Source organism: Pseudomonas sp. BJa5, assembly GCF_030272875.2.
In the GTDB taxonomy this organism is placed as follows: domain Bacteria; phylum Pseudomonadota; class Gammaproteobacteria; order Pseudomonadales; family Pseudomonadaceae; genus Aquipseudomonas.
Window position 1 is genome coordinate 1 of the sequence record NZ_JALRNG020000010.1, and the last position, 56,155, is coordinate 56,155.

The 56,155-nt window shown below is 62.4% G+C and carries 57 protein-coding genes (1 of these 57 cut by a window edge); 17 read left to right on the forward strand and 40 right to left on the reverse strand.

Annotation, left to right across the window (positions count from 1 at the left end; genetic code table 11):
* Nucleotides 1-237: 237 nt before the first annotated feature.
* From ctlX to M2D63_RS07880, 7 genes are all read left to right on the forward strand, one after another.
* Entirely contained in the window at nt 238-1,155 is a 918-nt protein-coding gene (gene ctlX / locus M2D63_RS07850) for a citrulline utilization hydrolase CtlX (RefSeq protein WP_285862289.1), read from the forward strand.
* Nucleotides 1,156-1,175: 20 nt separating this feature from the next.
* Nucleotides 1,176-2,222 carry an ornithine cyclodeaminase gene (locus M2D63_RS07855; RefSeq protein ID WP_285862290.1) on the forward strand — a complete coding sequence of 349 codons (1,047 nt, stop codon included), beginning with the start codon at nt 1,176-1,178 and terminating at the stop codon, nt 2,220-2,222.
* Between the two features lie 247 nt (nt 2,223-2,469).
* The gene (locus M2D63_RS07860; protein WP_285862291.1) at nt 2,470-3,249 is read left to right on the forward strand and encodes an ABC transporter substrate-binding protein; all 780 of its coding nucleotides are present in this window, start codon (nt 2,470-2,472) and stop codon (nt 3,247-3,249) included.
* A gap of 73 nt (nt 3,250-3,322) precedes the next feature.
* Nucleotides 3,323-4,048: an ABC transporter permease gene (locus M2D63_RS07865; protein ID WP_285862292.1), complete on the forward strand. Its 726-nt coding sequence runs from the start codon at nt 3,323-3,325 to the stop codon at nt 4,046-4,048.
* Entirely contained in the window at nt 4,045-4,758 is a 714-nt protein-coding gene (locus M2D63_RS07870; protein ID WP_285862293.1) for an ABC transporter permease, read from the forward strand. The genes M2D63_RS07865 and M2D63_RS07870 overlap by 4 nt, the downstream gene beginning before the upstream one ends.
* 3 nt (nt 4,759-4,761) lie before the next feature.
* Entirely contained in the window at nt 4,762-5,604 is an 843-nt protein-coding gene (locus tag M2D63_RS07875) for an ABC transporter ATP-binding protein (RefSeq protein WP_285862294.1), read from the forward strand.
* A gap of 12 nt (nt 5,605-5,616) precedes the next feature.
* The gene (locus M2D63_RS07880; protein WP_285862295.1) at nt 5,617-6,111 is read left to right on the forward strand and encodes an Lrp/AsnC family transcriptional regulator; all 495 of its coding nucleotides are present in this window, start codon (nt 5,617-5,619) and stop codon (nt 6,109-6,111) included.
* A 15-nt stretch (nt 6,112-6,126) separates the two neighbouring features.
* Here the strand turns inward: M2D63_RS07880 and M2D63_RS07885 are convergent, their stop codons facing one another.
* From M2D63_RS07885 to M2D63_RS07925, 9 genes are all read right to left on the reverse strand, one after another.
* Nucleotides 6,127-7,176, reverse strand: a complete 1,050-nt coding sequence (locus tag M2D63_RS07885; protein ID WP_285862296.1) for an AI-2E family transporter — start codon at nt 7,174-7,176, stop codon at nt 6,127-6,129.
* Nucleotides 7,177-7,187: 11 nt separating this feature from the next.
* Nucleotides 7,188-7,985: a DUF4892 domain-containing protein gene (locus tag M2D63_RS07890; RefSeq protein ID WP_285862297.1), complete on the reverse strand. Its 798-nt coding sequence runs from the start codon at nt 7,983-7,985 to the stop codon at nt 7,188-7,190.
* A 115-nt stretch (nt 7,986-8,100) separates the two neighbouring features.
* On the reverse strand, nt 8,101-8,955 hold the full coding sequence (locus M2D63_RS07895; protein ID WP_285862298.1) for an alpha/beta hydrolase: 855 nt from the start codon (nt 8,953-8,955) through the stop codon (nt 8,101-8,103).
* On the reverse strand, nt 8,952-9,746 hold the full coding sequence (locus M2D63_RS07900) for an alpha/beta fold hydrolase (protein WP_285862299.1): 795 nt from the start codon (nt 9,744-9,746) through the stop codon (nt 8,952-8,954). Before M2D63_RS07900 ends, M2D63_RS07895 begins: the two co-directional genes overlap by 4 nt.
* Before the next feature lie 92 nt (nt 9,747-9,838).
* Entirely contained in the window at nt 9,839-10,186 is a 348-nt protein-coding gene (locus M2D63_RS07905; RefSeq protein WP_285862300.1) for a hypothetical protein, read from the reverse strand.
* Between the two features lie 93 nt (nt 10,187-10,279).
* A complete protein-coding gene (locus M2D63_RS07910; RefSeq protein WP_285862301.1) occupies nt 10,280-10,723 on the reverse strand; it encodes a hotdog fold thioesterase in 444 nt (147 codons plus the stop codon).
* A gap of 40 nt (nt 10,724-10,763) precedes the next feature.
* Nucleotides 10,764-11,219: a phosphohistidine phosphatase SixA gene (gene sixA / locus M2D63_RS07915; RefSeq protein ID WP_285862302.1), complete on the reverse strand. Its 456-nt coding sequence runs from the start codon at nt 11,217-11,219 to the stop codon at nt 10,764-10,766.
* Nucleotides 11,216-11,563, reverse strand: a complete 348-nt coding sequence (locus tag M2D63_RS07920) for a DUF4389 domain-containing protein (protein WP_285862303.1) — start codon at nt 11,561-11,563, stop codon at nt 11,216-11,218. The genes sixA and M2D63_RS07920 overlap by 4 nt, the downstream gene beginning before the upstream one ends.
* 15 nt (nt 11,564-11,578) lie before the next feature.
* Nucleotides 11,579-12,604, reverse strand: a complete 1,026-nt coding sequence (locus tag M2D63_RS07925; protein ID WP_285862304.1) for an NAD(P)H-dependent glycerol-3-phosphate dehydrogenase — start codon at nt 12,602-12,604, stop codon at nt 11,579-11,581.
* A gap of 170 nt (nt 12,605-12,774) precedes the next feature.
* On the opposite strand from M2D63_RS07925, the gene M2D63_RS07930 reads away from it, so the two are divergent.
* The 5 genes from M2D63_RS07930 (at nt 12,775) to fabB (ending at nt 19,666) form a co-directional block, all read left to right on the forward strand.
* Nucleotides 12,775-14,886, forward strand: coding sequence for a TonB-dependent siderophore receptor (locus tag M2D63_RS07930; protein WP_285862305.1), 2,112 nt, complete (start codon nt 12,775-12,777; stop codon nt 14,884-14,886).
* Complete coding sequence (locus M2D63_RS07935; RefSeq protein ID WP_285862306.1) at nt 14,886-15,779, forward strand: ABC transporter substrate-binding protein; 894 nt, start codon at nt 14,886-14,888, stop codon at nt 15,777-15,779. The genes M2D63_RS07930 and M2D63_RS07935 overlap by 1 nt, the downstream gene beginning before the upstream one ends.
* Nucleotides 15,776-17,707 carry an ATP-binding protein gene (locus tag M2D63_RS07940; RefSeq protein WP_285862307.1) on the forward strand — a complete coding sequence of 644 codons (1,932 nt, stop codon included), beginning with the start codon at nt 15,776-15,778 and terminating at the stop codon, nt 17,705-17,707. Before M2D63_RS07935 ends, M2D63_RS07940 begins: the two co-directional genes overlap by 4 nt.
* Nucleotides 17,708-17,918: 211 nt before the next feature.
* A complete protein-coding gene (fabA, locus tag M2D63_RS07945; RefSeq protein ID WP_285862308.1) occupies nt 17,919-18,434 on the forward strand; it encodes a 3-hydroxyacyl-[acyl-carrier-protein] dehydratase FabA in 516 nt (171 codons plus the stop codon).
* Nucleotides 18,435-18,445: 11 nt separating this feature from the next.
* On the forward strand, nt 18,446-19,666 hold the full coding sequence (fabB, locus tag M2D63_RS07950) for a beta-ketoacyl-ACP synthase I (protein ID WP_285862309.1): 1,221 nt from the start codon (nt 18,446-18,448) through the stop codon (nt 19,664-19,666).
* Between the two features lie 145 nt (nt 19,667-19,811).
* On the opposite strand, the gene M2D63_RS07955 is transcribed toward fabB, so the two are convergent.
* Together M2D63_RS07955 and M2D63_RS07960 are read right to left on the reverse strand one after the other, a co-directional pair.
* A complete protein-coding gene (locus M2D63_RS07955; protein WP_285862310.1) occupies nt 19,812-20,276 on the reverse strand; it encodes a DUF3859 domain-containing protein in 465 nt (154 codons plus the stop codon).
* Nucleotides 20,277-20,346: 70 nt separating this feature from the next.
* A complete protein-coding gene (locus M2D63_RS07960) occupies nt 20,347-21,351 on the reverse strand; it encodes an amidohydrolase family protein (RefSeq protein ID WP_285862311.1) in 1,005 nt (334 codons plus the stop codon).
* A 115-nt stretch (nt 21,352-21,466) separates the two neighbouring features.
* Here M2D63_RS07960 and M2D63_RS07965 point away from each other — a divergent pair, with 115 nt between their 5' ends.
* Complete coding sequence (locus M2D63_RS07965) at nt 21,467-22,327, forward strand: pirin family protein (protein ID WP_285862312.1); 861 nt, start codon at nt 21,467-21,469, stop codon at nt 22,325-22,327.
* A gap of 68 nt (nt 22,328-22,395) precedes the next feature.
* Here M2D63_RS07965 and M2D63_RS07970 read toward each other — a convergent pair whose 3' ends face one another.
* The 4 genes from M2D63_RS07970 to M2D63_RS07985 all read right to left on the reverse strand — a co-directional run bounded on the left by M2D63_RS07970 (nt 22,396) and on the right by M2D63_RS07985 (nt 26,119).
* The gene (locus tag M2D63_RS07970; RefSeq protein WP_285862313.1) at nt 22,396-23,121 is read right to left on the reverse strand and encodes a dienelactone hydrolase family protein; all 726 of its coding nucleotides are present in this window, start codon (nt 23,119-23,121) and stop codon (nt 22,396-22,398) included.
* 56 nt (nt 23,122-23,177) lie between these two features.
* A complete protein-coding gene (htpG, locus tag M2D63_RS07975) occupies nt 23,178-25,082 on the reverse strand; it encodes a molecular chaperone HtpG (RefSeq protein ID WP_285862314.1) in 1,905 nt (634 codons plus the stop codon).
* A 102-nt stretch (nt 25,083-25,184) separates the two neighbouring features.
* On the reverse strand, nt 25,185-25,646 hold the full coding sequence (locus M2D63_RS07980) for a PaaI family thioesterase (protein WP_285862315.1): 462 nt from the start codon (nt 25,644-25,646) through the stop codon (nt 25,185-25,187).
* Entirely contained in the window at nt 25,643-26,119 is a 477-nt protein-coding gene (locus M2D63_RS07985; RefSeq protein WP_285862316.1) for a PaaI family thioesterase, read from the reverse strand. The genes M2D63_RS07980 and M2D63_RS07985 overlap by 4 nt, the downstream gene beginning before the upstream one ends.
* Nucleotides 26,120-26,275: 156 nt before the next feature.
* On the opposite strand from M2D63_RS07985, the gene M2D63_RS07990 reads away from it, so the two are divergent.
* Complete coding sequence (locus tag M2D63_RS07990) at nt 26,276-26,548, forward strand: hypothetical protein (RefSeq protein ID WP_285862317.1); 273 nt, start codon at nt 26,276-26,278, stop codon at nt 26,546-26,548.
* Nucleotides 26,549-26,620: 72 nt separating this feature from the next.
* Here the strand turns inward: M2D63_RS07990 and M2D63_RS07995 are convergent, their stop codons facing one another.
* From M2D63_RS07995 to sdhC, 11 genes are all read right to left on the reverse strand, one after another.
* Nucleotides 26,621-27,364, reverse strand: coding sequence for a DUF599 domain-containing protein (locus M2D63_RS07995; protein WP_285862318.1), 744 nt, complete (start codon nt 27,362-27,364; stop codon nt 26,621-26,623).
* 188 nt (nt 27,365-27,552) lie between these two features.
* Complete coding sequence (gene brnQ, locus M2D63_RS08000; RefSeq protein WP_285862319.1) at nt 27,553-28,866, reverse strand: branched-chain amino acid transport system II carrier protein; 1,314 nt, start codon at nt 28,864-28,866, stop codon at nt 27,553-27,555.
* A 333-nt stretch (nt 28,867-29,199) separates the two neighbouring features.
* On the reverse strand, nt 29,200-30,084 hold the full coding sequence (gene sucD / locus M2D63_RS08005; protein ID WP_038613108.1) for a succinate--CoA ligase subunit alpha: 885 nt from the start codon (nt 30,082-30,084) through the stop codon (nt 29,200-29,202).
* Nucleotides 30,084-31,250: an ADP-forming succinate--CoA ligase subunit beta gene (sucC, locus tag M2D63_RS08010; RefSeq protein ID WP_285862320.1), complete on the reverse strand. Its 1,167-nt coding sequence runs from the start codon at nt 31,248-31,250 to the stop codon at nt 30,084-30,086. Before sucC ends, sucD begins: the two co-directional genes overlap by 1 nt.
* 175 nt (nt 31,251-31,425) lie before the next feature.
* Complete coding sequence (lpdA, locus tag M2D63_RS08015) at nt 31,426-32,862, reverse strand: dihydrolipoyl dehydrogenase (protein ID WP_107025469.1); 1,437 nt, start codon at nt 32,860-32,862, stop codon at nt 31,426-31,428.
* A 93-nt stretch (nt 32,863-32,955) separates the two neighbouring features.
* Nucleotides 32,956-34,191, reverse strand: a complete 1,236-nt coding sequence (gene odhB, locus M2D63_RS08020) for a 2-oxoglutarate dehydrogenase complex dihydrolipoyllysine-residue succinyltransferase (RefSeq protein ID WP_285862321.1) — start codon at nt 34,189-34,191, stop codon at nt 32,956-32,958.
* A 42-nt stretch (nt 34,192-34,233) separates the two neighbouring features.
* Nucleotides 34,234-37,065: a 2-oxoglutarate dehydrogenase E1 component gene (locus tag M2D63_RS08025; RefSeq protein WP_285862322.1), complete on the reverse strand. Its 2,832-nt coding sequence runs from the start codon at nt 37,063-37,065 to the stop codon at nt 34,234-34,236.
* A gap of 246 nt (nt 37,066-37,311) precedes the next feature.
* Complete coding sequence (locus M2D63_RS08030; RefSeq protein WP_285862323.1) at nt 37,312-38,016, reverse strand: succinate dehydrogenase iron-sulfur subunit; 705 nt, start codon at nt 38,014-38,016, stop codon at nt 37,312-37,314.
* Nucleotides 38,017-38,028: 12 nt separating this feature from the next.
* The gene (sdhA, locus tag M2D63_RS08035; RefSeq protein ID WP_285862324.1) at nt 38,029-39,801 is read right to left on the reverse strand and encodes a succinate dehydrogenase flavoprotein subunit; all 1,773 of its coding nucleotides are present in this window, start codon (nt 39,799-39,801) and stop codon (nt 38,029-38,031) included.
* 3 nt (nt 39,802-39,804) lie between these two features.
* Nucleotides 39,805-40,173: a succinate dehydrogenase, hydrophobic membrane anchor protein gene (gene sdhD, locus M2D63_RS08040; RefSeq protein ID WP_028945358.1), complete on the reverse strand. Its 369-nt coding sequence runs from the start codon at nt 40,171-40,173 to the stop codon at nt 39,805-39,807.
* Entirely contained in the window at nt 40,167-40,553 is a 387-nt protein-coding gene (sdhC, locus tag M2D63_RS08045; RefSeq protein ID WP_174242293.1) for a succinate dehydrogenase, cytochrome b556 subunit, read from the reverse strand. Before sdhC ends, sdhD begins: the two co-directional genes overlap by 7 nt.
* Before the next feature lie 350 nt (nt 40,554-40,903).
* On the opposite strand from sdhC, the gene gltA reads away from it, so the two are divergent.
* Nucleotides 40,904-42,193, forward strand: a complete 1,290-nt coding sequence (gltA, locus tag M2D63_RS08050; protein WP_038613122.1) for a citrate synthase — start codon at nt 40,904-40,906, stop codon at nt 42,191-42,193.
* 152 nt (nt 42,194-42,345) lie between these two features.
* On the opposite strand, the gene M2D63_RS08055 is transcribed toward gltA, so the two are convergent.
* From M2D63_RS08055 to M2D63_RS08095, 9 genes are all read right to left on the reverse strand, one after another.
* The gene (locus tag M2D63_RS08055; protein ID WP_285862328.1) at nt 42,346-42,951 is read right to left on the reverse strand and encodes an START domain-containing protein; all 606 of its coding nucleotides are present in this window, start codon (nt 42,949-42,951) and stop codon (nt 42,346-42,348) included.
* Between the two features lie 31 nt (nt 42,952-42,982).
* Nucleotides 42,983-43,237 (reverse strand): YkgJ family cysteine cluster protein, encoded by a 255-nt coding sequence (locus M2D63_RS08060; RefSeq protein WP_285862329.1) that lies wholly within the window; start codon nt 43,235-43,237, stop codon nt 42,983-42,985.
* A 126-nt stretch (nt 43,238-43,363) separates the two neighbouring features.
* Nucleotides 43,364-43,855 (reverse strand): translation initiation factor 2, encoded by a 492-nt coding sequence (locus M2D63_RS08065; RefSeq protein WP_285862397.1) that lies wholly within the window; start codon nt 43,853-43,855, stop codon nt 43,364-43,366.
* Between the two features lie 61 nt (nt 43,856-43,916).
* Nucleotides 43,917-45,362 carry a PLP-dependent aminotransferase family protein gene (locus M2D63_RS08070; RefSeq protein WP_285862330.1) on the reverse strand — a complete coding sequence of 482 codons (1,446 nt, stop codon included), beginning with the start codon at nt 45,360-45,362 and terminating at the stop codon, nt 43,917-43,919.
* Between the two features lie 205 nt (nt 45,363-45,567).
* Nucleotides 45,568-46,359, reverse strand: coding sequence for an OmpA family protein (locus M2D63_RS08075; RefSeq protein WP_285862398.1), 792 nt, complete (start codon nt 46,357-46,359; stop codon nt 45,568-45,570).
* A gap of 14 nt (nt 46,360-46,373) precedes the next feature.
* Entirely contained in the window at nt 46,374-46,727 is a 354-nt protein-coding gene (locus M2D63_RS08080; protein ID WP_285862331.1) for a DUF4398 domain-containing protein, read from the reverse strand.
* A gap of 9 nt (nt 46,728-46,736) precedes the next feature.
* Nucleotides 46,737-47,495: an ABC transporter substrate-binding protein gene (locus M2D63_RS08085; RefSeq protein ID WP_285862399.1), complete on the reverse strand. Its 759-nt coding sequence runs from the start codon at nt 47,493-47,495 to the stop codon at nt 46,737-46,739.
* A gap of 172 nt (nt 47,496-47,667) precedes the next feature.
* The gene (locus tag M2D63_RS08090) at nt 47,668-48,597 is read right to left on the reverse strand and encodes an electron transfer flavoprotein subunit alpha/FixB family protein (protein ID WP_285862332.1); all 930 of its coding nucleotides are present in this window, start codon (nt 48,595-48,597) and stop codon (nt 47,668-47,670) included.
* Nucleotides 48,598-49,347, reverse strand: coding sequence for an electron transfer flavoprotein subunit beta/FixA family protein (locus tag M2D63_RS08095; RefSeq protein ID WP_285862333.1), 750 nt, complete (start codon nt 49,345-49,347; stop codon nt 48,598-48,600). It lies immediately after the preceding gene.
* 544 nt (nt 49,348-49,891) lie between these two features.
* On the opposite strand from M2D63_RS08095, the gene M2D63_RS08100 reads away from it, so the two are divergent.
* On the forward strand, nt 49,892-51,556 hold the full coding sequence (locus tag M2D63_RS08100; RefSeq protein ID WP_285862334.1) for an electron transfer flavoprotein-ubiquinone oxidoreductase: 1,665 nt from the start codon (nt 49,892-49,894) through the stop codon (nt 51,554-51,556).
* A gap of 58 nt (nt 51,557-51,614) precedes the next feature.
* On the opposite strand, the gene M2D63_RS08105 is transcribed toward M2D63_RS08100, so the two are convergent.
* From M2D63_RS08105 to M2D63_RS08125, 5 genes are all read right to left on the reverse strand, one after another.
* The gene (locus tag M2D63_RS08105; RefSeq protein ID WP_285862335.1) at nt 51,615-52,016 is read right to left on the reverse strand and encodes a type II TA system antitoxin MqsA family protein; all 402 of its coding nucleotides are present in this window, start codon (nt 52,014-52,016) and stop codon (nt 51,615-51,617) included.
* 2 nt (nt 52,017-52,018) lie between these two features.
* Nucleotides 52,019-52,315: a type II toxin-antitoxin system MqsR family toxin gene (locus M2D63_RS08110; RefSeq protein WP_285862336.1), complete on the reverse strand. Its 297-nt coding sequence runs from the start codon at nt 52,313-52,315 to the stop codon at nt 52,019-52,021.
* Between the two features lie 101 nt (nt 52,316-52,416).
* On the reverse strand, nt 52,417-53,736 hold the full coding sequence (locus M2D63_RS08115) for an MFS transporter (protein ID WP_285862337.1): 1,320 nt from the start codon (nt 53,734-53,736) through the stop codon (nt 52,417-52,419).
* 108 nt (nt 53,737-53,844) lie between these two features.
* Nucleotides 53,845-54,321: a histidine kinase gene (locus M2D63_RS08120; RefSeq protein WP_285862338.1), complete on the reverse strand. Its 477-nt coding sequence runs from the start codon at nt 54,319-54,321 to the stop codon at nt 53,845-53,847.
* Between the two features lie 177 nt (nt 54,322-54,498).
* Nucleotides 54,499-54,975, reverse strand: coding sequence for a sigma-70 family RNA polymerase sigma factor (locus M2D63_RS08125; RefSeq protein WP_285862339.1), 477 nt, complete (start codon nt 54,973-54,975; stop codon nt 54,499-54,501).
* A 270-nt stretch (nt 54,976-55,245) separates the two neighbouring features.
* Here M2D63_RS08125 and M2D63_RS08130 point away from each other — a divergent pair, with 270 nt between their 5' ends.
* Nucleotides 55,246-56,155 carry the 5' portion of an efflux RND transporter periplasmic adaptor subunit gene (locus M2D63_RS08130; RefSeq protein WP_285862340.1) on the forward strand. It continues 269 nt past the right edge of the window, so the window shows 910 of its 1,179 coding nt (coding positions 1-910); its start codon is at nt 55,246-55,248; its stop codon lies beyond the right edge, outside the window.

Genomic DNA, 56,155 nt, shown 5'->3' on the forward strand with positions numbered 1-56,155 from the left:
GTACCCCCTTGTACCCGCGCTTGCGCTGCTTCTGAATCCGCCATCGCGGGCCACGCCCGCTCCTACTGTTGGTGGGGGCTTGCCCCGCGATACCAGCGCCACAAACACCAACAGCCGATTCCGCTGTCGAACCTCGCTTTTCAGCTTTCCCGGCTGAACGCCCACCCCGCTTCAGCCGGGATTTATCCGCCTTCGCATCGACAATAGTCACACCGCCAACCCCGGATGCGTGCCTCGATGCAAACAACAAATACAGTCTTGATGATCCGCCCGGCGCGGTTCGCCTTCAACCCGGACACTGCCCTGAACAACCGCTTCCAGAAGGCTCTGCTCGACCCCGAGCAGGCGCAACAGAAAGCGCTGGAAGAATTCGACGGTTATGTCGACACCCTGCGCCAGCATGGTGTCGAGGTGCTGGTGGTGCAGGACACCCCGGCGCCCCATACCCCCGACTCGATCTTCCCCAACAACTGGTGGAGCAGCCATGCCGACGGCAGCCTGGTGCTCTACCCGATGGAGGGCCAGAACCGCCGCCTGGAGCGCAGCAAAGGCGTGCTCAAGGTTCTGGAAGAACGCTTCGCCGTCCGTCAGACCATCGATCTGAGCCCGCTGGAACAGCAGAGTATGTACCTGGAAGGGACCGGCAGCATGGTCCTCGACCGTGAGCACCGGATCAGCTACGCCTGTCACTCCGGGCGCACTCACACCCAGGCCCTGCGCCAGTTTGCCGAACAGCTCGACTACCGCCTGTGTGTGTTCCACGCCCTGGACCGGCACCAGGCGCCGATCTATCACAGCAACGTGATGATGAGCGTCGGCCGCGGGCTGTCGCTGGTCTGCCTCGATGCCCTGCCCGACGCCGGCGAACGCCGCGACCTGGAGCATTCGCTGCGCGACACCGGCAAGGACATCCTGGCCCTGGACTTCGACCAGCTCGAAGGCTTCGCCGGCAACATGCTCGAGGTCCACGACAAGCAGGGCCAGGCGCTGCTGGTGATGTCGCGCAGCGCCTGGCGCGCCCTGTCCGCCGAGCAGCGCCGGCAGGTCGAGCGCCACAGTCACCCGGTGGTGGTGAACATCGACCATATCGAACGCATCGGTGGTGGCAGCGCCCGCTGCATGCTCGCCGAAGTGCACTTGCCTGTCCGTCACTGATTACAACAAAGGAGTTCATCATGACCCGCTACATCGACGTTACCGACCTCAGCCACCTGGTCGCGCGCAAAGGCCTGAGCACCTGCATCAGTGAGATGGCCGAGTACATCCGCGAGGACTACCTGCGCTGGCAGGACTTCGAGAAATGCGCGCGCCTGGCCAACCACTCGCCCGACGGCGTGATCGAGCTGATGCCGGTGTCGGACGCCAACCTGTATGCCTTCAAGTACGTCAACGGTCACCCGAAGAACACCAGGCGCGGCATGCTCACGGTCATGGCCTTCGGCGCCCTGGGTGATGTCGATACCGGCGCGCCGGTGCTGCTCAGCGAGATGACCCTGACCACCGCGATCCGTACGGCCGCCACCTCGGCCCTGGCCGCACGCTACCTGGCCCGCCCGGACAGCCGCCGCATGGCGCTGATCGGCAACGGCTCGCAAAGCGAATTCCAGGCCCTAGCCTTCCACGCCCTGCTGGGCATCGAAGAAATCAGCCTGTACGACCTGGACCCCGCGGCCAGCGCCAAGCTGGTGGCCAACCTCAGCGCCTTCCCGCAGCTGCGGGTCAGCGTCGCCGGCTCCGTGGCTGAAGCGGTGCGCGGCGCCGACATCGTCACCACGGTCACCGCCGACAAGGCCTACGCCACCATCCTCACCCCGGAAATGATCGAGCCGGGCATGCACCTCAACGCCGTCGGCGGCGACTGCCCGGGCAAGACCGAGCTGCACCGCGACATCGTCGAGCGCGCCCGGGTGATCGTCGAGTACGAACCGCAAAGCCGCATCGAAGGCGAGATCCAGCAAATGCCGGCCAACTCGCCGACCACCGAGTTCTGGCAAGTGGTCAATGGCCAGGTGCAAGGCCGCGAGAACGCCGGGCAAGTCACCCTGTTCGACTCGGTCGGTTTCGCCCTGGAAGACTACTCGGCCCTGCGCTACGTGCTGGATGTGGCCAAGGCCCTGGACATCGGCCATGACATTGCCCTGGTGCCCGAACTGGACAACCCCAAGGACCTGTTCGCCCTGCTGCGCCAGCCACTGGCCAGCGCCCAGAAAAAGCGCGCCTGAGTGACCCCGGATCCGCCGCGCCCGGGCGCGGCGGATCGGAAACCGCTGTGTGTCGAACCAAAACCGGAGATAGCGCAGCGGATTCCGCTGCAACCTATGACTTAACAGCAAAATCCGGCAGCCGACGCCGGCAGAAACGACAAAAAAAACTCGTCGCCATCGCGCATTCTGATCCCGACCAAAGAGTCATTAACGGACCTGTGCGCTCCACTGCCCTACATCAATCATAAAAATCAGGGATACCTCCATGACTTCACTGCGCAAGCTCCTCGGCGTATTGCTTCTTCCTCTGTGTGCAACCAGCGTCCAGGCCAAGGAATGGACCGAAATCCGTTTCGGTGTCTACCCCGAGTACCCCCCCTTCGAATCCGTGGCCGCCGATGGCAGCCTGCAAGGCTTCGACATCGAACTGGGCAACGCCATCTGCGCCAAGCTGCAGGTCAAGTGCACCTGGGTGCACAACGAATTCGACGGCATGATCCCGGCCCTGCGCGCCCGCAAGTTCGACGCCATCATGTCGTCCATGGCGGTGACCCCGGCGCGGCTCAAGCAGATCGATTTCAGCGCCCGGCTGTTCCTCAGCCCGACCTCGGTGATCGTGCGCAAGGGTGCCGATTTCGGTGACACCCCCGAATCGCTCAAGGGCAAGCAGGTCGGCGTGCTACAAGGCTCGCTGCAGGAAGCCTACGCCCGCGCCAAGCTGGCGCCGCTGGGGGCCCAGGTCAAGGCCTACCAGGCCCAGGACCAGAACTACGCCGACCTGATCAACGGCCGCCTGGACGCCACCCTGACCGACAAGCTCGAAGCCCAGCTCAACTTCCTCTCCCGCCCCGAAGGCGCCGACTTCCAGAGCGGACCGGCGATCAAGGACCCGAGCCTGCCGCTGGACATCGCCATGGGCCTGCGCAAGAACGACACCGAACTCAAGGCCCTGATCGACAAGGGTATCGCCATGGTCCACGCCGACGGCACCTTCGCCGCGATCCAGAAGAAATACGTCGGCGACCTGGATATCTACAACGATTGAACCCTCGACCACCGGCCAGGACTGACCTGGCCGGTGCCGTTGCTGATCTTGCGCCCCTGACGAGATTTCTCCCGTGAACAACTTCCTCCACGCTACCGGCTTGCATGCCTTGAGCCTGCAGGGCTTCGGCCCGCTGTTGCTGCAAGGCACCTGGATGACCCTCAAGCTTGCGCTGCTGTCACTGCTGCTGAGCCTGGCCCTGGGCCTGCTCGGCGCCAGCGCCAAACTGTCGCGCCTGCGCCTGTTGCGCGTGCCGGCCACCCTCTACACCACCCTGATCCGCAGCGTGCCCGACCTGGTGCTGATCCTGCTGATCTTCTACACCCTGCAACTGTGGCTCAACGACCTGACCGAGCTACTGGGCTGGGACTACTTCGAGATCGATCCCTTCACCGCCGGCGTCATCACCCTGGCCTTCATCTACGGCGCCTATTTCACCGAAAACTTTCGCGGGGCGATCCTCAGTGTCCCGGCCGGGCAACTGGAAGCGGCGACCGCCTATGGCCTGAGCCGCGTGCAGCGCTTTCGCCTGGTGCTGTTCCCGCAACTGATGCGCTTCGCCCTGCCGGGGCTGGGCAACAACTGGCTGGTGCTGCTCAAGTCCACTGCCCTGGTGTCGATCATCGGCCTGGCCGATCTGGTCAAGGCCGCGCAGAACGCCGGCAAGACCACCAACAACACCCTGTATTTCCTGATCATCGCCGGCCTGGTCTACCTGCTGATCACCACCTTGTCCAACCGCCTGTTCAAGCACCTTGAGCGGCGCTACAACACCGGCATCAAGGAGCTGGCACGATGATCGAGCTCATTCAGGAGTACGGCCTGGCCTACCTCTACCACGATGGCGCCGGGCTCTCGGGCCTGGCCATGACCTTGTGGCTGTTCATCGTCACCATGGTCCTGGGCTTTGTGTTGTCGCTGCCCCTGGCCCTGGCACGGGTGTCGCGCACCCTGTGGCTGCGCTGGCCGGTGGAGTTCTACACCTTCGTGTTTCGCGGCACGCCGCTGTATATCCAGTTGCTGATCTGCTACACCGGCCTGTATGGCCTGGAAGTGGTACGCGATCACGCCCTGCTCGACCAGTTCTTTCGCAACGCCCTGAACTGCACGCTGCTGGCCTTCGTGCTCAATACCTGCGCCTACACCGTGGAGATCTTCGCCGGGGCCATCCGCAATATCCCCCACGGCGAGATCGAGGCGGCCCAGGCCTATGGCCTGCACGGCTGGCGACTGAACCTGTTCGTGGTGCTGCCCGCCGCCCTGCGCCGTTCGCTGCCGGCCTACAGCAACGAACTGATCCTGATGCTGCATGCCACATCGCTGGCCTTTACCGCCACCATCGCCGACATCCTCAAGGTCGCCCGCGATGCCAACGCCGCCACCTTCCTGACCTTCCAGGCCTTCGGTGTCGCGGCCCTGCTGTACATGTTGCTGTCCTTTGCACTGGTCGGCGGTTTTCGCCTGGCCGAACGACGCTGGATGCGTTTCCTTGTCCCTGCCCGAGGCTAATCCATGACCACTTCCGCACACGCCTTGTCGACCGGCATCACCAGCCGTCCAGCAGTACGCCCGCACACCACAACCCTGGAGGCCACTGTCAAGCTGAGCGTCCAGGACCTGCATAAAAGCTACGGCGAGCACCAGGTGCTCAAGGGCGTTTCGCTCGATGCCCGCAAGGGCGACGTCATCAGCCTGATCGGCGCCAGCGGCTCGGGCAAGAGCACCATGCTGCGCTGCATCAACTTCCTCGAACAACCCGACGCGGGGGTCATCACCCTCGACAACCAGCGCATCGAAATGCGCCAGGGCCGCGCCGGCACCCGCGCCCCGCACCCGGCGCAACTGCAGAACCTGCGCACCCGCCTGGCCATGGTGTTCCAGCACTTCAACCTGTGGAGCCACATGACCGTGCTGGAGAACATCTGCCTGGCGCCCCGCCGCGTGCTGGGTGTCAGCGCCGAGCAAGCCCAGGCGCGGGCACGCAAGTACCTGGACAAGGTCGGCCTGCCGGCCCGGGCCGCCGACCAGTACCCGGCGTTCCTCTCCGGCGGCCAGCAACAGCGGGTGGCGATCGCCCGGGCCCTGGCCATGGAGCCGGAAATCATCCTGTTCGACGAGCCCACCTCGGCGCTGGATCCGGAGCTGGTCGGTGAAGTGTTGAAAGTGATACAGACGCTGGCCGAGGAAGGTCGTACCATGCTCATGGTCACGCACGAGATGGGCTTTGCCCGTCAAGTGTCCAGCCAGGTGCTGTTTCTGCATCAGGGCCGGGTCGAGGAACAAGGAAGCGCCGAGATACTTGACCGGCCGCAGAGCGAGCGCCTGCAGCAATTTCTTTCCAACCGTTTGAAGTGAAGCCGAACCTGCATGGATACCAAGGTCAACAGCCCGCACGCCGCACCACCCCTGGACCGGATCGATGAAGCGATCATCGACGTGCTGCGCCACAATGGGCGCATCACCTACGAGAAGCTTTCCTCACTGGTGCACCTCACCCCCCGCCCGTGCCTGGAACGGGTACGCAAGCTGGAACGGCGCGGGGTGATTCGTGGTTATGGCGCGATCATCGATGTGCAGATGGTCTCGCCGGGGTTGTCGCTGCTGGTGCTGGTGGCCTTGTCCAACCAGAGCGGGCGTGCCGCGCAGAAAGCCTTCGAGGCCTGCGTACGCGCCTGCCCGCAGGTCTTCGACTGCCAGCTGATCAGCGGCCATTTCGACTACAGCCTGCGCATGCGCTGTCGCGACATGGAGCACTACCGGGTGCTGACCGAGACCTGGATGAACAACGACGAGTTGCACATCGACAAGCTGGTGGCCCACCCGGAGCTGGCCGTGGTCAAGAACACCGCCCCGCAGCTCTGACCCTCAAGAACAGCCTCAGGCCTGCGGCGTAGCCTGCGGGCCGCGCGACCAGTCCAGCAACAGGCTATAGGCCACGGCCAGCAAGGTCGGGCCGATGAACAGGCCAATGAAGCCGAAGGCCAGCAGGCCGCCGAACACCCCTAGCAGGACGATCACCAGCGGCAGGTCGCCGCCCCGGCTGATCAGGTACGGCTTGAGCACGTTGTCCACGCCGCTGATGACGAAGGTGCCCCAGACTCCCAGGAACACCGCCATGCCGTACTCACCCTGCCACACCAGCCACGCAGTGGCCGGCACCCAGGCCAGCGGCGGGCCCATGGGGATCAGGCTGAGCATGAAGGTGACGATGGCCAGCACCAGCGCCCCCGGCACACCAGCGATCAGGAAGCCGATCAGCGCCAACACCGCTTGCGCCGCGGCCGTACCGATCACGCCGTTGACCACCCGCTGCACGGTGCCGGAGACCAGGCCCAGGTAATATTCGGCACGCTCGCCGACCAAGCGCTCCAGCAAACGCAGCACGAAGGCGGCCAGGCGCGGCCCGTCGCGGTAGAAGAAGAACACGAAGACCAGGCTCAGGGTCAGTTCGAGCACACCGCCACCGATCTGCGCGCTGCGTGCCAGCAGCCAGTTGCCGACCTGGCCCAGGTAGGGTTTGACCGTGGTCAGCAAGGCCGCACCCTGATGATCGAGGGTGTCCCACCAGCCCGCCAGGCGCGGGCCCACCAGCGGCACCCCGCCCAGCCAGGCCGGGGCATCCGGCAGGCCGTCGACCTGCACATCGCGCACGAAGGCGGTGGCATCGCGAACGTGATCGGCCAGGTTGAAACCCAGCCACACCAGCGGCAGGGCCACCAGCAGAATCCACAAGGTGGTCAACAGGCCGGCGGCGAGGGTCTCGCGGCCACCCAGCAGGCGGGTCAACAGGCGCATCAGCGGCCAGCTGGCAAAGGCCAGGATGGCGCCCCAGAGCAGCGCCGAGATGAACGGGGCCATCACCCACAGCCCGGCCCCGAGCAGGCCCAGGAGGATGATCTGTACCAGCAGGCGGTCATGATTGGGCATGCTGTTCTCGCTCAACGGATCAGTTCGACGTGGAAGCCGTCGGTCTTGGCATCACCCACTTCCAGCCGGGCGGTGCGCACCCCGGCATTGCCCAGTTGCTCGCGCCAGGCTTCGGCCTGGGCGCCACTGAGGCTGACCCGCAAGGTGCTGTCCAGGTTCAGGCTGCGTCCCAGCAGCGAGACCCAGGCCGCCTGCGGCTCGCCCGTCAGATCAGGGTAGTCGAGCTTGCCGGTGTCCCGCAGTTCGCGCAGCACGGTAGCCGGGGTCGGCAGCAATTCGCCCAGCGGCGCCTGGGCCACGAACTCCTCCACATGCAGGTAGGCGCGCTTGTTGCCGCGGGTGATGCTGTACAGGGCCACCAGGGTGTTGCTCTGCTCGGCCGAGCGGCGCAGGAGGATGAACGCCTGCTGGTCGTCCGATCCGCCCAGGCGGTTGTTCTTGAATACTTCGTTGGCCCACAGGCTGTTTTCGCCGCAATCGCGGGCCTGGCACCAGAACAGCGGGTAGCCGCCGTCTTTCTGCAGGGCCTCGCGGGCGCTGGTGAAGGCTTCGTTGGCACTACGTTCGCGCGGCAGCTCATAGGTTACCGAGCTGACCTGGCCACGGCTCTCGATCTTGCCTTCGGCGCGCAACTGGCCGCTGATCTTGCGCAGGGCGCCGAGCGGGTAGATCCGTTCCTGGTCGACCGCGCTGTTTTCGACGACCACCTTGGCATCGACAGGTACCGGCAAGCCGTCGGCCAGCGACGGGGTGCTCAGGCACAGGGCCAGGCCGGCCAGCGCCAGGTGCAGGGTACGCTCGATAGTCATCGGCAGACCACGCTGTACGACGCGCTACGGCGGGAATGGAGTGAAGCGGTGTCTTGCTTGTTCATGGTTGTCTCCCTGTTCAACCCGCCAAGCCTCGACAGTTGCCCGCCTCAAGTCAAGAAATGCCAAAGAAGCGATTGAAACAGTCTGCAACAAGGGTTGCGCCGGATTCATCGTTCAGGTGCAGGTGGTGGCCGCCGGGCAGTTGCTCATGCACAAAGGGTAGCTGCTCGAGCAACGCGCCGTGACGGGCCAGCATGCCGTCGGCGGCGACGATCAAGTGCGCAGGGCACGCGATGCGTTTGACGAAACTCAGCGCCTGGGCTTCGCTCAGGCGCGTGGGCGATGGCAGGGTCAGGCGGCTGTCGCTGCGCCAGGTGTAGCCACCCGGCACCGGCATCAGGCCGCGCTGGCCGAGCAACTCGGCGGCCTCGCGACTGACCGCCACCAGGCCCTTCATCCGCGCCTCCACGGCCCGCTCCTGGGTCGGGTGCACGGCCTTGCGCTTGCTGTCCAGGTTCAACTGCGCCTGCAGGGCCATGCCCATGCGTTCGGCGGCATCCTGCGGGCCGCTGGTGGGCGGGATCACCCCATCGATCAGGGCCAGGTGGGTCACCCGCTCGGGCAGTGCGCCGGCCAGTACCACCGAGATGATCGCCCCCAGCGAGTGACCGAGCAGGGCAAAGCGTGCCCAGCCCATTTGCTCGGCGACCCGCAACACGTCGTGGGCGTAGTCCCACAGCGCGTAGCCGGCACCGGGCGGACGGTGCTCGGAGTGGCCATGCCCGGCCAGGTCCAGGGCGAGGATGCGCAGGCCGCGCAGCTTCGGCGCCAGGCGGATGAAGCTGTTGGCGTTGTCCAGCCAGCCGTGCAGGGCGATCACCGGCAGCCCGTCGGCGGGCCCGAACAGGTGCGCAGCCAGTTCGATATGCCCCAGGTTCAGGCGAATCTCTTGAATTTCAGTGCTCATGCGGGCTCCTGCTGCCAGCGATCGAACAGGCCCTTGATCAGGCTCGCCGTGTCGACCGGCCGCTCCAGGGGGAACATATGGCTGCCGGGCACGCTATGGTACTCGCCCCGGGGCAGGCTGCGCACGGCCAGGGCATGATGGCGCCGGACCACGTCGCTGCGGCTGCCACGAACCATCGCCAACGGCACTTCCAGGCGTTTGGCCGGCGCCGGGCGGGTATGCGGCAGGTTGCGGTAGATGCTGATTTCGGTGGCCGGGTCGAAACGCAGGCGCACCCCCTCTTCACTGGGCTGCAGGCCGTGGTCGATGTAGGCGTCCAGGCACTCCGGATCGAAATGGCGGAACAGGGACTTGCCGGCGAAATAGGCCCGGGCACTGTCGCGGTCGGCAAAGGCTTCGCGCCGCCCCAGGGTACGTCCGGCCGGGGTGATGCGGTCGATGAAGCCCATGCGCTTGGCCGCCTGGATCAGCCACTGGTCGACGCGGGTGAGCACCGGCGAGTCGAGCATCACCACCCCGCGGTAGAACTCGGGATGACGCAGCGCCGCATGCAGGTGCAGCAGGCCGCCCAGGGAGTGTCCGACACCCCAGACCGGGCCGGGTTGCGCGTGCAGGTGATGGATCAGCTCATCGACCAGGTTCTGCCAGTTGTCGTTGACCGGAAAGCGCGGGTCATGGCCGTGCTGCGGCAAGTGCGTCACCTGGTAGTCAGGTGCCAGCGCCGTGAAGAGCTTGCCATAGGTGCCCGAAGGAAAGCCGTTGGCATGGGCGAAGAAGATGCGCTGCGACATGGCCGCCTGTCCGTGGGAGAGTGTCGGTCCATTGTCTGCAAGCAGGTCACGGCCGGCAATGTCCGGAAAAGCCATCGGCGAGGGCAATCAGGTCAATACTCGCCGAAACTGACCATGGAACGGCGCAGGCACGCCTGGATATACGCCAGTTGCTGCTCCAGGGCTTCCCGGGCACGGCGCTTGTCTTCGCGGTCCATGTCGAGCCGGCGCAGGGCCAGGCAACTGGTCTGCAGCAAATGCGCCATGCGGATACCGGCCTGGCGCAGCTGCTCCAGTTCCTGCGGCTCGTCGAACTTGCGCAGCAGGTAGTCGAGCTTGGCCGCGGCGCTGTCCTGCAGCAGGCGGTATTCGGCGAAATCCAGGACCTGGTCGCTATGCACCTTGTCCAGCATCGGTTGCAGGTTGGCGGAGTACGCCAGTTGCAGATGACTGTTGCTCATTCCCTGATCCCCAGGGGCACCCTGCCCCACGACTTGAGGCGAACGCTAGCAAGCCTGCGCAGCTGTGGACAACTGACAAAAATACCAGCTCGATCAGCGCGCTGGAGGTTCTTCACCCAAGGCGATCACCGCGATGGTCAGGCGCGAGATGCAACTGGCCTTGCCCTGGTCGCTGCGCAGGCGGATATCCCAGACATGGGTGCTGCGACCGATATGCACCGGGTGGGCCGTGGCCGTCACCCGGCCGCTGCGAAGTCCGCGCAGGTGATTGGCATTGATCTCAAGGCCGACGCAGTAGTACTTGCGCGGATCGATACACAGGTAGCTGGCCATGGAACCGACGGTTTCGGCCAGCACTACCGAGGCCCCGCCATGCAGCAGACCGAACGGCTGATGGGTGCGGTGGTCGACCACCATGCTGGCGCTCAGCGAGTTGTCGGTGAACGACTCGAAGCGGATATCCAGCACTTCACCGATGGTGTTCTTGTTCAAGGCGTTGAGCTGCTCGAGAACAGGTTGGGTGTGCCACAGGCTCATCGGTCGCTCCTCTTCTGCAAGGGGGCTCAGCCCCGGCCACTCACGGGTGGGACAGGCTGTTCAAGGTCATCAACCCGGCCAACGGCCAATCGCCTTCCAGCTCGGCCAGGCTGGCGGTGCTCATGGGCGGCTGGTCCCGATAATTGCCGTGCAGCAGCAGCCCCACCAGGGCACTGACCAGCGGCTGGTGGCTTACCACCAGCACCTGGTCCAGGCCCAGCTTGTCCAGTTCACCGATCACCTTTTGCGGGTCGGTGTCGGGCGTTAGCCAGGGCACGGTCTGCACCGGCTTGTCGAACCCCAGCGCCTCGTGCACCAGCGCTGCGGTCTGCTGGGCACGCACATAGGGGCTGGCAAGGATCACCTGTGGCGGCTGACCGAGCAACAGCGCGGCACTGTGCAACACCTGCTCGCGCCCGTGCGCGGTCAGGTTGCGCTCGGCATCCGTGCGGGCTTGCGGCTCGGCTTGGCCATGGCGCAGCACCCAGAGCTTCACAGCTTGGGCTCCTCGTCACGCACCGGGTGCGGCGCCGCCGGCACGCTGTGGGGCGCTTCGCCTTCCGGTGCACGGGGGGTTGGCCAGTCGGCGAACGGCCAGGGCTTCTGGTCGCTGTGGAAGCTGCCGAAGCGGCCGATCTGAGCCAGGAACTGGCTGAGGCTGTCGCCGAAGTTCATCAGGCTGGCGCTCGGCGCGCCATAGACCAGGCGATAAATCAGCTGTACCAGTATCAGGCCGCCCAGCAACAGCTCGGCCAGTTGCCAGACCACCAGGAACACCAGCATCCACAGCACGCGCAGGATGATGGATTCGCGCTGGGCCTGGTTCGGGGATTCGTTCATGTCTTGCTCCTGTACTCAGTTGAAACCGCTGGTGGAGATGAAATCGACGTCGGTCTTCGGTTCGGCGCGCATCAACAGTTCGATCACCTGGGTCAGGGTCCGGCCTTCGAACAGGATCGCGTGCAGGCCGGCCACCAACGGCATGTAGACCTGGACTTCCTGGGCCTTGACCTTGAGCACCTTGAGGGTGTTGACGCCTTCGGCGACTTCGCCCAGGCGATTGACCGCCTCATCCAGGCTCAGGCCCTGGCCCAGGGCATGACCGACCTGGTAATTGCGGCTCTTGGGCGACGAGCAGGTGACGATCAGGTCGCCGACCCCGGCCAGGCCCAGGAAGGTCATGGGGTTGGCCCCCTGGCTCACGGCAAAGCGGGTCATCTCCGCCAACGCCCGGGTGATCAGCATGCTCTTGGTGTTCTCGCCCATGCCCAGGGCGACCGCCATGCCGGCGATGATTGCGTAGACGTTCTTCAGCGCCCCGCCCAGTTCGACACCGAAACGGTCGCTGCTGGCATAGACGCGAAAGGTGCGCCCGTGCAGCACCGCCTGCACGCGCTGGCAGAGGGCTTCGTCTTCACTGGCGACCACGGTGGCGGTCAGGGCGTGCTCGGCCACTTCGCGGGCCAGGTTCGGCCCGGACAGCACGCCGATGCGCGCCTCTGGGGCGATTTCTTCGAGAATCTGGCTCATCAGCTTGAAGCTTTGCGCCTCGATGCCCTTGGTCAGGCTGACCAGCATCTTGCCGCGCAACAGTTGCGCGTGCGGCGCCAGTACGCTGCGCAGGGCACTGGATGGCAGGGCGACGAAGATCAGCTCAGCGTCGCCGAGGGTCGCCAGCAGGTCATTGACCGGCTCGACCCGTGGATGGATCTTCACCCCTTTGAGGTAACGCGGATTTTCCCGGTTATCGCGCATGGCCCGGGCCTGCTCGGGATCGCGCATCCACTGGCGTACCCCGAATCCGTTTTCCGCCAGCAGATTCGCCACGGCGGTGCCGAAACTCCCGCCTCCAAGCACTGCAACAGGCTGCTGTTCAGTCATATCCAATCCGTTAAAACCAAAAAAGTGGCGACTCCCGCATTATACGGAGCGGCCGTGCCAGAGCTAGCGCCAGATGTGCGATTTGACCACGGCATTGGCCCGCCCACGACTGAAAAATGCTGGCCACTCGGTTAACATGCCCGGTTTGAACCAGCAACCAAGGCCGCACCGTGCCCTCCGGCTCTCCCGCTTCTCGCCCTCTGATCCTGCTGACCGCCCTGCTGAGCGGACCCACGGCGGCCGACGACCTGTTCGTCGATAGCCAGGCCGTGCCACAGGTGCTGACCGCGACCCGGCTCAAACAGTCGCCGGCGGCCGTGCCCGGCAGCATGACCGTGCTCGACAACGAGCTGATTCACGCCAGTGGCGCGCGCGACATTCCCGAATTGCTGCGCCTGGTCCCGGGCATGATGATCGGCTACGGCGCCGCCAACCAGCCCACGGTCAATTACCATGGCAGCAACGTCAACTTCGCCCGGCGCATGCAGGTCCTGATCGACGGCCGTTCGGTGTACCGCGCAGGCCTGGCCACGGTGGACTGGAGCGACATTCCGCTGGCCATGGAAGACATCGAGCGCATCGAGGTCTTTCGCGGCCCCAATACCGTCAGCTATGGCGCCAACGCGCTGATGGCGGTGGTCAACATCCTCACCCGCAAGCCGGCCGACAGCCATGGCACGCGCCTGAAAGTCACCCGCGGCCAGCGCGGCATCGACGATTGGTACGCAAGCCAGGGCAGCGGCTGGGACGGTGGCGACCTGCGCCTGTCGCTCTCCGGCATGCAGGACGACGGCTTCGATGAACACGCCAACGGCCAGGACTACCGCGACAGCCGCCGGCTCAATCGCCTGAACATCAGCGCCAGCCATACCCTGGCGAACGACCAGAGCCTGGATTGGCAGTTCGCCGCCAAAGAAGGCAGCAACCAGCGCCCCTACACCTATAAGCCGGTGTTCTATGGCGTCACCGCCAATGGCGACAACTCCGATGTCAACGCCAAGGACTATGCAGGCTCGGTGCGCTGGAACCTCGACCTGAGCCCCGAGCACAGCCTCTATGTGCAGGGTTCGGCCCAACAGTGGGACCGCCAGCAGGTCTGGCGCGCCTGTGATGCCGCGCTGTCGTTCAGCCCGGAGCTGACCCGCCTCTGGCAGCTGGACCCCAACTTTACCGAGCAAGTGGCGCGCAACATCCTCGCCCCCCTGCCCGCCAGCGCCGGTGAACGCCAGGCACTCGCCGCCCAGGTCAAGCAGCAGTGGCGCCTGGGCGGTTCCAGCCAGGTCTGTGGCGACATCGACCAGAGCACCCGGGAAACCCGCTACGACCTGGAGCTGCAGGACACCCTGAGCCTGTCCGACAGCCTGCGCCTGGTCAGCGGCGCCAATTACCGCTACGACCGCGCCGATTCGCAGACCTACTTCAACGGCAGCGTGGATGACACTACCTGGCGCCTGTTCGGCCACCTGGAGTGGCGTGCCGACGAACACTGGATCCTCCAGGGCGGTGCGATGTACGAGAACGCCCAGCTCTCCGGCAGCTCGCTGACCCCGCGCCTGGCGGTCAACTACCTGATCACCCCGCGCCACGGTTTGCGCGCGGTGTATTCCGAAGCTGTGCGTTCGCCCGACATGTTCGAGAACAACGTCAACTGGAGCTACCGGGTCAACAATCTGCAGCCTGCGGCCTTCGGCCAGCGCAGCGCTCAGTACTTCGTCAAGACCCGCGGCCCCGGCGATCTCGAACAGGAACGCATGCGCTCGCGGGAACTGGGCTATAACGGTTACTTCGCAGGCGCGGACCTGAGTATCGACCTCAAGCTGTTCTACGACGAAATCACCGGCATGATCAGCGAGCCCTTGCGCAACAACCAGTACATCGCCAGCAACAGCAACAAGGCCCGCTTCAGTGGCAGCGAGGCCCAGCTGGACTGGCAACTGAACCCGGCCGACCGCCTGCGCCTGACCTATGCGTACGTCGACGCCTGGGCCAGCAATCCCGCCGACAGCGACCTGAGTGCCAGCAACAGTGGTTCGGCCGGCTGGTTGCGCGACTGGGGCCAGGGCTGGTCCAGCGCCCTGTTCTACTATGGTGACGATGCACTGAACCAGTACCGTTTCGAACGCGTGGACCTGCGCGTGGCCAAGCGCCTGCGCTGGCAGCGCACCCAACTGGAACTGGCGGGCATGCTGCAACAGCGCCTGGACGACGAACCCACCACCCATGACGACAACCGTTATGACAGCCGCCATGTCCTGTATTTCAGTGCGGAGCTGACGTTCTGATGCGCACACTGCGGCGCTGGCTGCTGCTGGCCTGTCTCTGGCCCCTGGGCGTGTTGTCGGCGAGCGAAATCCTCCTCACCGGCAACCAGGACAGCCCTGGCGTCGAGCATTTCGTCCAGGCCTTGCGTGAGCGCCGCCCGGCCGACACGGTGCGTTTCGTACCGGTGGACGAGCTGCCCCGCCCCGCCAGGCTGAGCCCGAACATCCGCCTGATCCTGCTCGACAGCGCCAGCCTGGAGTGGCGCCTGGGTGAAACCGCCGGGCCACCGGCGCTGGCCTTGCGCGTCAGCCGGGTCCAGGCCGAAAAGCGCCTGGGCAGCCTGCGCCCGACCTACCTGTGCCTGTTATGGAGCGATCCGCCGCTGGACCGCCAGTTGCGCCTGGCCCGCTACCTGCTGCCCCAGGCCCGGCGCGTCGGCGTGCTCTATGCCCAGCACAGCCAGTTCCTGGTCGAGGAACTGCGTCGCGCCGCCAGGCCCCTGGGCCTTGAGATCGTCGCCGAAGCCTGGCCGGACCCACGCGACAGCCGCCCGTTGCAAACCCTGCTGCAACACAGCGACGTGCTGCTGGGCATCGACGATCCCCAGCTGTACAACTCCAAGACCGCCAAGAACCTGTTGCTCAGCAGCTACGCCCGGCAGATGGCCTTGATCGGTCCGAATGCCGGGTTTGTCAGGGCTGGCGCCCTGGCCAGCACCCTGAGCGACCAGAACGACTGGCTGGCGGTGCTCGACCGCCTGCTCGACCAACCGCCAGGCCGTTGGCCGCGGACCCTCTACCCGGATCATTTCAGTGTCGTCGGCAACCAGCAGGTTGCCCGCGCCCTGGGCATCGAAGCCATCGACCCCGAGCGTGCCGCGTTGGCGCTGGCTGAAGGAGAACGCAGACCATGAGGCGTCGTCTGAGCTGGGACATCCACACCCGCACACAGATCATCAGCCTGGGCCCTGCCCTGCTGCTGACCCTGCTGCTGATCAGCTTCTTTACCTTCGTACGGATCCAGGACCTGCGCCAGGAGCTCAATCACACCGGCCAGTTGATCGCCAACCAGTTGGCCCCGGCCTCCGAATACGGGGTGATCGCCGGCAACGACGAAGTGCTGGAAAGCCTGATGCGCGCCACCCTGAGCATTCCCCATGTGCGCTTCCTGGAGGTGCAGGACAGCAGCAACCATATTCTGGTGTACGTCGAGCAACCCGATGAGCACACCCATCGCGCGCAGCAGGTCGAGGTCTTCCAGGCGCCCATCCGCCTGCAGCAGATCCGCCTGGACAACGACTTCCTGCACAACGGCGGACAACCTCCGAAGAATATCGGTGACGACTACCTGGGCCGGGTCATCGTCGGCATGTCCAACGACGCGTTCAGCGAGCGCCAGCAAGAAATCATGATCAAGGCCGCGATCCTGGCCTTGTTCGCCCTGCTGTTCACCTTCCTCCTGGCCCGGCGCCTGGCAAAAAGCCTGGCCCAGCCGATCAGCGACATGGGCCATGCGGTCGAGGCCATCCAGCAGGGTCAATACAACGCCCCGTTGCCAGTGGTCGACGACAGCGAACTGGGCCACCTGGCCCGGCACATCAACAACCTGGCCAGCGCCCTGGGCCAGGCCAGCCATGAGCAGCAGCAAGCCATGTCGCAGCTGATCCAGGCCCGTGAAGAGGCCGAGCAGGCGAACAAGGCCAAGTCCGACTTCCTGGCCATGATGAGCCATGAGCTGCGCACCCCCATGAACGGCGTGATGGGCATGCTGCAACTGCTGGAAACCACCTCCTTGAGCGAAGAGCAGGCCGAGTACACCGCCGTGGCCAGTGAATCGACCGGGCACCTGCTCAAGGTGATCAACGACATCCTCGACTTCTCGCGGATCGAGCGCACCCATCTGGAACTGGAACAGATCGACTTCAACCTGGCAGAACTGATCGGCAGCAGCGTGCAGTCCTTCCAGCACCTGGCGGTGCAGCGCGGCCTGGACCTGCAGTTGCAGCTGCCTGCGGGCATGGCGCAACTGCAGGTGACGGGCGACCCGACGCGGATCCGCCAGATCCTGCTCAACCTGATCGGCAACGCCCTGAAGTTCACCGAACGCGGCAGCGTGCGCATCGAACCGCGCTGGCAGGCGCTCGATGCACAACTGATCTGGTTTACCTGCGCGGTGCAGGACACCGGCATCGGCATCGACAACGCCCACCTGGAGATGATGTTCGTCGCCTTCCAGCAGGCCGACAGCTCGATTTCCCGGCGCTACGGCGGCACGGGCCTGGGGCTGTCGATTGCCCGCACCCTGGCCGAACGGATGGGCGGCACCCTGCGAGCCGAAAGTCGCGAGGGCCTGGGCTCGACTTTCACCCTGGAAATGCCGCTGGCCCTGTCGACGGCTCAGGCGCCGCACCTGCCGAGCCCGGCAAAGACTGGCGCAGGCGAAGCCGAAGGCCTGGGCCGGCGAGTCCTCTTGGTGGAGGACAACCCGGTGAACCAGACAGTGATCGAAGCCATGCTGCGCAGCCTGGGGTTTGAGGTGTTTACGGCCGTGGACGGCGCCCAGGCGGTGGCCCAGGTCGCCCGCCAGCGCTTTGCCGCGATCCTGATGGACTGCCGCCTGCCGATCATCGACGGTTACGAGGCCACCCGGCGCATCCGCCAGCTGCCCCTGGCCTCCGCCACCCCCATCATCGCCCTGACCGCCAACGCCTTGCAGGGTGACCGCGAGCGCTGCCTGGGCGTCGGGATGAACGATTACCTGGCAAAGCCGTTCAAACGTACTGACCTGCAGCAGATTCTGCAGCGATGGCTGCCCGATCAGTCAGCTGCGACTGGCGATTAATCTGAAATTGCGGCAGTCTTATGGACTGGACAGGTCCCTTGAAAGACCTGAAAATAAAATTTCAGTGCACAAGTGTACTTCTTTGCCCCGTGCGCTGTGACTTTCACTACAACGCAATAGTCTATGTGTAGGCTACCGCCCCAAGCACAAGGGTCTTGGGTCGGCCGGGAAGATTTGCCCCCTGCCGCACGGGGACTATTGAGGAGCTCGCATGACCAAACAAAACGCCTTTACTCGGGAAGACCTGCTGCGCTGCAGTCGCGGTGAGCTGTTCGGCCCAGGTAACGCGCAATTGCCCGCCCCGAACATGCTGATGGTGGATCGCATCACCCACATCAGCCAGGAAGGCGGCAAGTACGGCAAAGGTGAATTGGTCGCCGAGCTGGATATCAATCCGGACCTGTGGTTCTTCGCCTGCCACTTCGAAGGCGATCCGGTGATGCCGGGCTGCCTGGGCCTCGACGCCATGTGGCAGCTGGTCGGCTTTTTCCTTGGCTGGCAGGGTCTGCCAGGCCGTGGCCGCGCCCTGGGTTCGGGCGAAGTGAAGTTTTTTGGCCAGGTGCTGCCAGAAGCGAAGAAAGTCACCTACAACATTCATATCAAGCGCGTCCTCAAAGGCAAACTGAACATGGCCATTGCCGATGGTTCGGTCAGCGTCGACGGTCGCGAGATCTACACCGCCGACGGTCTGCGTGTCGGCGTGTTCACCTCCACTGACAATTTCTAAGGGTTATTCGCATGCGCCGCGTCGTAATCACAGGTCTGGGCATCGTTTCTTGCCTGGGCAATGACAAAGAGACCGTCACCGAAAACCTGCGTAAAAGCCGTCCGGGCATCCGTTTCAACCCGGAATACAAGGAAATGGGGCTGCGCAGCCAGGTTTCCGGTTCCATCGACCTGAACCTCGAAGAACTGATCGACCGCAAGGTCTACCGCTTCGTCGGTCACGCCGCCGCCTACGCCTACCTGGCGATGCAGGATGCGATCAAGGACTCGGGCCTGACCGAAGAGCAGGTATCCAACCCGCGCACCGGCCTGGTTGCCGGCTCCGGCGGCGCTTCGACCCTGAACCAGATGGAAGCGCTGGACACCCTGCGCGAAAAAGGCGTCAAGCGCGTCGGTCCGTACCGTGTTACCCGCACCATGGGCAGCACCGTTTCGGCGTGCCTGGCCACCCCGTTCAAGATCAAGGGCATCAACTACTCGATCTCCTCGGCCTGCGCCACCTCCGCACACTGCATCGGCACCGCCATGGAGCAGATCCAGTGGGGCAAGCAGGACATCGTCTTCGCCGGCGGCGGTGAAGAAGAGCACTGGAGCCAGTCGTTCCTGTTCGACGCCATGGGCGCCCTGTCGACCAAGCGCAACGAAACCCCGGAACTGGCCTCGCGCGCCTACGATGCCGACCGTGATGGCTTCGTCATCGCTGGCGGTGGCGGCATGGTAGTGGTTGAGGAACTGGAACACGCCCTGGCCCGCGGCGCGAAAATCTACGCCGAAATCGTCGGCTACGGCGCGACCTCCGACGGCTACGACATGGTGGCCCCGAGCGGCGAAGGCGCAATCCGCTGCATGCAGCAGGCGCTGTCCACCGTCGACACCCCGATCGACTACCTGAACACCCACGGCACCTCGACCCCGGTCGGCGACGTCGCGGAAATGAAAGGTGTGCGTGAAGTGTTCGGCGACAAGGCCCCGGCCATCAGCTCGACCAAGAGCCTGTCCGGTCACTCCCTGGGCGCCGCAGGCGTTCATGAAGCGATCTACTGCCTGCTGATGATGGAAGGCGGCTTCATCGCCGGCTCCGCCAACATCGACGAGCTGGATCCGGAAGTGGCCGACCTGCCGGTCGTGCGCGAAACCCGCGAAAACGCCAAGATCGACACCGTGATGAGCAACAGCTTCGGTTTCGGCGGCACCAACGCCACCCTGGTGCTCAAGCGCTGGGAAGGCAAGTAAGGGCTCGCCCCCTTATGATGAAACGCCCCGACTCGTCGGGGCGTTTTTGTTTATGATCGCGGGGCAAGCCCGCTCCCACCGGGTAGGCCTCACACTGCCACCCGGTGGGAGCGGGCTTGCCCCGCGATTCCTCGTGCCCGCCTGTTCAACGCACGATAAAGCGTTGCTCGGCGAGCAGGCGGTCACCCTGGAACACCATGAAATGCCATTGCCCCGGCACCACCTCATGGTTTTCGCTGAACTCGTAGGCCATCACATCCTGGCTGGCGCCGGGCACCAGTTTCTGCACCACTTCGAACTTGTCATGACGCTTGCCATCGGGGGTGCGCACACCCGGGGTGAGGTACAACAGGGTCAGCGGCGTGTCATCGGCGACCTTGCCTTGCAGGCGATAGCGCATACCGAACTTGGCACCCAGGCGCGCCGGGATCTCGTCGGTCTGCTGGAGGGTCTGGTTGCTTTGGGTCAGCACCCGCTCGCCCGGCTGGAAGTTCTGGTGACGGGTTTCGAACAGGCCGTACTCGATCGGGCCTTCGACGCGGACTTCGGCACTGGCCAGGCCACTGACCAGCATGAGCCCGCACACAGCACTGAAACGACTGGAAAACATGGTGCACTCCATCAAGGTTGATGGCGGCAGGCTATGACGCTCGCATGACAGGCTGATGACAGCTTGGCAACTATCGCGGCCTTGGCAGCACGGCCAGGAAGTTGTCCCGGGCGACCTTGCGCGCCACGTCCTCGGGCAAGGCATCGAGGAAAGGCTCGAACGCATGCATCTGCTCACCCAGGCTGGCAAAACGCCCCACCACGTCGGAACCGAGCATGAAGCGTTCTGGGAAGCGTTTGACCAGCTCGACCCACTGCCCCCTGGGCTTGCCCTGTTCGTCCAGCAGATAGGGCTGCAGGACGCTCCAGGACAGGTCGATATACAGGTTGGGATAGTCCTCGAGCATCCGCGTCAGGGTCGGCAGGAGAAAATCCAGCTGCGTCTGGTGGCGATGGATCTCCAGGCTGGTGCCGGCATGGGCCCAGATGAAACGGGTATGCGGGTGGTTGCGCAGCGGCTCTTCGATTTCCGCCAGGTACAACGGATTGCGTTCGCGCTTGGAGGTGATGTTGGAATGGATCAGCACCGGCAGATCCTGCTCGGCGGCCAGGTGATAGATGCGGGTCATGGCCTCGTTGTTGGCCCGCGGCGTATCGCCGGTGGTCAGGGCAGTGAGATCGTCATGGCGGGTGAAGACTTCGCCAATGCCTTGCCAGAGACCCGGGTACAACGCCAGCATGCGCTCGATGTGCGCCACGGCGTTCTTGTCCACCGGGTTGAAGCCGGCCAGAAACGGATGAAAGCGCTGGCGCTGTGCGGGTTCGAGTTTTTCCAGCGCGGCCGCGACGTAGAGATCGGTGGCACTGTACCAGTAGGCATCGGCGTCGTCGCCAGCGTAATAGCGCGGCCGCTTGGGTTCGTCTTCATGCCATTTTTTCGCCACCGGGATGCCGGCGATCATCGATTGATCGACACGCGCCTCATCCATGGCCTTGAGCAGCGCCGCCATGCCCTCGCTTTCCTGGAAGAAGTCCACGTAGTGCAGGTGCGCATCGCTGTAGCGGTAGTCGCGCGCCTGCACGCCTTGCAGGCTCAATCCCAACAGCAGTATCCAGGCCAGGCCCCTGATGAACATCGCACATTCCTTCCAGTCGTCTCAGACAGGGTAGACCGGCGCGCTGGCGGCACAGTTCAGCCAGTGTCTGTTACAGGGTATGCTCACGCCGTCCATTCCCGGCCTGGAGCCCACCGTGAGCAATCCCCTGGTCATCCGCCCTCGCACCGAAGCCGTCGAGGGCCAGCCGATCCTGCGTCCGCTGCCCTCGGCGCAATCGCGTAGCGTCGGGCCCTTCGTGTTCTTCGATCATATGCTCGCAACCGACTATGCCCCGGGTATCGGCATGAACATCCGCCAGCACCCGCATATCGGCCTGTCTACCCTCACCTACCTGTTCGAAGGTGAACTGCAGCACAAGGACAGCCTGGGCTCGGACCAGCGAGTCCTGCCTGGTGATGTGAGTTGGATGACCGCCGGCCGTGGCGTTGCCCATGTCGAGCGCACCCCTGCCGACCTGCTGGCGCGCGGCTCGCGGCTGCATGGGCTGCAGGTGTGGCTGGCCTCACCCAAGGCAGCCGAGCAAGGTGACGGGCGTTACAGCCATCATCCTGCGGCCAGCCTGCCGAGCAGCGACAACCTGGGCGTGAACATCCGCATGATCGCCGGTAGCGGCTTCTGCCTGGAGTCGCCGGTGCCGGTGCTCTCACCGACGCTCTATGCGCTGGTACACATGCAGGCGGCCACCACCCTGAACATCCCCACCGAACATGCCGAGCGCGCGCTCTATGTGCTGGAGGGTGAGGTGAGCCTGAACGACGAAGCCGTCGAGCCATGCAGCCTGGTGGTGCTGCCGCAGGCTGAGGAAATGAGCCTGTACGCCGAGGGCGAATGCCTGCTGGTACTGTTCGGCGGGGCGCCGCTGGATGGGCCGCGGCGGATGAACTGGAACTTCGTCGCCAGTGACCCGGCACTGATCGACCAGGCCCGGGCGCGCTGGGCGGCCGGAGACTGGCCGACGGTGCCGGGGGAAACCGAGCGGATCGAGTTGCCTTGAGGTGCTGATCGCGGGGCAAGCCCGCTCCTACAGCGATCCGTAGGAGCGGGCTTGCCCCGCGAAGCGATTCAGGCCTTGAACACCTCATCGAGCAAATTGAACATCGCCCGGAACGCCCGCTTGGAGGTGCGCGCGTCGTACTTCATCTTGCCCGGCATGTTCGCCGCCGTGTCGGTGAAGGAATGCACCGCGCCGCCGTAGCTGATCAGCTGCCAGTCGACCTTGGCCGCATCCATCTCGGCTTCGAAGGCCGGCAGTTGCTCCTTGGGCACGAACGGGTCGGCCGCGCCATGCAGCACCAGCATCGACGCCTTGACCTTGCCTTCCTGGGCCGGCATCGGCGTATCCAGGGTGCCATGGAAGGACACCGCCGCCTGCAGGCGCATATCCTCGCGCGCCAGCTCCAGCGCGCAGCAGCCGCCAAAGCAGAAGCCGAAGGTGGCCAGCTTGCCTGGCTCCAGCACCGCCCGCGACTGGCCCAGCAACTGGTTCAGCGCCTCCTTCATGCGCTTGCGCAACTCGACGCGGTTATCCTTGAGCGGCATCATCGCTGCCGCCGCCTCGTCCATGTTCGACGGGCGCAGAGTCTGCCCGTAGAGGTCGGCGATCAGTACCACGTAGCCCTGGGCGGCCACTTCCTTGGCGATGCGCTCGGCACCCTCGCCGATGCCCATCCAGTTAGGTGCCATCAGCAACCCGGGCTGCCCCAGGGCACCCTGGGTGTAGACCAGGCGACTCTCATAGGCTTTGCCGGCAACATGATAGACCAGCGACTCGATTGTAACCTTGCTCATGCACTCCTCCTTGCCCCATGAAAAAAGCCCGCCGAAGCGGGCTTTCCTGACTCTACTTAAGCCGACAATTCGACCAGTAGCTTGTTCAGGCGACGAACGTACGCCGCCGGGTCCTTCAAGCTGTCACCCGCCGCCAGGGCGGCCTGATCGAAGAGGATGTGCGAGAAGTCGGCGAAACGGTCTTCGCTCTGCTCGTTGTCCAGCTTCTCGATCAGCGGATGGGCCGGGTTGAATTCGAAGATCGGCTTGGAGTCCGGCACCTTCTGCCCACTGGCTTCGAGGATCTGGCGCATCTGCAGGCCCAGGTCCTGCTCACCGATGGCCAGGATCGCCGGCGAGTCGGTCAAGCGATGCGACACGCGCACTTCGCTGACGCTTTCGCCCAGGGCCGCCTTGAGGCGCTCGACCAGGCCTTCTTTTTCCTTGGCCACTTCTTCCTGGGCTTTCTTGTCCTCTTCGGAGTCCAGCTTGCCCAGGTCCAGGTCGCCACGGGCGACGTCGACGAAGCTCTTACCGTCGAATTCGCTCAGGTAGCTCATCAGCCACTCGTCGATGCGGTCGGTCAGCAACAGCACTTCGATGCCTTTCTTGCGGAAGACTTCCAGGTGCGGGCTGTTCTTGACCTGTGCGTAGGACTCGCCAGTGAGGAAGTAGATCTTGTCCTGGCCTTCCTTGGCACGAGCCAGGTAATCGGCCAGGGCAACGCTCTGCTCGCCGCTTTCGTCGCTGGTGGAGGCGAAACGCAGGAGACCTGCGATTTTTTCCTTGTTGGCGAAGTCTTCGGCCGGCCCTTCTTTCATTACCTGGCCAAAGTTCTTCCAGAAGCCCTTGTACTGCTCAGGCTCGTTCTTGGCCAGCTTCTCGAGCATGTCCAGCACGCGCTTGGTCAGGGCCGACTTCATCGAGTCGATGATCGGGTCTTTCTGCAGGATCTCGCGCGACACGTTCAGCGACAGGTCGTTGGAATCGACCACGCCCTTGATGAAGCGCAGGTACAGCGGCAGGAACGACTCGGCCTGGTCCATGATGAACACGCGCTGCACGTACAGCTTCAGGCCGCGCGGTGCTTCACGCTGGTACAGGTCGAACGGGGCGCGGGCCGGTACGTACAGCAGCGAGTTGTACTCGAGCTTGCCCTCGACCTTGTTGTGGCTCCAGGCCAGCGGGTTCTCGAAATCGTGGCCGATGTGCTTGTAGAACTCCTGGTACTCCTCGTCCTTGATCTCGGTACGCGGACGGGTCCACAGGGCGCTGGCACGGTTGACGGTTTCCCACTCCTCGGCCGGTTTTTCTTCGCCTTCGGCGGCTTCGACCTGCTTGGGCAGCTCGATCGGCAGGGCGATGTGGTCGGAGTACTTCTTGACGATATTGCGCAGGCGCCAGCCGTCGGCGAACTCTTCTTCACCTTTTTTCAGGTGCAGGACAATGCGCGTGCCGCGCTCGGGCTTGTCGAGGGTAGCGACTTCGAACTCGCCTTCGCCCCGGGACGACCAGTGCACACCCTCGGCGACTGGCAGGCCGGCCCGACGGCTGAAGACGTCGACCTTGTCGGCGACGATGAACGCCGAATAGAAGCCCACGCCGAACTGACCGATCAGGTGCGAATCCTTCTTCTGGTCGCCGGTGAGGTTCTTCATGAAGTCGGCGGTGCCGGACTTGGCGATGGTACCCAGGTGCGCGATCACGTCCTCGCGGCTCATGCCGATGCCGTTGTCTTCGAGGGTGACGGTGTTGGCCGCCTTGTCGAAGCTGACGCGGATTTTCAGCTCGGCGCCGCCTTCGAGCAGCTCAGGCTTGGCCAGGGCTTCGAAACGCAGCTTGTCGACCGCGTCGGAGGCGTTTGAAATCAGCTCCCGCAGGAAGATTTCCTTGTTCGAATACAGGGAATGGATCATGAGGTGCAGCAGTTGCTTCACCTCGGTCTGGAAGCCCAGGGTTTCTTTTTGAGTTTCCACACTCATGGTCTTCAACACTCCGATCTGATGGCGGTTTCGCTCGGCAGGCGGCCCACGGCCCGGGCCTGCTTTCACGGCGGGATGTCCTGCAGATGGGGGCAGCGGATGCTATTTCAAGGGCGCGGGCATCTCTTCGATCTTGAAATGTGCCCGGGCGGTGGCGATCGGCTCGCTCTCGCTGCCCTGCCAGGCGGTGATCGCCACGTTGGTCACCCGCCGCCCCTGGCGCCACAGCTGGCACCTGGCGTAGGTGTCGCGGTAGTGCCCGGCGCGCAGGTAATCGATGGAGAAATCGATGATTTTCGGAATGGCCGCGCTTTCGCTGAAGATCATCAGGTACAACGCCGCCGACAGCTCCATGAACCCGGCGATGACACCTCCATGGATGGCCGGCAGCAACGGGTTGCCGATGTTGTCCTTGTTGGCCGGCAGGCAGAACAGCAAGTCATCGCCCTGGCGACTGCACTGGATGCCGATCAGGCCGGCGTAGGGAATCAGCGCCAGCAAGGGCTGGTAGTTGCCTTCGGCATGGGCCTTTCGCAGTTGCTGGTGAACCTCTGGCGGAATCATTGCGCGCGCCCCTTGAGACTGTTGCCGAAATTCAGGCCGCCCTTGACCCCCTTGCCCAGGCGCATGAAGGTTCCCACCACCTGGGCGACAGGTTGCTCGGGGTCATCCTGGTAGGCCATGCCGCGGGTGAAGATCACATCGCGGGTCACCCGGTAGCACTGGGCGTAGCCATAGATGTCCTGACCGGCCTTGGCCGGGTGCATGTAGTCGATACGCAGGTCCAGGGTCGGGCAGACTTCGAACTCCGCCAATGCACAGAGGGTGGCCATGCCGCAGGTGGTATCCATCAGCGTGGTCAATGCACCGCCATGAATGGCACCGGTTTGCGGGTTGCCAATGATGCTGGCCGAATACGGCAATACCAGGGTCATGCCCTGGGTATCAACATGATGAACACGCATCTGCAATAACTGACAATGAGGTAATGCACCAAGAAACCGTTGCGCCATTGCCTGCAAAGAAGTCTCGCTCATATCACTAACGCCTTTGTGGTTATCAAGGCAATGCACAAGCTCGGGAAAAAGTCCATATAGATCCGGCAGTTATATATCTTTAACAACCGTGGAACTTCTCTTGGCTACTTGTGTTCAAAGGTACAAGTAACTTATTTCCACGAGGAGAAACACCCCATGCGTAAACCTTTTGCCTTTGCCGTAATGCTGGCCGCCGCCCTGGGTCTTGCTGCTTGCGATAAAGCCAGCGAAGACAAAGCTCAGGATGCAGCGCAACACACCGAGAACGCCCAGCAGAAGATGGACGAAGCTCAGGATAAAGTGAACGAGGCCGCAAAAGAAAACGCCGAAGCCGCCAAAGACAGTGCTGAAGCGCAACAGAAAGCCGCTGAAGAAGCTGCACCTGCTGCACCGGCCGCTCCAGCTGCCCCGGCCGAGCCTGCCAAGTAAGCTTGGGCCTGGAATGAAAAAACCCGACTTCGGTCGGGTTTTTTTATGACTGTTAACAACTGATTAAACGATTCAGTTAATAACACCCTCTTTAGTGTTGTCTGCCACTGGCGGCTCGGTGGGGGTAAACACCATCACATCGAGCACATCGGAGTGGAACTCACGACGATACAATACCAGTACGACCCCGGTACTCATCGCCATGAACAACCATGGCCCGATAAACCAACTGAGCATGGCCATGCCGAAGTAATACGAACGCAGGCCGAAGTTGAACTGGTTGGCCGCCATGGAGATCACTCGCGCGGCGCGCTGGGCGAAGGCCTTGCGCTCCAGTTCGCTGACGTGCCGCTCGCCGATCATCGGCGCCGAACCTACCAGCACGGCGGCAAAGTTGTATTGGCGCATGCACCAGCTGAAGGTGAAGAAGGCATAGACAAACACCGTGGCCAGGCACAGCAGCTTGATCTCCGACATGCCCTGGGACGCCTGCTGCACCAGCGGCAGGTCGGCCAACAACGACACGGCCCGGTCCGAAGCACCGAGCACGGTGAGGATACCGGCGAGAATAATCAGGGTACTGGAGGCGAAAAACGAGGCGTTGCGCTCAAGGTTGCCGATCACACTGGCATCGGCAATACGGTTGTCGCGCATCAGCATGCGCCGCATCCAGTCTTCGCGGTAAAGGTGCAGCACGCTGGCCAGGCACGCGGTGTCACGGCCCTTCCAGGTGGCGTAGCGGGTATAGCCGCCCCAGCAGATAACGAACCAGCAGGCAGCCAGCAGGTGAATCAGATTGCTTTGTACGAAGCTCATTCAAGGTTCCGGTAAAGGGTTTCGTGCACAGTAAGGCGCATTCACCGGCTTTCGACGCTTAGCAGCAGAAAAAGACACGTCCGAACCCGATAAACGAAAAAGCCCCGCATCCTTTCGGACACGGGGCTTGGAATCTGTCCTGCCCGGCATGCTATGGCTTGTGGCCCATGCGAGGCCTGGACCTATTCTCAGGCCAGCGCTTCGCGCGGCTTGCCCAGCATGCGGTCGCAGACCACGGCCGCCGCCAGGGTCAGCACCGAAGGGATCAGCCAGGCCAGGCCCTGGTCGCTCAACGGCAGGTGCGACAAGGCGTCGGGCAGCATGGCCGCAAGGCTGGTGCCTTTGATGGCGTCGATCATGCCGAACAGCAGCGACACCAGCATCACCGGTGCCAGGATGCGCACCTGGGAGTTCCACAGCTCTTTGACGAAGCTCAGGCCCACCACCACGATGCAGGGTGGGTAGATCGCGGTCAGGACCGGAATCGAGAACATGATCAGCTTGGTCAGGCCCAGGTTGGAGATCAGCAGCGAGAAACCGCACAGGATCACCACCAGGGCGCGGTAGGACAACGGCAGCACCTGGCTGAAGTACTCGGCGCAGGCACAGGTCAGGCCCACGGCAGTGACCAGGCAGGCCAGGGCGATCAGGACAGCGAGGAAGCCGCTGCCCAGGGAGCCGAAGGTGTGCTGCACATAGGCGTGCAGGACCGCAGCACCGTTGCTGGCACCGGCAGCGATCTCATGGCTGCCCGCGCCCAGGCGGAACAGGCTGATGTACACCAGCGCCAGGCCGACACCGGCGATCAGCCCGGCGATGATGGCATAGCGGGTGATCAGCTGCGGCGACTCGACACCACGCGAGCGGATGGCGTTGACGATGACGATACCGAACACCAGGGCACCCAGGGTGTCCATGGTCAGGTAGCCATTGATGAAGCCCTGGGAGAACGCCGAGGCCTCATAGGCCGGCTGCGCGTCACCCATGGTGCCGGCTGGCAGCATGAAGGCGGCGATGCCCAGGGCGGCCAGGGCAATGATCTTCAGCGGCGCCAGGAAGCGGCCAACGGTATCGAGCAGCTTGCCGGGGTACATGGACACGGCCAGCACCACCAGGAAGTACACCAGGCTGTAGATGAACAGCGCGATCGGGCTTTCGCCGGTCAGCGGTGCCACACCCACTTCAAAGGACACGGTTGCCGTACGCGGGGTGGCGAACAGCGGGCCGACCGACAGGTAGCACACGGCGGCCAGCAGGCCACCGGCGACCTTGCCGATCGGGCTGCTCAGCGCATCCATGCCACCACCGACCTTGGCCAGGGCGACCACGGTGATGACCGGCAGGCCGACTGCGGTGATCAAAAAGCCCAGCGCCGCCATCCAGACATGAGGACCGGACTGCAGGCCGACGATAGGTGGGAAGATGATATTGCCCGCTCCGACGAACAACGCGAACGTCATAAAACCAAGTGCCAGGATGTCCTGGCCTTTCAACACTTTCATTAAGGAAATACCACACTTCTGAAATCGGGATTTAGAGAGGGACTTCCCCTTGGGTGAGGGAAATGCTGCCTGGCTGGATGAGCCAAGCCCGTTTAGCGTGTCGTTCCCTTTTGGGGTCCGGGCACAAGATGAACGCATAGGGTAACGAAATTGGCGGGGAAACGCGATGTTAGAGCGGTGCTTGTCCGATGAGCGAATATCTGTGTCGCCTGGGTGAACGCATCGCGGGGCAAGCCCGCTCCCACCGGGACCGATCAAACCTGCAGGAGGCAGAAAGCACAAAGGCCACCCGAAGGTGGCCTTTGTGGCTAAAAAGCGAAGGTCAGCCGAAGCTTACTTCTTCACTTCCCAGCCAGTCAGCTCGGCCAGGGCCTTGCCGATGTCTGCCAGCGAACGCACGGTTTTCACACCAGCGTCTTGCAGTGCAGCGAATTTCTCGTCTGCAGTGCCTTTGCCGCCGGAGATGATGGCGCCAGCGTGACCCATACGCTTGCCCGCAGGAGCGGTAACACCAGCGATGTAGGAAACCACAGGCTTGGTGACGTTGGCCTTGATGTAGGCAGCCGCTTCTTCTTCAGCCGAACCGCCGATCTCACCGATCATGACGATCGCTTCGGTCTTCGGGTCTTCCTGGAACAGCTTCAGGATGTCGATGAAGTTGGAGCCCGGGATCGGGTCGCCACCGATACCGACGCAGGTGGACTGACCGAAACCGGCGTCAGTGGTCTGCTTGACCGCTTCGTAGGTCAGGGTGCCGGAACGGGAAACGATACCGACCTTGCCTGGCAGGTGGATGTGGCCTGGCATGATGCCGATCTTGCACTCGCCCGGAGTGATGACGCCTGGGCAGTTAGGGCCGATCAGGGTAACACCCAGCTCGTCGCACTTGACCTTGGCATCCAGCATGTCCAGGGTAGGAATGCCTTCGGTGATGCAGACGATCAGCTTGATGCCGCCGAATGCCGCTTCCAGGATCGAGTCCTTGCAGAAAGGAGCCGGAACGTAGATCACCGAAGCGTCAGCACCGGTCGCCGCAACGGCTTCTTTAACGGTGTTGAACACTGGCAGGCCCAGGTGAGTGGTGCCGCCCTTGCCCGGAGTCACGCCGCCAACCATCTTGGTGCCGTAGGCGATGGCTTGTTCGGAGTGGAAAGTACCCTGCGAGCCGGTGAAGCCCTGGCAGATGACTTTGGTGTCTTTATTGATCAGGACGCTCATTACTTGCCCTCCGCAGCTTTGACAACTTGTTGAGCAGCGTCGGTCAGGCTGGTTGCCGCAATGATGTTCAAACCGCTTTCTGCCAGTACTTTAGCACCCAGTTCAGCGTTGTTACCTTCCAGGCGAACAACAACCGGCACTTTAACGCCGACTTCTTTCACCGCGCCGATGATGCCTTCGGCAATCATGTCGCAGCGAACGATGCCGCCGAAGATGTTGACCAGAACGGCCGCGACATTGCTGTCGGACAGAATGATCTTGAAGGCTTCGGTAACGCGCTCTTTGGTAGCACCACCACCTACGTCGAGGAAGTTGGCTGGCTTGCCGCCGTGCAGGTTGACGATGTCCATGGTACCCATGGCCAGGCCGGCACCGTTGACCATGCAGCCGATGTTGCCTTCCAGGGCCACGTAGTTCAGCTCGAAGCTGGCAGCGTGGGCTTCACGAGGATCGTCCTGGGACGGGTCGTGGAAGGTTTTCAGCTTAGGCTGACGGTACATGGCGTTGGCGTCGATGTTGATCTTGGCATCCAGGCAATGCAGATCGCCGTCAGCCTTGATCACCAGCGGGTTGACTTCCAGCAGGGCCAGGTCGTGGTCCTGGAACAGCTTGGCCAGGCCGACGAAAATCTTGGCGAACTGAGCAACTTGCTTGCCTTCCAGACCCAGCTGGAAAGCCAGTTCACGACCCTGGAACGGCTGAGCGCCGACCAGTGGATCGATAGTAGCCTTGATGATCTTCTCAGGAGTGTCGTGAGCGACTTTCTCGATGTCCACGCCACCTTCGGTGGAGGCCATGAACACGATGCGACGGCTCGAACGGTCGACTACAGCGCCCAGGTACAGCTCTTTGGCGATGTCAGTGCAGGATTCGACCAGGATCTTGGAAACCGGCTGACCGTTGGCGTCAGTCTGGTAGGTGACCAGACGCTTGCCCAACCATTGCGCAGCGAACGCCTTGGCGTCTTCCTTGCTGCGAACCAGCTTGACGCCGCCCGCTTTACCGCGACCACCGGCGTGGACCTGGGCTTTGACAACCCACTCGGTACCGCCGATTTTTTCGCAGGCTTCTGCTGCAGCTTCAGGGGTGTCGACTGCGAAACCCTTGGAAACTGGCAGGCCGTATTCAGCGAACAGCTGCTTACCCTGATACTCGTGAAGATTCATGCTTTTTACCGTCTTCGTTAGGTACTGCGCTTCGGCGCTGCGCCCCTGAGGGGTGCCGCGCCACCTGTGACCACTTGCCCCCGGTATGCTCCGGGAGTTCGAGTCCGGCGGACGTTCCGCGGTGAGCCATGCACGCAAGACTCACGACGGGCTGTCCGCCGTGGTTTCTTATTGTTTAACGCTTCTTACGGTTGGCAACGTGGATGGCACCGCCATTCACGGCCAGAGCGGCTTCATGCAGCGCTTCGGACAGGGTCGGATGGGAGAAAACCATCATGCCCAGGTCTTCGGCGCTGGTGCCGAATTCCATTGCGATTGCACCCTGCTGCACCAGTTCGGCAGCCGATGGGCCAATCACGTGCACACCCAGAACGCGGTCGGTCTTGGCATCGGCGATGACCTTGACGAAACCACCGGTGTCGTTGGCCGCCATCGCACGGCCGCTGGCCGCGAACGGGAAGGTGCCCACGTTAACCTCAACGCCTTCAGCCTTCAAGGTTTGTTCGGTTTTACCGACCCACGCGATTTCCGGGTGGGTGTAGATAACCGACGGGATCAGGTCGTAGTTCATCTGGGCTTTGTGGCCCTTGATGCGCTCGACGACCATGATGCCCTCTTCCGAGGCCTTGTGTGCCAGCATCATGCCGCGAACCACGTCACCGATGGCGTAGACGCCCGGTACGCTGGTAGCGCAGTGATCGTCGACGAAGATGAAACCACGCTCGTCGATGGTCACGCCGCTGTCGGCAGCCAGCAGATCGGTGGTCACCGGACGACGGCCGACCGCAACGATCAGCTTGTCGAAGGTGATCTTCTGCTCGCCGTTGGCGTCGGTGTAGGTCACTTCGACTTCAGCGCCGTTGACCTTGGAGCCGGTCACGCGAGCGCCCAGCTTGATGTCCAGACCTTGCTTGGTCAGGGTCTTCAGGGCTTCCTTGGAGACTGCGGTATCGGCAGCCATCAGGAAGGTGTCCAGGGCTTCCAGGACGGTGACTTCGGCACCCAGGCGAGCCCAGACCGAACCCAGTTCCAGACCGATGACGCCAGCACCGATGACGCCCAGGCGCTTCGGCACGGCCTGGAATTCCAGGGCGCCGGTGGAGTCGACGATGACGTTCTGGTCGACCGGAGCCGGTGGAATGTCGATCGGACGCGAGCCGGAGGCCAGGATCACGTTCTCGGCTTCGATGATTTCGGTAGTGCCGTCAGCCTTGGTGACTTCGACTTTCTTGCCGGCCAGCAGCTTGCCGTGGCCCTGGATCGAAGTAACGCCGTTGGCCTTGAACAGGGTGGCAACACCGCCGGTCAGGTTCTTGACGATGCCAGCCTTGCGGCCAACCATCGCAGCGACGTCCATCTTGACTTCGCCGGTGGAGATACCGTGAACGTTGAAGCTCTCTTTGGCTTCCTTGTACTTCCAGGAGCTGTCCAGCAGCGCCTTGGACGGAATGCAACCCACGTTCAGGCAGGTACCGCCGAGGGCCAGTTTGCCTTCGCCGTCAGTGTACTTCTCGATACAGGCAGTGCTCAGACCGAGCTGGGCGGCCTTGATTGCAGCTACGTAGCCGCCAGGGCCTGCGCCAATCACTACCACGTCGAATTTCTGGGTCATAAAAGATTCCTTTTAGCTTCAAGCCACAAGCCGCAAGCTGCAAGACGACCGGCTTCTACCTGAAGCTTGCCGCTTGCAACTTGCAGCTGTTTTTTAGATGTCCAGCAGCAGACGAGCCGGGTCTTCCAGCAGGTTCTTGATGGTCACCAGGAAGGTCACGGCTTCTTTACCGTCGATCAGGCGGTGATCGTAGGACAGTGCCAGGTACATCATCGGACGGATTACGACCTGGCCGTTGACGGCCATAGGACGCTGGATGATGTTGTGCATGCCCAGGATAGCGGCCTGAGGCGGGTTGACGATCGGGGTCGACATCATCGAACCGAAAGTACCGCCGTTGGTGATGGTGAAGGTACCGCCGGTCATTTCTTCGATCGACAGCTTGCCGTCACGGGCCTTCTTGCCGAAGGTGGCGATGCCGTTCTCGATTTCAGCCAGGCTCATCAGCTCGGCATTACGCAGAACAGGCACAACCAGGCCACGGTCGCTGGAAACGGCAACGCCGATGTCCGAGTAGCCGTGGTAGACGATGTCGGAACCGTCGATCGAAGCGTTGACAGCCGGGAAGCGCTTCAGCGCCTCGGTGGCAGCCTTGACGAAGAACGACATGAAGCCCAGGCGCACGCCGTTGTGGGTCTTCTCGAACAGGTCCTTGTACTTCGAACGCAGGGCCATGACTTCGGTCATGTCCACTTCGTTGAAGGTGGTCAGCATGGCCATGTTCGACTGGGCTTCGACCAGACGCTCGGCAACCTTGGCACGCAGGCGGGTCATCGGTACGCGCTTCTCGGTGCGATCGCCAGCAGCGACAACCACAGGCGCTGCGGCAGCAGCAGCGGCTGGCTTGGCAGCTGGAGCGGCTTTCTTCGCTTCGATGGCAGCGACCACGTCTTCCTTGGTGATGCGACCGTCTTTACCGGTGCCCTTGATGCTGTTCAGGGCGATGCCGTTTTCTTCGGCCAGCTTGCGGGCAGCTGGCGCGCCGATGGCGTCTTCGTCGGTAGCAGCGGCGGCAGCCGGTGCAGCAGCGGCAGCTGGAGCGGCGGCAGCGGCAGGCGCAGCGGCAGCGGCAGGCGCAGCGGCAGCAGCGCCACCCTCTACGATCGAGCCCAGGACTTCGTCGGACAGGACGGTGTCGCCCTCGCCCTTGACGATAGCGCCCAGTACGCCGTCGGCGGTAGCCAGTACTTCCAGGACGACCTTGTCGGTCTCGATGTCGACGATCAGCTCGTCACGCTTGACGGCTTCGCCCGGCTGCTTGTGCCAGGTGGCAACGGTGCCATCGGCAACCGATTCCGGGAAAGTAGGGGCTTTGATCTCGATAGCCATTATCAGTGGTTCCTTAAATTCGGTTTCTAGTGCGCGATGGCATTAAACGGTGAAGGCATCTTGCAGCAGTTTTTCCTGCTGCTCGGCGTGCATCGAAGCGTAGCCACAGGCTGGCGCTGCAGACGCATCACGACCGGCGTATTCCAGGACCAGCTCTTTATTGTGGCGGGTCAGGATACGACGCATGTGGTGCTGGCTGCTGTACCAGGCGCCCTGGTTCATCGGCTCTTCCTGGCACCACACCGCATCCTTGAGATTGGTGTACGGCGCGAGGATCTCGACCAGATCGTCCTCAGGGAATGGATACAGTTGCTCGATACGCACGATGGCGATGTCTTCGCGGCCTTCGGCACGGCGTTTTTCCAGCAGATCGTAGTAGACCTTGCCCGAGCACAGGACCAGGCGAGTGACCTTTTTCGGATCGAGGGTATCGATTTCCGGGATCACGGTCTGGAACGAGCCTTCGGCCAGTTCTTCCAGGGTCGAGATGGCCAGCTTGTGGCGCAGCAGCGACTTCGGCGTCAGTACGATCAGCGGCTTGCGCAGCGGACGGATGACCTGGCGACGCAGCAGGTGGTAGATCTGAGCCGGCGTGGTCGGTACGCAGACCTGGACGTTGTGCTCGGCGCACAGCTGCAGGTAACGCTCCAGACGTGCCGAGGAGTGCTCAGGCCCCTGCCCTTCATAACCGTGTGGCAGCAGCATGGTCAGACCGCACAGGCGGCCCCACTTGTGCTCGCCGCTGGTGATGAACTGGTCGACAACCACCTGGGCGCCGTTGGCGAAGTCGCCGAACTGGGCTTCCCAGATCACCAGCGCGTTCGGCGTGGTGGTGGAGTAGCCGTATTCGAAGGCCAGTACCGCTTCTTCCGAGAGGAAGGAGTCGTACAGGTCGAACTTCGGCTGACCGTCGAACAGGTTCTTCAGTGGCAGGTAGGTGCTGGCGTCCTTCTGGTTGTGCAACACCGCATGGCGGTGAGAGAAGGTGCCGCGACCGATATCCTGGCCGGTCATGCGGATCGGGTGACCTTCGAACAGCAAGGTCGCGTAGGCCATGGTTTCGGCGTAGCCCCAGTTGATCGGCAAGCCACCGGCCTGCATCTTCTGGCGGTCTTCGTAGATCTTCGAAACCTGACGCTGAACCACGAAACCTTCCGGCAGTTCCAGCAGTTTGGCCGACAGTTCCTGCAGGGTCTTCAGATCGAAGCGGGTGTCGTGACGCGCGGTCCAGGCGTGGCCCAGGTAGGGACGCCAGTCGACGAACAGCTCTTTGTTCGGCTCCTTGACCAGGCTCTTGACCACGTGCAGGCCGTTGTCCAGGGCGTTGCGGTACTCGTCGATCTTGGCCTGGACGCGTTCGGCATCCAGACGGCCGGCCTTGATCAGGCTCTCGGCGTACAGCTCGCGAGTGGTGCGCTGCTTGGTGATCTGCTGGTACATCAGCGGCTGGGTGCCGTTCGGCTCGTCGGCCTCGTTGTGGCCGCGACGACGGTAGCAGACCAGGTCGATGACCACGTCACGCTTGAACTGCATGCGGTAGTCGACCGCCAGCTGGGTCACGAACAGCACCGCTTCCGGATCATCACCGTTGACGTGCAGGATCGGCGCCTGAATCATCTTGGCGACGTCAGTGCAGTACTCGGTGGAACGCGAGTCCAGCGGGTTGCTGATGGTGAAACCAACCTGGTTGTTGATCACGATGTGCACGGTACCGCCGGTCTTGAAACCGCGGGTCTGCGACATCTGGAAGGTTTCCATGACCACGCCCTGACCGGCGAATGCCGCGTCACCGTGGATGGAAATCGGCAGGACCTTGTCACCGATGGTGTCGTTGCGGCGATCCTGACGGGCGCGAACCGAACCTTCCACCACTGGCGAGACGATTTCCAGGTGGGAGGGGTTGAACGCCATGGCCAGGTGAACTTCACCGCCACTGGTCATCACGTTGGACGAGAAGCCCTGGTGGTATTTAACGTCACCGGAGCCCAGCTCGACCTTCTTCTTGCCTTCGAACTCGTCGAACAGGTCGCGCGGGTTCTTGCCGAAGGTGTTGACCAGCACGTTGAGACGGCCACGGTGGGCCATGCCGATGACAACTTCCTTGGTGCCGTAGGAACCGGAACGTTGAATCAGCTCGTCCAGCATTGGAATCAGGCTCTCGCCGCCTTCCAGGCCGAAACGCTTGGTGCCCGGGTATTTGGTACCCAGGTATTTTTCCAGACCTTCAGCAGCGGTCACGCGCTCGAGCAGGTGGCTCTGCACGTCGGCCGATACGGTCGGACGCCCACGAACGCTCTCCAGACGCTGCTGGAACCAGCTGCGCTGCTCGGAGTCGACGATGTGGGTGAACTCGGCGCCAATGGTGCGGCAATATGTCTGCTGCAAAGCGTCGAAAATTTCGCGTAGGCTCGCTTCCTCTTTGCCGATGAACAGGTCGCCGGCACGGAAGGTCGTATCAAGATCGGCATTGGTCAAGCCGTAGTGATTGATCGACAGGTCTACAGGCGCAGGGCGCTGCCACAACCCCAGGGGGTCGAGCTTGGCGGCTTGGTGGCCGCGCATACGGTAGGCCTGGATCAGTCGCAGTACTTCAACCTGCTTCTTCTCGTGTTCACTGCTCACGCTGCCGGCGGAAACCGGTTGGGCGCGGCGCTGGTTCTTTGCCAGCAGTACGAAATGGTCGCGGATCGTCGAGTGCGATACATCGGTAGCGGTGCTGCCTTCGGCGGGCAACTTCTGGAAGTAAGTGCGCCACTCTTCTGGCACAGCGTTAGGGTCGTGCAGGTAGAGCTCATAAAGCTCTTCCACATATGCAGCGTTACCACCTGAAAGGTGGGCGCTTTCCCACATGCGCTGCATCACGCTTTCTTGCATGCTTGGTCACCCTCGGTTAGGGGACGGATCGGCGAGAGCCAAAGCAAGCCTGGAAAAGTCCTGATGCAGCGACCGAACCAAGCCACCAAGGATCCCACAGATTTTCCGGGTACCAGCCCGGAAGCCCCTGCTGGTCTCATATCTTCATAGGTAAAAGCTCAGGCATTGTGCGCCTTCGCTCGGGTTGCACCTTGGTGCGGGCAAGGGCCCGCACCTCGGCGTACTACGGGTACAACACTTTTAAAATCAGGTACCGCTTTGCAGCAGCATGTTACGTACGTGACCGATTGCCTTGGTCGGGTTCAGACCTTTCGGGCAAACGTTCACGCAGTTCATGATTCCGCGGCAACGGAATACGCTGAACGGGTCATCCAGCGAAGCCAGACGCTCCTGGGTCTTGGTGTCACGGCTGTCGGCCAGGAAGCGATAGGCCTGCAGCAGTGCAGCTGGACCGAGGAACTTGTCAGGGTTCCACCAGAACGACGGGCAGGAAGTCGAGCAGCAAGCGCACAGGATGCACTCGTACAGACCGTCCAGCTTGTCACGTTCTTCCGGCGACTGCAGACGCTCGATGGCCGGAGCCGGCGTGTCGTTCTGCAGGAAGGGTTTCACCTTCTCGTACTGCTTGTAGAAGATGCTCATATCGACGACCAGGTCACGAATGACCGGCAATCCAGGCAACGGACGGATGATCAGCTTGTTGCGCTTGACCACTGCCGACAGCGGCGTGATGCAGGCCAGGCCGTTCTTGCCGTTGATGTTCATGCCGTCGGAGCCGCAAACGCCCTCGCGGCAGGAACGACGATACGAGAAACCTTCATCCTGTTCTTTGATCAGTGCCAATACATCCAGCACCATCAGGTCCTTGCCACCGGTATCGACCTGGAACGTCTGCATCTTCGGCGCAGAGTCGGTATCGGGGTTGTAACGATAGACTTCGACTTGCAACATAGCGACCACCCCTTAGTAAGTCCGGACTTTTGGCTCGAACGCCGGTACGGTTTTCGGCGCGAAGTTGACGGCGCGCTTGGCAACGCGTTTTTCGCCCGGGAAGTACAGGGTGTGGCACAGCCAGTTTTCGTCGTCACGGTCTTCGTAGTCTTCACGGGCGTGGGCACCGCGGGACTCTTTACGAACTTCTGCAGCGATTGCAGTGGCTTCAGCGACTTCCAGCAGGTTCTGCAGCTCCAGCGCTTCGATACGCGCGGTGTTGAAGGCCTGGGACTTGTCGTTGATCTTGACGTTGGCGATACGCTCGCGCAGTTGAGCCAGTTGCTCGATACCCTTCTGCATGTATTCGCCGGTACGGAATACACCGAAGTAGTTCTGCATGCAGCTTTGCAGCTCGCGACGCAGGGTAGCCACGTCTTCGCCGGTGTTGCGCTCGTTGAGCTTGTTCAGGCGGCTCAGGGCAACATCGATGTCGGTGTCGCTGGCGTCGAGGTATTCGATACCGTCGGACAGCGCTTTTTCCAGGTGCAGGCCGGCAGCGCGACCGAAAACAACCAGGTCGAGCAGCGAGTTACCGCCCAGGCGGTTGGCACCGTGAACCGATACGCACGCCACTTCACCTACAGCGAACAGACCCGGGATGACCTGGTCTACGCCATCGGCGTCCTGGGTCATTGCCTGGCCATGAATGTTGGTGGCAACGCCGCCCATCATGTAGTGGCAGGTTGGAACGACCGGAACCGGAGCGACGACAGGGTCGACGTGAGCGAAAGTCTTGGACAGTTCACAGATGCCTGGCAGGCGGCTGTGCAGTACTTCTTCACCCAGGTGGTCGAGCTTGAGCATCACGTGGTCGCCGTTAGGGCCACAGCCGTTGCCGGCGATGATCTCTTTGACCATGGAACGGGCCACAACGTCACGACCAGCGAGGTCCTTGGCGTTAGGCGCATAGCGCTCCATGAAACGCTCGCCGTGCTTGTTGATGAGGTAACCACCCTCACCACGGCAGCCTTCGGTAACCAGTACACCGGCGCCGGCGATGCCGGTCGGGTGGAACTGCCACATTTCGATGTCCTGAACCGGAACGCCTGCACGCAGGGCCATGCCGATACCGTCGCCAGTGTTGATCAGGGCGTTGGTGGTGGACGAGTAGATACGGCCTGCACCACCGGTGGCCAGTACGGTGGCCTTGGATTTGATGTACAGGGTTTCGCCGGTTTCGATGCAGATCGCGATCACACCGACGAATGCGCCTTCCTGGTTTTTCACCAGGTCTACGGCGTAGTACTCGTTCAGGAAGGTGGTACCTGCCTTCAGGTTGCCCTGGTACAGGGTGTGCAGCAGCGCGTGACCGGTACGGTCGGAAGCGGCGCAGGTACGGGCGGCCTGGCCACCTTTACCGTAGTCCTTGGACTGACCACCGAACGGACGCTGGTAGATACGGCCGGTTTCGGTACGCGAGAACGGCAGACCCATGTGATCCAGTTCGAAGACCGCAGCCGGGCCTTCCTGACACATGTATTCGATAGCGTCCTGGTCACCGATGTAGTCGGAACCCTTGACGGTATCGTACATGTGCCAGCGCCAGTCATCGTTCGGGTCGGCCGAAGCGATGGCGCAGGTGATGCCACCCTGGGCCGATACAGTGTGCGAACGGGTCGGGAAGACCTTGGTGATCACGGCAGTCTTGTGACCGCCCTGGGCCAGCTGCAGCGCAGCGCGCATGCCGGCACCGCCGCCACCAATGATGATGGCGTCGAAAGTAATCGTAGGAATGTTAGCCATGAATCAGATACCCCAGAGAATCTGCACACCCCAGACGAAGTACGCGAACATCGCGACACCACATACCGCCTGGAACAGGAAACGTACGGCAGTCGCCGACTTGCCCAGCGCCATCGGCGTCAGGTAGTCAGTGGCAATGGTCCACATGCCGACCCAGGCGTGGGCGCCCAGGGCAACGAGGGCCAGCAGACTGAAGATACGCATCGCGTTGTTGGAGAACAGAGCGTGCCACTGGGCAAACTCGATGCCCGGGTGCGCGACCAGGTATCCGATCAGGAAAATGAAATAAGCCGCGAGAACGACCGCAGAAACGCGCTGCGCCATCCAGTCATAGAGGCCCGAACGCGAGAGGTTCGTGACGTTGGTTACCATATCCAAACTCCTGCCAGCACAATCACCACCACGGAGACGGCGATGATAATTTTCGAGCCCAGTCGGCCGCCTTCCAGCGTTTCACCGATGCCCATGTCCATGATCAAGTGGCGCACACCGGCTACCAAGTGATACAGCAAGGCGGACAGGAGGCCCCATGCCACGAACTTGGCCAGCGGACTGGTCAAGCATGCCTTCACCTCGGCGAAACCTTCCTCCGAACCCAGGGATTTGCCCAATGCATAAAGCATGAAGCCAAGGCCCAGGAAGAGGATGATGCCGGAAACACGGTGAAGAAATGACGTAACGCCGGTAATGGGGAGTTTGATGGTCCTTAGGTCTAGGTTTACAGGTCGTTGGCTTTTCACGGCTTTTTTCACACTGAAGAGCCCCTAGCAAGCAGGGCAAAGTTGTTGGTAAGTGTACTGGTCAGGTACCCACCACCCAGGGAGTGACGACCCCAGCAACACGGGCTTGCAAGCCCCTGGCGGTCGGGGGCCGATTATAGACAGTTAGGCTACTAATGACAACGCAAGGCCCTAGCCCAAATAGCGCATTGCCTTTAGCGCATAAAAGGCGTAAATGGCCGTCAATTTCGCGGAAAAATGGCGCCCAAAGCCCATTACAACCGTGCTTTAGGCAAATTGACATTCGAATTTATCTCACTATAGTGGTGCGGGCCCTGCGTGGGGGGTCTGTCTGATGATTTCAAGCATTAATAGGAGGCCACATGGCTGACAAAAAAGCGCAGTTGGTCATCGAGGGCGCAGCCCCCGTCGAGCTGCCCATTTTAACCGGCACCGTTGGTCCCGATGTTATCGACGTTAGAGGGTTGGGGGCCACGGGTCACTTCACTTTCGACCCTGGTTTCATGGCGACCGCATCCTGCGAGTCGAAGATCACCTATATTGATGGCGACAAGGGCATCCTGCTGCATCGCGGCTACCCGATCGAGCAGCTCGCCGAGAAGTCCGACTACCTCGAGACCTGCTACCTGCTGCTCAACGGCGAATTGCCGAACGCCGAGCAGAAGGCCCAGTTCGTCAGCACCGTGAAGAACCACACCATGGTGCACGAGCAGTTGAAGTCCTTCTTCAACGGCTTCCGCCGCGACGCCCACCCGATGGCCGTCATGTGCGGCGTGGTCGGCGCCCTGTCGGCGTTCTACCACGACTCGCTGGACATCAATAACCCGCAGCACCGCGAAATCTCCGCGGTCCGCCTGGTCGCCAAGATGCCGACCCTGGCAGCGATGGTGTACAAGTACTCCATGGGCCAACCCATGATGTACCCGCGCAACGACCTGTCGTACGCGGAAAACTTCCTGCACATGATGTTCAACACCCCGTGCGAGATCAAACCGATCAGCCCGGTGCTGGCCAAGGCAATGGACCGGATCTTCATCCTCCACGCCGATCACGAGCAGAACGCATCGACTTCGACCGTTCGTCTGGCAGGCTCCTCCGGCGCCAACCCGTTCGCCTGTATCGCCGCCGGTATCGCTGCACTGTGGGGCCCTGCCCACGGCGGCGCCAACGAAGCGGTACTGACCATGCTCGATGAAATCGGCGATGTCTCGAACATCGACAAGTTCATCGCCAAGGCCAAGGACAAGAACGATCCGTTCAAGCTGATGGGCTTCGGTCATCGCGTCTACAAGAACCGCGACCCGCGCGCCACCGTGATGAAGCAGACCTGCGACGAAGTCCTGCGCGAGCTGGGCATCAAGAACGACCCGCAGCTGGAACTGGCCATGCGCCTGGAAGAGATCGCCCTGACCGATCCGTACTTCATCGAGCGCTCGCTGTATCCGAACGTCGACTTCTACTCAGGGATCATCCTCAAGGCGATCGGCATTCCAACCAGCATGTTCACCGTGATCTTCGCCCTGGCGCGGACCGTCGGCTGGATCTCGCACTGGAAGGAAATGCTCTCCAGCCCGTACAAGATCGGCCGCCCTCGCCAGCTGTACACCGGCTACGAGTCGCGCGACATCACCAAGCTGGAAGACCGCAAGTAAGCCATTGCGCCGAACGCAAAAAGGCTGCCCTCGGGCAGCCTTTTTTATTGCGTCGTCCTTGATCGAGGATCGCGGGGCAAGCCCGCTGACCGTAGGAGCGGGCTTGCCCCGCGAAACAGTTATCGATCAACACAGATTGCCAACCACTGTACCTATGGTTTCTCCGCCTTCGCCCGGAGCCCCTTCAAGGTGTTGAACGGCGCATCGACGACGAACTTGTTGGCCACCATCGACGGCACGCTACCACCCGGTTCGGTGTGCACCTGGTAGGTCACTTCCGTCTTGTTGCCCTTGGGCACCAGCTTCCAGAACCCCTCTACCTTCGCCACCCGCACGAAGCCCTTCTCCTCCGGCAGGTACTTGGGCACGCCCTCAAGCTTGCGAGTCAGACTGCCGTCGGCATCCTGGGTAGTGGTCACGTGCAGGATCGAATCACGTGGCGTCACCGGCCACGGTGTATTGAACTGGGTGTAGGTCCAGACCTGGTCGCCTTCCTGCTTGAGCAATTTCTGTGTCTTGCACTCATGAACCCAGGCGCAGGCACCAGCGATGTCTTCCTGCAAGGCCTTGACCTTGGCCAGTGGCGCATTGATTTCCGTCACGCCGCGGTAGGCCTTGTAATCCGAGCCCTTGACGTCAGCGAGGGAAATCTTGATCCCCTCCTCGTCCTTGGCCACCTTCCAGTCCTCGGCATGCGCCATCTGCACCAGCACGGCACTCAGGCCGACCACCATTGCCACCTGCTTAACCGATCCCATTCTCTTGTTCCTTATTATCGAAGACCACGTTTCAAGCTGCCGTCACTTGCTCCAGCCACCCCAGGATCCTGATCGCCTCGTCGCGGTCGCTGCCGCACACTTCCACATCCGCCTTGAAACCGCCACACACTGCCGGGCGCTCGGGCTGGCCGAACAGCTCACAGAGATTGGCAGGCGACAAATGCAGGCAGCGCTCCCCCGCCGGCTTGCCCTTGGGCATGCGCGGCATGGGAGAGCTGATGGAGGGCGCTATGCAGCAGGCGCCACAACCTTCACGGCAATTCATGACAACAGGATCCTCGGTACAGCAAATGATGAATGAACCCGGATAGTAACCGGTTAAACAGTCGTTTGAAATTGCCGGCAGAATGAAAACTCATACGCCTCGCAATGACCGACAAGTCAGTCCCGACTACTGCTTGAACTCGAAATCGATGGCGGCGCCCTCCACTTCCCGACGCTCATCATTACGCAGTTGCAGCTGCATTTCGTTACTCAGCAAGCGACCATTGAGCTGGAACGGGCTGTCGGCCGGAGGTTTCTCGCCGAACAGGTAAGGCAACAGGGGTTTGGGGGTGGGCACTGGATCCTGGGTGGCCGGCTTGAGGTCCTTGACCATCTCGGTTGGCAGGCTCAGGTCCAGTTTCGCCTTGGGCAAGGGCTCAGGCGCAGCCTTTGCCGACTTGCGCGCCTTGTTGCGGACCCCTTTGGCGGCTGGCTTTTTCTTTTCGGCGGCAGCCTTGTCCTGCTTTTGCCTGACAACCGGCTTGGCGTTGGCCGCAGGCTGGGACTGCTTCGCTGCCGGCGGATTCGTCGCCGGCGCCGTTTGCGCCATGACATTGCCCGCACCCGCCGCAAGCCCCAGCAGACACAAGAACAGGCCAACCCGACGCAAGGCTTTCATAGACACCGAAAAACATCCGTAAATATGTCTATGCTCCCCGTTCCCGCGAGGGCTGGCAAGTCTAGAAAAAGCTCGCCGAACCCGATTCCTGGCACAACTGACTGGCCAACATCCCCAGGGTCATCAAGGCACGCTCCGCTTCACGGTTCCAGGGAATGCCGCAGTTCAGGCGGATACAGTGGTTGAACTGCTCGGTGTTACTGAAGATCAGCCCCGGCGCAATGCTGATGCCTTGCTGCAGCGCCCGCACATGCAGCTCCTGGGTGTTGACCCGCCCAGGCAGGCTCACCCACAGGATGAAGCCACCGGTCGGCCGAGTCATCTGCGTTCCCTCCGGAAAGTGCTGCTGCACCGCCAGCTGGTAGGCACTGAGATTCTTCCGGTATTCCTGCCGGATGTAGCGAAGATGGCGGTCATAACCGCCATTCTCCAGGTAGGAGGCGACGCCCATCTGGGTCACGCTGCAAGCCGAATGGGTGGTAAAGGTCTGCAAGCGCTGGATTTCTGCCTGGTACTTGCCAGCGATCATCCAGCCAATGCGCACACCCGGCGACAAGGTCTTGGAAAAGCTCGAGCAGTAGATGACCCGCCCCAGCCGGTCGAAGGCCTTTAGCGCCTTGGTCTTGCCCTGCTCGAACATCAGCTCGCCATAGATATCGTCTTCGACGATCTGGATGTCGAAGTCGTTCGCCAGGCGCAGCAATTGCTTCTGCCGATCCTCGGGGATGGTGCCGCCCAGCGGGTTGCTCAAGCGCGCGGTCAACACCAGCGCCTTGATCGGCCACTGGTTGGCTGCCAGTTGCAATGCCTCCAGGCTGATGCCCGTGGAGGGATCGCTGGGAATCTCGATGACCTTAAGCCCCAGCAGGTCGGCCAGTTGCAGCAGGCCGTAATAGGTCGGCGATTCGGCCGCGATCAGGTCGCCAGGCTTGGTCAGTACCCGCAGCGACATCTGCAGCGCATCGACACAGCCATGGGTGACCACCAGCTCGCTAGGGTCCACCACCACTCCGGCATCGCGCATGCGGATGGCGATCTGCCGGCGCAAGGGCTCGAAGCCCGGGCTGAACATGTAACTGAAGGCCCGCGGGCTTTGAAACCGGGTGACCTTGGCCAACTGCTGGTGCAGGGCACGTACCGGCAGGTAGTCGACATGCGGCACCGCCGCGCCGAACGGAAACACGCCATCGCGCCGCGCCTCGGTCAGCACTTGCTGGATGATACTGCTGCGGGTAACCAGCCCCGGGCGTTCGACCCGGGCGATGTCCGGGGTCTGCGCGGTCAAGGCCGGCGTCTGGTGCACGTAGTAGCCAGACTGGGGCCGGGCGCGAATCAGCCCCTGGTCTTCCAGGTTGGCATAGGCCTGCAATACCGTGGCGTGGCTGACATTGAGCTGCGAGCTCATCTTGCGCACCGACGGCACTCGCTCACCCGGCTGGTAGACACCCCGACGGATGTCCTCGGCCAGTTGCTGGGCAATGCGCTGGTAGAGCAACAGGTTGGTCATGATCGGTTCTCGACACGCAGGCAATCTAATTGTTGTTGTACGACTCGATAATGGACCCAGAATACCGGAACAGTTGCGAAGTGTACTGGGACAGATTGCAGAATAGTCGACAATACAGTTGCGTGACAGCCCCTGTTGCCACGGCTGTGACGCACCCATAAAAAAACCCGGCAAGCCATGCTTGCCGGGTTTGTTCAGGAGCGCCTCAGCGTGCTGCGCCGAGCTTGCCCTTTTCGTCGGAGAAGACGATTTCCACCCGACGGTTCTGCGCCCTGCCCCGCTCCGAGGCATTGGCCTCGACCGGGTACTGGTCGCCATAGCCTTCGACCTGGATGCGCTTTTCGTCGACACCGAGGTCGACCAGCATGTCGGCCACGGCCTGGGCCCGATCGCGGGACAGCTTGAGATTGTCTTCCGGCGCACCGGTGCTGTCGGTGTAGCCTTCGATGCGCACGACACGGCGCGGGTTGAGCTGCAGGAACTGCACCAGTTTGAGCACGGTACGGCTGGCCGAACTCTTCAACTCCGCCTGACCGGTATCGAACAGTACATCGCCCAAGGTCATCACCAGGCCGCGATCGCCCTGGGTGGTCGCCAGGCTGACGATCTGCGCCTCCAGCCACTTGCCCTGCTGCTGCACACTGGCAAGCTTGGCTTCACGCAGCGCCAGTTGCAGGCGCTGGCGCTCGAGCTCGAGCTTGGCCAGGCGCTCCTGGCTGAGCACCAGGTTGGTGTGCTCGCGGGCGATGTCGCTGTAGCGCTGGCTCAGGTAGGCGTAATGGCGCACATCGGCACCCGTGCCCAGGTAGCTGGACAGGCGCTCGGCGCGGGCCAGGGATTCACCGGCGCGGATGACGTCACGCGGCGCACTGCGCAGCACGTCGGAATCGTCCTTGACCGCCTGGAACTTGGCCGCGGCTTCATCCAGTGCCGATTCGCTGCGCTGGCTGGCACAGCCCTGCAGGCCGACCAGGCCAACCAGCAGCAGGGCCGCCATAGGTTTGATCGAACTCACGGCTGCTCTCCCAACTGTTTGCGCAGGCGAGTGACCCGCGATTGCAGCAGCTCAAGCTGCTCCTTGCTCTTGCTGGTGAGCACCCGCGCTTCGGCCAGGCGCGCATCGAGTTCGGCCTGTTCGGCGCGCATGCGGGCATCGCGGTAGTCTTCGGTGGACATGTTGACCCGGGCCCGGGCCAGCTTGCCCTCGGCCATCTTCAACTCAGCCACCTCGTCGGTCGCACCGACGGCCTTGGCCTGCTCCAGCGCCTGTTCGGACAGGCGCAGTTGTTCATTGGGTGCCGGGTCATTGGCACATCCGGCCAGCGCCAGCAGCGCCAAGGCTGCGAATAGTGGTTGGATTCTCACGCCATCTTCCTACTGTTTAGGGGCATCCAGCGGTGCCTGCATTTGCGCCTTCCAGCGCTCGACATTACGTTGCAGCACCGCCTGGGACACGCCGGAGGCCGGCAATTCTGTCAGCTTTTTCGCCAATTGTCCGCGTATCCACGCGTCATTGCAGGCGGAATTATGCGACAGCGCCAGGTACAGGCCCGGGCGATCCAGCGGCAGGCCGCGGGCGACCAGCTCATTGCTCATGCCCAGGCTCTGGGCCATGGCCATGCCGGCGTAACGCCCGGCCAGTACATAGTCCACCTGGCCCAGCAATAGTTTCTGGAACGCCTGGGTCAGGTTCTGGGCCGGCGCGAGCTTGAGCTGGGTCTTGGCGAAGGCTTCGAAGTCGGGGGTCAACCGGGCCTTTTCCGACAGGCTGCCCTGGCGCTGGTGCAGGTCAGCCAGCCCTTCATAGACCAGGGACGAGTCGTGACGGGTCCAGACCAGGTATTCATTGAGCATCAACGGCGGATGGACATAGTCCATGGCCGTCAGGTCAGCGGTGGTCAGTGGCGCATCGATCAGCATGTCGACACGTCCGCTGCGCACTTCTTCAAGGGCATCGCTGCGCTTGCCGCTGTACAGGATCTCGACCTTCACCCCGAGCTCGGCGGCGACCTGATTGAGCAGGTCGGCATTGGCGCCGATCAGGTGCCTGGGGTCTTTTGGATCGCGCCACAGATACGGCGGCGCATCGGGGCTGCCGGTGGCCACCAGGCGCTCGCACTTGCCCACCGCCATCACCTGCGACGGCAGCAGTACTGCAGCGAACAACAGCGCCGAATTCACCCGGCCAAGCCATCCCATGCAAACGACTCCTTTTTTCGCAATAAAAAAGCCCGATCCACAGGCTGAGCAAGATTGGCTTGCACAACCCGCCCGGATCGGGCCCTTTATAAGTGAAGCAGCCGGATTAAACCAGCTTCTCCAGCTCAGGTACGGCTTCGAACAGGTCAGCGACCAGGCCGTAGTCGGCCACCTGGAAGATCGGCGCTTCTTCGTCCTTGTTGATCGCAACGATCACTTTGGAGTCCTTCATGCCGGCCAGGTGCTGGATCGCGCCGGAGATACCGACGGCGATGTACAGCTGTGGCGCAACGATCTTGCCGGTCTGGCCGACCTGCATGTCGTTCGGTACGAAACCTGCGTCGACCGCAGCGCGGGAAGCGCCAACGGCAGCGCCGAGCTTGTCGGCCAGGGCGTACAGGTGCTTGAAGTTGTCACCGTTCTGCATGCCACGACCGCCGGAGACGACGATCTTGGCAGCGGTCAGCTCAGGACGATCGGACTTGGCCAGCTCTTCGCCAACGAATGCCGACTTGCCGGCGTCGTGGGCAGCGGCAACGGCTTCAACGGCAGCCGAACCACCTTCGGCGGCAACGGCGTCGAAGCCGGTGGCGCGCACGGTGATGACCTTGATGGCAGCGCTCGATTGCACGGTGGCAATGGCGTTACCGGCGTAGATCGGACGCTTGAAGGTGTCAGCCGATTCAACCGATATGATCTCGGAGATCTGGTCGACGTCCAGCAGCGCGGCAACGCGTGGCAGCACGTTCTTGCCGTTGGAAGTGGCAGGTGCCAGCACGTGGCTGTAACCCTTGCCCAGTTCGGCAACCAGTGGTGCGACGTTCTCTGGCAGGAAGTGCGCGTAGGCAGCGTTGTCGGCGACCAGGACCTTGGCCACGCCTGCGATCTTGGCAGCAGCTTCAGCTACGCCACCGACGTTTGCGCCGGCAACCAGGACGTGGATGTCGCCACCGATCTTGGCGGCAGCAGCAACGGTGTTCAGGGTAGCCGGGGCAACGGCACCGTTTTCGTGTTCAGCGATAACCAGGATAGTCATTTAGATTACCTTCGCCTCGTTCTTCAGTTTCTCGACCAGTTCAGCAACCGACTTGACCTTGATACCGGCGCTGCGGGCGGCCGGCGCTTCGACTTTCAGGGTCTTGTTGGTGGAGGCGGTGGAAACGCCCAGCGCGTCTGGAGTAACGGTTTCCAGCGGCTTCTTCTTGGCCTTCATGATGTTCGGCAGCGACGCGTAGCGTGGCTCGTTCAGGCGCAGGTCGGTGGTGACGATGGCTGGCAGGTTCAGCGCAACGGTCTGCAGGCCGCCGTCGATTTCACGGGTGACGTTGACCTTGTCGCCAGCGATTTCGACCTTGGAGGCGAAGGTGCCCTGGCCGAAACCGGTCAGTGCCGCCAGCATCTGGCCGGTCTGGTTGTTGTCGCTGTCGATGGCTTGCTTGCCAAGGATCACCAGCTGAGGCTGTTCCTTGTCGACCACGGCCTTGAGCAGCTTGGCCACGGCCAGGGAGTTCAGCTCGTCGGCCGACTCGACCAGCACCGCACGGTCGGCACCCAGGGCCAGGGCAGTACGCAGTTGCTCCTGGGCAGTGGCGGGGCCTACGGTAACGACGACGATCTCGCTCGCAACACCCTTTTCTTTCAGGCGTACGGCTTCTTCTACGGCGATTTCGCAGAAGGGGTTCATGGACATCTTGACGTTAGCAAGGTCGACGCCGGAGTTGTCCGCCTTGACGCGAACCTTGACGTTATAGTCGACCACTCGTTTGACAGCTACAAGAACCTTCATGGATTCCTCGTTACTCTCCGGTGAAAAGAATGTCGCCTGGGGCAAACCCGGCGATTGCGCGTGGGTACAAGGGCACCTCTAAAAACGATTGCAGCCGGTCCAATTTAACCCTGACCCAGCAGTCTCATTTTGACCTTGCAGAAGCAAAACCCGTGGTCCATTTTCTGTTGTGGTGTGTAAACTCCACTACAAAGCGGGTCGTGGCCTATCTGCCCTGCTTTTCGCCTGGTCTTTAGGGGTGCACCTGCATCCGGCGGTTAGCCTACGGCAAGCGCAAAACCGCTCGTATCTTGACCGTAACACCCAATCCGGTCAATACGGCAAACCGGTCAGCTTCAAGCCGCGCTTCTGCGATTTTACTGGCCTGCGGCAAATTCAAACAAACGTTTGTATTGGACCCCGCGAGTGGTGTAGATATAATGCGCCACCAAGAGAAAGCGGTGTAGTCCGTCATTACTCAGGCTACAGCACCAGTGTGTTGAAAATGACCGCCTGACACCCGCCAACAATGAAAAACCGATGAGCCTTGAGTAGGAGAGAACCTGTGGAACGCGAATACATGGAATTCGACGTGGTCATTGTCGGCGCTGGCCCGGCTGGCCTGTCCGCCGCCTGCCGATTGAAGCAGAAGGCCGCCGAAGCCGGTAACGAAATCAGCGTCTGCGTGGTTGAGAAAGGCTCGGAAGTCGGTGCCCACATCCTCTCCGGCGCCGTGTTCGAACCACGCGCCCTGAACGAACTGTTCCCGGACTGGAAAGAGCTCGGCGCCCCGCTCAACACCGCCGTCAAACGCGACGACATCTACGTGCTCAAGGATGCTGGCAGCTCGGTCAAGGTCCCGGACCTGTTCGTGCCCAAGACCATGCACAACGAAGGCAACTACATCATCTCCCTGGGCAACCTGTGCCGCTGGCTGGCCCAGCAGGCCGAGAACCTGGGCGTGGAAATCTACCCGGGCTTCGCCGCCCAGGAAGCCCTGTTCGACGAGAACGGCGTGGTCCGCGGGATCATCACCGGCGACCTGGGTGTCGACCGTGAAGGCAACCCGAAAGAAGGCCTGTACACCCCGGGCATGGAACTGCGCGGCAAGTACACCCTGTTCGCCGAAGGTTGCCGTGGCCATATCGGCAAGCAACTGATCAAGCGCTTCAACCTCGACAGCGAAGCCGACGCCCAGCACTACGGCATCGGCCTCAAGGAAATCTGGGAAATCGATCCGGCCAAGCATGAACAAGGCCTGGTGGTGCACACCGCCGGCTGGCCGCTGGACGTGATGAGCGCCGAGAACACCGGCGGCTCCTTCCTTTATCACCTGGAAAACAACCAGGTGGTGGTCGGCCTGATCGTCGACCTGTCCTACAGCAACGCCTACCTGTCGCCGTTCGACGAATTCCAGCGCCTCAAGCACCACCCGGTGATGAGCCAGTACCTCGAAGGTGGCAAGCGCATCAGCTACGGCGCCCGTGCCATCTGCAAGGGCGGCCTGAACTCGCTGCCGAAGATGGTCTTCAACGGCGGCGCCCTGATCGGTTGCGACCTGGGCACCCTGAACTTCGCCAAGATCAAGGGCAGCCACACCGCCATGAAGTCCGGCATGCTCGCCGCCGACGCCGTGGCCGATGCCCTGTTCGCCGGCAGCGAAGGCGGCGACCAGCTCAACAGCTATGTCGACGCGTTCAAGGCCAGCTGGCTGTATGAAGAACTGTTCGCCAGCCGCAACTTCGGCCCGGCCATGCACAAGTTCGGCCCGATGCTCGGCGCTGCATTCAACTACATCGACCAGAACTGGTTCGGCGGCAAGCTGCCGTTCACCCTGCACGACACCAAGCCGGACTATGCCTGCCTGAAGCTTGCGGCCGACTCGAAAAAGATCGACTACCCGAAACCGGATGGCAAACTGAGCTTCGACAAGCTGAGTTCGGTGTTCCTCTCCAGCACCAACCACGAAGAAGAACAGCCTTGCCACCTGAAGCTGGCCGATGCCGGCATCCCGATCGGCACCAACCTGCCGCTGTACGACGAGCCGGCCCAGCGTTACTGCCCGGCGGGCGTGTACGAGGTGGTCACCCAGGAAGACGGCAGCAAGCGCTTCCAGATCAACGCCCAGAACTGCGTGCACTGCAAGACCTGTGACATCAAGGACCCTTCGCAGAACATCACCTGGGTCACCCCGGAAGGCGCCGGCGGCCCGACTTACCCGAACATGTAAGTCAGCAGCCAGTAAAAAGCCCCCTCGCCGTTGCGGCCAGGGGGCTTTTTTATTCCGCTCAGGCGGTTCTGACTTCTTCAAACAACTCGGGATGGCGATCCAGCAACTTGAGCAACTTTACCAACGCAAGCGGTGGCTTGGTCTTGCCGTTCTCGTAACGGGAAAATGCATTCACGCCGCCACCGAAAATTTCTGCAGCTTCGCGCTGATCAAGGGCCAGTTTCTTGCGCACGCTGGCGATGAACTCCGGATCCACGGCCGCGGCATTGATCTGACGATTGAATGCCAGCATGGCCGCACTGACACGGCGCGACTCCAGACTGTCGAGCACCATCTCGTTGCAGGCCGGGCAACACTCCCCCGTCACATTGGCGACCCGCGTCGACTCCCCCTTGTAGATATAGGGCAAGTCACGGGTGGCCCGCACCATCTCGGCGGCACCACAGGCTGGGCACTTCATGTTCACAACTCCTTGAAGGACACGATGAGCACGTCATCGACAACCGTCAGTTTCAGGTAGACCCGCCCAGCGCAGGTACTGGGACGGTATACGTCCTGCCAGATGCGGTGATCTGCCTGGGTAGACATGCTCTTGTAGAAGTCCGCGGCGCTCAGCGCACGAACCACATCGAGCATCAGATCAAAATCCAGACCAAGCGATGCGCCACCTGCCAATGCGGAAGTTGTCGCACGTACCCTGCCTGCATCCAGCAACGCCCTGACCTTTGAAAGCCTGCAATGAGGCGTTCTCTTCTCCATGAGCAAATTAACCTGTTAGGTTTAATTTAGCAAGTTGGTTAATCTACTTGCCGTGCCCAGGAAGTCTGCCCGATCAGGGCGTGAACCGCCGGATGCCTTTGTCACAGTACATTTAAGGAGCAGGCCGATGCTTCGTCCGCACAGTCGATGGGCTCCCGCGCGGAAAAATACACCGCCGTCAGCAACCCCACCGCTCCCATGACCAGACAGAATCCCACGCACACCCAGGGGCTCCACGGCATCAGCGCGATCAGCATCAGCGGCGTGGTGCTGGCCCACAGCGCATAGGCGATGTTGTAGGTAAAGGAAATACCCGACACGCGGATTGCCGGAGGGAACAGGCCGACCATCACCGAGGGCACCACCCCCACGACGCCGCAGGCAAGGCCCGCCAGTGCGTAGGCCAGGCCTGGCCACTGCCAGCCCGTGACCAGGCTGGCATACAGGGCAGCGATCCCCAGGGGCAGCAGCAGGCTGTAGAACATCAGGGCGCGCCAGGCGCCAATCCGGTCCACCAGCAGGCCGGCCAGCACGCAGCCGATGTTGAGGAAGACTATGCCCAGGCTGCTCAAGGCGAAGGTATGCCCGGCGTTCATACCGAAGCGTTGCTGCATCAGGGTCGGGGTGATCACCACCAGCACCACCACCGCCGAGGTCAGCACGCAGGTCAGCAGCACCGCCGGAACCAGCGCCCGCCGATGCTCGCGGAGCACGCTGCGCAAGGGAAAGGCCACCGGTTGCTCGCGACGTTCACGCAAGGCCAGGAACACCGGTGTCTCGCTCAGCCAGCGGCGCAGCCAGACACCGATCACCCCGAACACGCCACCGAGCAGGAACGGGTAGCGCCAGGCATAGTCGAGGATCTCCTGCGGGGTGAACCATTGCGCCAGCGCGGTGGCGGTCAGGGCCCCGAGCAAATAGCCGAAGGTCAGCCCGGCCTGGAGAAACCCCAGGGCGTAGCCGCGGCGCCCGAGCGGTGCATGCTCGGCGACGAAGACCCAGGCGCTGGGCACCTCCCCGCCCACTGCGGCGCCCTGCAGGATACGCAGGGCCAGCAGGATCAGCGGGGCGAAATAGCCGATGTCGGCGTAGGTGGGCATCAGCCCGATCAGCAGGCACGGCAGGGCCATCATCAGGATGCTGAGGCTGAAGACCTTCTTGCGCCCCAAGTGATCGGCAAAATGCGCCATCAGGATCCCGCCCAGGGGCCTGGCCAGGTAGCCGGTGACAAAGATCCCGAAGCTTTGCAGCAAACGCAGCCACTCGGGCATCTCTGGCGGGAAGAACAGCTGGCTCAAGGTCAGGGCGAAGAACACGAAGATGATGAAATCGTAGATTTCCAGCGCGCCGCCCAGGGCTGCCAGGCCCAGGGTCTTGTGGTCGCTGCGGCTCAGGCGTATCGCAGGCGTGGTGGCGGTCATAAGGGCATCCGTCTATCGGTGGGCGACGCAACGCGCACTCCGGCGCGCCAAGGCAAACGCTAGAGCATAGCAAAACGTGCCCGGGGGATGCGCAGTAGATGCCGTGGTTCAGGGACGGGAGAAGATCGTTGGCGCGAAGCTCATCCGCCGCGGTGTGTACGCCGGCTGCGTTCGCTCAGGCACGGGCAACTGACCGATGACTCTCGGCGCGTCGATGATCGCCATGAAGGTCTGCATGGTCTCGTTGTCCGGCACCTTGGGCAGGCTGATGTTCACCGCCTGACGCTCGCCACTGGGAATGCTGGGCACCTTCAGGTGCTGGGACTGGTAAAGCAGGGCGTGCTGGATCTGGGAATTGACCCGGCAGAAACGCTCGAGGTCGACGCCAACGTGGCTGGCCAGGTCGATATTGCCCACCAACAGGTTGAACGGCTGCAGTGCCGCCTGTACCAGGCGCTGCAGGTCTTCGAAGCACTCCACCGGCGCAATGCGGTAATACCCCATGCCATTGAGCATCTTCTCCAGCTGCAGCAACTGCATCGGATGTTCGTCGGCGATCAGGATCCGCATTGATTTGTTCGGCATGATCTATGACCAAGGCATAAGAGCGTGAGTGACGTTCCTTGACCATACGGCGCCGAATCACAACTACAGGCAGGTGGCGGGCACTTCGCCGGGTTTAGGGTCTTTACTGATAGTTGTTGGGAAACGTTCAGAAATCAAGGAAGGACATGACGAAAATTTCACATTCCCTTCACCGCCTCAGGACTCCCACTGCTTCATCCGCACACGGCAATGCTTCATGGCATTGACGATGTGCTTTTCCACCAGGCTGCGGGAAATCCCCAAACGCTCGGCAATCTCCTGATGGGACAGCCCTTCGAGCTTGCGCAGCAGGAAGCTGTCGCGACACACCGCGCTCAACTCGTCGAGGGCCCGCTGCATCAGGTCCAGGCGCTGACGCAGTTCCATGTCCTGGGAGGGCGCCGGGGAGAAGAATCGTTCGTCGTTGTCGAGCACATCCAGTGGCTCGGCCTGGCGCAACAGGCCGCGACGATGACCGTCGATCACCAGGTTCAGGGCGGTGCGGTAGAGGAAGGCGCGCGGGTGTTCGATGTCGGTGTCGCCCGTGCGCTCCAGCACCCGGGTGTAGGCGTCATGGGCAACGTCTTCCGCCGCCTGGCGGTTACCCAGGCGGGCGCAAAGGAAACTCACCAATTCTCGATAGTAGTTTTCCAATACAGCACCTGGCCGCGACATCGACGGAGTCTTCCTGACGCTTGTTGAGCGGATCTGAATGATGGCAGTTTGCAATAATACAAATTATAATTATTCTCAGCAAGATCAGGCCATCGGATCTTTTCCGAGGCCGTCCCGTTCATCCACTGAACGCGTCCCACCACAGTAAATTCCTCCGTGAGTCTCTCGTTTACTTGGGAGCCTCCCGTGTCTGTCGTGCGTGCCCGACAGTCTGCCCCCACGGCCCAACCCTCTTGGCTGGAACCCTGCATGAGACGTCCTTCGAACAAACGCCGCCTGCTGCTCTGCGGCCTCGGCCTGCTCAGCCTGAGCGCCCTGCTCGCCTGGAAAACCCTGCCCGCCGGTGGTGACCCGCTGAGTACCGTCAGTGTGACCCGCAGCGATATTGAAAGCAGTGTCACGGCGCTCGGCACCTTGCAGCCACGACGCTACGTGGACGTCGGTGCCCAGGCTTCCGGTCAGATCCGCAAGCTGCATGTCGAGGTCGGGGACCAGGTCAAGGCCGGCCAGCTGCTGGTCGAGATCGATCCTTCGACGCAACAGGCCAGGCTCGATGCCGGACGCTTCTCGATCGACAACCTCAAGGCCCAGCTCGCCGAGCAGCAGGCCCAGTTCCAGCTCGCCGAGCAACAGTACAAGCGCCAGCGCAACCTGGCTGCCGGCGGCGCGACCCGCGATGAGGACGTACAGATCGCCCAGGCCCAGCTCAAAGTCACCCAGGCGCGCATCGACATGTACCGCGCACAGATCCGCCAGGCCCAGGCCAGCCTGCGCAGCGATGAGGCGGAACTGGGCTATACACGCATCTATGCACCGATGGCCGGCACCGTGGTCGCCGTGGATGCCCGCGAAGGCCAGACCCTCAATGCCCAGCAGCAGACGCCGTTGATCCTGCGGATCGCCAGACTGTCACCGATGACGGTATGGGCTCAGGTCTCCGAAGCCGATATCAGCCATGTCAAACCCGGCATGTCGGCCTACTTCACCACCCTGGCCGGCGGCAAGCGTCGCTGGACCAGCACCGTGCGCCAGATCCTGCCCGTCCCGCCCAAACCCCTGGACCCGTCCGGCCAGGGCAGCAGTAGCGCTGCCGGTACCGGTGGCAGCAGCGCCAGCAGCAAAGTGGTGCTCTACACCGTGCTGCTGGACGTGGACAACC

Bases quoted from the DNA above. Each gene is read 5' to 3' on its own strand.
- M2D63_RS07955 (WP_285862310.1), bottom strand. From the start codon at position 20,276: ATGTTTTCCAGTCGTTTCAGTGCTGTGTGCGGGCTCATGCTGGTCAGT.
- M2D63_RS07875 (WP_285862294.1), top strand. From the start codon at position 4,762: ATGACCACTTCCGCACACGCCTTGTCGACCGGCATCACCAGCCGTCCA.
- sdhD (WP_028945358.1), bottom strand. From the start codon at position 40,173: ATGGTAACCAACGTCACGAACCTCTCGCGTTCGGGCCTCTATGACTGG.
- M2D63_RS07985 (WP_285862316.1), bottom strand. From the start codon at position 26,119: ATGAGCGAGACTTCTTTGCAGGCAATGGCGCAACGGTTTCTTGGTGCA.
- M2D63_RS08065 (WP_285862397.1), bottom strand. From the start codon at position 43,855: ATGAAAGCCTTGCGTCGGGTTGGCCTGTTCTTGTGTCTGCTGGGGCTT.
- M2D63_RS07990 (WP_285862317.1), top strand. From the start codon at position 26,276: ATGCGTAAACCTTTTGCCTTTGCCGTAATGCTGGCCGCCGCCCTGGGT.
- M2D63_RS07880 (WP_285862295.1), top strand. From the start codon at position 5,617: ATGGATACCAAGGTCAACAGCCCGCACGCCGCACCACCCCTGGACCGG.
- M2D63_RS07895 (WP_285862298.1), bottom strand. From the start codon at position 8,955: ATGAGCACTGAAATTCAAGAGATTCGCCTGAACCTGGGGCATATCGAA.
- M2D63_RS07900 (WP_285862299.1), bottom strand. From the start codon at position 9,746: ATGTCGCAGCGCATCTTCTTCGCCCATGCCAACGGCTTTCCTTCGGGC.
- brnQ (WP_285862319.1), bottom strand. From the start codon at position 28,866: ATGAAAGTGTTGAAAGGCCAGGACATCCTGGCACTTGGTTTTATGACG.
- M2D63_RS08070 (WP_285862330.1), bottom strand. From the start codon at position 45,362: ATGACCAACCTGTTGCTCTACCAGCGCATTGCCCAGCAACTGGCCGAG.
- M2D63_RS07910 (WP_285862301.1), bottom strand. From the start codon at position 10,723: ATGAGCCTGTGGCACACCCAACCTGTTCTCGAGCAGCTCAACGCCTTG.
- M2D63_RS07995 (WP_285862318.1), bottom strand. From the start codon at position 27,364: ATGAGCTTCGTACAAAGCAATCTGATTCACCTGCTGGCTGCCTGCTGG.
- M2D63_RS07935 (WP_285862306.1), top strand. From the start codon at position 14,886: ATGCGCACACTGCGGCGCTGGCTGCTGCTGGCCTGTCTCTGGCCCCTG.
- M2D63_RS08085 (WP_285862399.1), bottom strand. From the start codon at position 47,495: ATGGCGGTGGGCAAGTGCGAGCGCCTGGTGGCCACCGGCAGCCCCGAT.
- M2D63_RS08090 (WP_285862332.1), bottom strand. From the start codon at position 48,597: ATGACTATCCTGGTTATCGCTGAACACGAAAACGGTGCCGTTGCCCCG.
- M2D63_RS08025 (WP_285862322.1), bottom strand. From the start codon at position 37,065: ATGCAAGAAAGCGTGATGCAGCGCATGTGGGAAAGCGCCCACCTTTCA.
- M2D63_RS07890 (WP_285862297.1), bottom strand. From the start codon at position 7,985: ATGACTATCGAGCGTACCCTGCACCTGGCGCTGGCCGGCCTGGCCCTG.
- M2D63_RS08110 (WP_285862336.1), bottom strand. From the start codon at position 52,315: ATGGAGAAGAGAACGCCTCATTGCAGGCTTTCAAAGGTCAGGGCGTTG.
- M2D63_RS07960 (WP_285862311.1), bottom strand. From the start codon at position 21,351: ATGTTCATCAGGGGCCTGGCCTGGATACTGCTGTTGGGATTGAGCCTG.
- M2D63_RS07860 (WP_285862291.1), top strand. From the start codon at position 2,470: ATGACTTCACTGCGCAAGCTCCTCGGCGTATTGCTTCTTCCTCTGTGT.
- M2D63_RS08115 (WP_285862337.1), bottom strand. From the start codon at position 53,736: ATGACCGCCACCACGCCTGCGATACGCCTGAGCCGCAGCGACCACAAG.
- sdhA (WP_285862324.1), bottom strand. From the start codon at position 39,801: ATGGCTAACATTCCTACGATTACTTTCGACGCCATCATCATTGGTGGC.
- sucC (WP_285862320.1), bottom strand. From the start codon at position 31,250: ATGAATCTTCACGAGTATCAGGGTAAGCAGCTGTTCGCTGAATACGGC.
- M2D63_RS07870 (WP_285862293.1), top strand. From the start codon at position 4,045: ATGATCGAGCTCATTCAGGAGTACGGCCTGGCCTACCTCTACCACGAT.
- htpG (WP_285862314.1), bottom strand. From the start codon at position 25,082: ATGAGTGTGGAAACTCAAAAAGAAACCCTGGGCTTCCAGACCGAGGTG.
- lpdA (WP_107025469.1), bottom strand. From the start codon at position 32,862: ATGACCCAGAAATTCGACGTGGTAGTGATTGGCGCAGGCCCTGGCGGC.
- ctlX (WP_285862289.1), top strand. From the start codon at position 238: ATGCAAACAACAAATACAGTCTTGATGATCCGCCCGGCGCGGTTCGCC.
- M2D63_RS08120 (WP_285862338.1), bottom strand. From the start codon at position 54,321: ATGCCGAACAAATCAATGCGGATCCTGATCGCCGACGAACATCCGATG.
- M2D63_RS08055 (WP_285862328.1), bottom strand. From the start codon at position 42,951: ATGGGATCGGTTAAGCAGGTGGCAATGGTGGTCGGCCTGAGTGCCGTG.
- M2D63_RS07905 (WP_285862300.1), bottom strand. From the start codon at position 10,186: ATGAGCAACAGTCATCTGCAACTGGCGTACTCCGCCAACCTGCAACCG.
- M2D63_RS08060 (WP_285862329.1), bottom strand. From the start codon at position 43,237: ATGAATTGCCGTGAAGGTTGTGGCGCCTGCTGCATAGCGCCCTCCATC.
- M2D63_RS07920 (WP_285862303.1), bottom strand. From the start codon at position 11,563: ATGAACGAATCCCCGAACCAGGCCCAGCGCGAATCCATCATCCTGCGC.
- fabB (WP_285862309.1), top strand. From the start codon at position 18,446: ATGCGCCGCGTCGTAATCACAGGTCTGGGCATCGTTTCTTGCCTGGGC.
- M2D63_RS08105 (WP_285862335.1), bottom strand. From the start codon at position 52,016: ATGAAGTGCCCAGCCTGTGGTGCCGCCGAGATGGTGCGGGCCACCCGT.
- gltA (WP_038613122.1), top strand. From the start codon at position 40,904: ATGGCTGACAAAAAAGCGCAGTTGGTCATCGAGGGCGCAGCCCCCGTC.
- M2D63_RS08030 (WP_285862323.1), bottom strand. From the start codon at position 38,016: ATGTTGCAAGTCGAAGTCTATCGTTACAACCCCGATACCGACTCTGCG.
- M2D63_RS07925 (WP_285862304.1), bottom strand. From the start codon at position 12,604: ATGACTGAACAGCAGCCTGTTGCAGTGCTTGGAGGCGGGAGTTTCGGC.
- odhB (WP_285862321.1), bottom strand. From the start codon at position 34,191: ATGGCTATCGAGATCAAAGCCCCTACTTTCCCGGAATCGGTTGCCGAT.
- M2D63_RS07940 (WP_285862307.1), top strand. From the start codon at position 15,776: ATGAGGCGTCGTCTGAGCTGGGACATCCACACCCGCACACAGATCATC.
- M2D63_RS07885 (WP_285862296.1), bottom strand. From the start codon at position 7,176: ATGCCCAATCATGACCGCCTGCTGGTACAGATCATCCTCCTGGGCCTG.
- M2D63_RS08095 (WP_285862333.1), bottom strand. From the start codon at position 49,347: ATGAAGGTTCTTGTAGCTGTCAAACGAGTGGTCGACTATAACGTCAAG.
- M2D63_RS07970 (WP_285862313.1), bottom strand. From the start codon at position 23,121: ATGAGCAAGGTTACAATCGAGTCGCTGGTCTATCATGTTGCCGGCAAA.
- M2D63_RS07855 (WP_285862290.1), top strand. From the start codon at position 1,176: ATGACCCGCTACATCGACGTTACCGACCTCAGCCACCTGGTCGCGCGC.
- fabA (WP_285862308.1), top strand. From the start codon at position 17,919: ATGACCAAACAAAACGCCTTTACTCGGGAAGACCTGCTGCGCTGCAGT.
- M2D63_RS07980 (WP_285862315.1), bottom strand. From the start codon at position 25,646: ATGATTCCGCCAGAGGTTCACCAGCAACTGCGAAAGGCCCATGCCGAA.
- sucD (WP_038613108.1), bottom strand. From the start codon at position 30,084: ATGAGCGTCCTGATCAATAAAGACACCAAAGTCATCTGCCAGGGCTTC.
- M2D63_RS08075 (WP_285862398.1), bottom strand. From the start codon at position 46,359: ATGGCGGCCCTGCTGCTGGTTGGCCTGGTCGGCCTGCAGGGCTGTGCC.